Annotated in this window: 48 protein-coding genes (2 of these 48 cut by a window edge); 13 read left to right on the forward strand and 35 right to left on the reverse strand. The window is 65.7% G+C overall.

What is annotated here, in order from left to right:
• Positions 1 to 1,035: the 5' portion of a diguanylate cyclase gene (locus NFG57_RS16620; protein WP_348814805.1), read on the reverse strand. 687 nt of this gene lie to the left of the window's left edge; 1,035 of the gene's 1,722 nt are visible here — the first part of the coding sequence; the start codon lies at positions 1,033 to 1,035; its stop codon lies beyond the left edge, outside the window.
• A 268-nt stretch (positions 1,036 to 1,303) separates the two neighbouring features.
• Here NFG57_RS16620 and NFG57_RS16625 point away from each other — a divergent pair, with 268 nt between their 5' ends.
• On the forward strand, positions 1,304 to 1,606 hold the full coding sequence (locus tag NFG57_RS16625; RefSeq protein WP_045991267.1) for a hypothetical protein: 303 nt from the start codon (positions 1,304 to 1,306) through the stop codon (positions 1,604 to 1,606).
• 144 nt (positions 1,607 to 1,750) lie between these two features.
• Here the strand turns inward: NFG57_RS16625 and guaA are convergent, their stop codons facing one another.
• The 5 genes from guaA to NFG57_RS16650 all read right to left on the reverse strand — a co-directional run bounded on the left by guaA (position 1,751) and on the right by NFG57_RS16650 (position 8,418).
• On the reverse strand, positions 1,751 to 3,328 hold the full coding sequence (guaA, locus tag NFG57_RS16630; RefSeq protein ID WP_348814806.1) for a glutamine-hydrolyzing GMP synthase: 1,578 nt from the start codon (positions 3,326 to 3,328) through the stop codon (positions 1,751 to 1,753).
• A gap of 166 nt (positions 3,329 to 3,494) precedes the next feature.
• Entirely contained in the window at positions 3,495 to 4,964 is a 1,470-nt protein-coding gene (gene guaB, locus NFG57_RS16635; protein WP_348814807.1) for an IMP dehydrogenase, read from the reverse strand.
• Positions 4,965 to 5,090: 126 nt separating this feature from the next.
• Positions 5,091 to 6,188 carry an ABC transporter substrate-binding protein gene (locus NFG57_RS16640; protein ID WP_348814808.1) on the reverse strand — a complete coding sequence of 366 codons (1,098 nt, stop codon included), beginning with the start codon at positions 6,186 to 6,188 and terminating at the stop codon, positions 5,091 to 5,093.
• Positions 6,189 to 6,307: 119 nt separating this feature from the next.
• Entirely contained in the window at positions 6,308 to 7,753 is a 1,446-nt protein-coding gene (locus tag NFG57_RS16645) for a sensor histidine kinase (protein WP_348814809.1), read from the reverse strand.
• Entirely contained in the window at positions 7,750 to 8,418 is a 669-nt protein-coding gene (locus NFG57_RS16650; protein WP_045991089.1) for a response regulator, read from the reverse strand. The genes NFG57_RS16645 and NFG57_RS16650 overlap by 4 nt, the downstream gene beginning before the upstream one ends.
• A gap of 124 nt (positions 8,419 to 8,542) precedes the next feature.
• Here NFG57_RS16650 and NFG57_RS16655 point away from each other — a divergent pair, with 124 nt between their 5' ends.
• The 4 genes from NFG57_RS16655 (at position 8,543) to NFG57_RS16670 (ending at position 12,835) form a co-directional block, all read left to right on the forward strand.
• Complete coding sequence (locus NFG57_RS16655; RefSeq protein ID WP_108449946.1) at positions 8,543 to 9,517, forward strand: tripartite tricarboxylate transporter substrate-binding protein; 975 nt, start codon at positions 8,543 to 8,545, stop codon at positions 9,515 to 9,517.
• The gene (locus NFG57_RS16660) at positions 9,514 to 9,948 is read left to right on the forward strand and encodes a tripartite tricarboxylate transporter TctB family protein (RefSeq protein ID WP_045991090.1); all 435 of its coding nucleotides are present in this window, start codon (positions 9,514 to 9,516) and stop codon (positions 9,946 to 9,948) included. The genes NFG57_RS16655 and NFG57_RS16660 overlap by 4 nt, the downstream gene beginning before the upstream one ends.
• 95 nt (positions 9,949 to 10,043) lie before the next feature.
• Positions 10,044 to 11,549: a tripartite tricarboxylate transporter permease gene (locus tag NFG57_RS16665; RefSeq protein WP_045991091.1), complete on the forward strand. Its 1,506-nt coding sequence runs from the start codon at positions 10,044 to 10,046 to the stop codon at positions 11,547 to 11,549.
• Positions 11,550 to 11,764: 215 nt separating this feature from the next.
• A complete protein-coding gene (locus NFG57_RS16670) occupies positions 11,765 to 12,835 on the forward strand; it encodes an AbrB family transcriptional regulator (protein WP_045991092.1) in 1,071 nt (356 codons plus the stop codon).
• Between the two features lie 31 nt (positions 12,836 to 12,866).
• Here NFG57_RS16670 and NFG57_RS16675 read toward each other — a convergent pair whose 3' ends face one another.
• The 4 genes from NFG57_RS16675 to NFG57_RS16690 all read right to left on the reverse strand — a co-directional run bounded on the left by NFG57_RS16675 (position 12,867) and on the right by NFG57_RS16690 (position 18,089).
• Positions 12,867 to 13,961, reverse strand: coding sequence for a hypothetical protein (locus NFG57_RS16675; protein WP_348814810.1), 1,095 nt, complete (start codon positions 13,959 to 13,961; stop codon positions 12,867 to 12,869).
• Between the two features lie 35 nt (positions 13,962 to 13,996).
• Positions 13,997 to 15,568 carry a GMC family oxidoreductase gene (locus NFG57_RS16680; protein WP_348814811.1) on the reverse strand — a complete coding sequence of 524 codons (1,572 nt, stop codon included), beginning with the start codon at positions 15,566 to 15,568 and terminating at the stop codon, positions 13,997 to 13,999.
• Complete coding sequence (locus NFG57_RS16685) at positions 15,565 to 16,185, reverse strand: hypothetical protein (RefSeq protein WP_146164648.1); 621 nt, start codon at positions 16,183 to 16,185, stop codon at positions 15,565 to 15,567. Before NFG57_RS16685 ends, NFG57_RS16680 begins: the two co-directional genes overlap by 4 nt.
• A 170-nt stretch (positions 16,186 to 16,355) precedes the next feature.
• On the reverse strand, positions 16,356 to 18,089 hold the full coding sequence (locus NFG57_RS16690; protein ID WP_108449943.1) for an alkaline phosphatase D family protein: 1,734 nt from the start codon (positions 18,087 to 18,089) through the stop codon (positions 16,356 to 16,358).
• Between the two features lie 180 nt (positions 18,090 to 18,269).
• On the opposite strand from NFG57_RS16690, the gene xseA reads away from it, so the two are divergent.
• Positions 18,270 to 19,661, forward strand: coding sequence for an exodeoxyribonuclease VII large subunit (xseA, locus tag NFG57_RS16695; protein WP_348814812.1), 1,392 nt, complete (start codon positions 18,270 to 18,272; stop codon positions 19,659 to 19,661).
• A 277-nt stretch (positions 19,662 to 19,938) separates the two neighbouring features.
• On the opposite strand, the gene glrR is transcribed toward xseA, so the two are convergent.
• The 6 genes from glrR to NFG57_RS16725 all read right to left on the reverse strand — a co-directional run bounded on the left by glrR (position 19,939) and on the right by NFG57_RS16725 (position 27,866).
• The gene (glrR, locus tag NFG57_RS16700) at positions 19,939 to 21,324 is read right to left on the reverse strand and encodes a two-component system response regulator GlrR (RefSeq protein ID WP_045991097.1); all 1,386 of its coding nucleotides are present in this window, start codon (positions 21,322 to 21,324) and stop codon (positions 19,939 to 19,941) included.
• Positions 21,325 to 21,378: 54 nt separating this feature from the next.
• Positions 21,379 to 21,966 carry a hypothetical protein gene (locus tag NFG57_RS16705; protein WP_231498601.1) on the reverse strand — a complete coding sequence of 196 codons (588 nt, stop codon included), beginning with the start codon at positions 21,964 to 21,966 and terminating at the stop codon, positions 21,379 to 21,381.
• The gene (locus NFG57_RS16710; RefSeq protein WP_222516037.1) at positions 21,963 to 23,471 is read right to left on the reverse strand and encodes an ATP-binding protein; all 1,509 of its coding nucleotides are present in this window, start codon (positions 23,469 to 23,471) and stop codon (positions 21,963 to 21,965) included. The genes NFG57_RS16705 and NFG57_RS16710 overlap by 4 nt, the downstream gene beginning before the upstream one ends.
• 810 nt (positions 23,472 to 24,281) lie before the next feature.
• The gene (gene argA / locus NFG57_RS16715; RefSeq protein ID WP_213228518.1) at positions 24,282 to 25,592 is read right to left on the reverse strand and encodes an amino-acid N-acetyltransferase; all 1,311 of its coding nucleotides are present in this window, start codon (positions 25,590 to 25,592) and stop codon (positions 24,282 to 24,284) included.
• A gap of 244 nt (positions 25,593 to 25,836) precedes the next feature.
• Entirely contained in the window at positions 25,837 to 27,102 is a 1,266-nt protein-coding gene (locus tag NFG57_RS16720; protein WP_045991099.1) for an inorganic phosphate transporter, read from the reverse strand.
• Positions 27,103 to 27,185: 83 nt separating this feature from the next.
• Positions 27,186 to 27,866 carry a TIGR00153 family protein gene (locus NFG57_RS16725; protein WP_045991100.1) on the reverse strand — a complete coding sequence of 227 codons (681 nt, stop codon included), beginning with the start codon at positions 27,864 to 27,866 and terminating at the stop codon, positions 27,186 to 27,188.
• Positions 27,867 to 28,001: 135 nt separating this feature from the next.
• Here NFG57_RS16725 and NFG57_RS16730 point away from each other — a divergent pair, with 135 nt between their 5' ends.
• Positions 28,002 to 28,883, forward strand: a complete 882-nt coding sequence (locus tag NFG57_RS16730) for a CYTH domain-containing protein (protein ID WP_213228520.1) — start codon at positions 28,002 to 28,004, stop codon at positions 28,881 to 28,883.
• Positions 28,884 to 28,981: 98 nt separating this feature from the next.
• Positions 28,982 to 29,956, forward strand: a complete 975-nt coding sequence (locus tag NFG57_RS16735; protein ID WP_348816199.1) for an ion transporter — start codon at positions 28,982 to 28,984, stop codon at positions 29,954 to 29,956.
• 168 nt (positions 29,957 to 30,124) lie between these two features.
• Here NFG57_RS16735 and NFG57_RS16740 read toward each other — a convergent pair whose 3' ends face one another.
• Positions 30,125 to 30,748, reverse strand: coding sequence for an L-threonylcarbamoyladenylate synthase (locus tag NFG57_RS16740; RefSeq protein ID WP_045991103.1), 624 nt, complete (start codon positions 30,746 to 30,748; stop codon positions 30,125 to 30,127).
• A 79-nt stretch (positions 30,749 to 30,827) separates the two neighbouring features.
• Complete coding sequence (locus NFG57_RS16745) at positions 30,828 to 31,865, reverse strand: PHP domain-containing protein (RefSeq protein ID WP_348814813.1); 1,038 nt, start codon at positions 31,863 to 31,865, stop codon at positions 30,828 to 30,830.
• Positions 31,866 to 32,085: 220 nt separating this feature from the next.
• Between NFG57_RS16745 and NFG57_RS16750 the strand changes: the two genes are divergently transcribed.
• On the forward strand, positions 32,086 to 32,385 hold the full coding sequence (locus NFG57_RS16750) for a YciI family protein (RefSeq protein ID WP_045991104.1): 300 nt from the start codon (positions 32,086 to 32,088) through the stop codon (positions 32,383 to 32,385).
• 275 nt (positions 32,386 to 32,660) lie between these two features.
• Positions 32,661 to 34,706, forward strand: coding sequence for a bifunctional tRNA (5-methylaminomethyl-2-thiouridine)(34)-methyltransferase MnmD/FAD-dependent 5-carboxymethylaminomethyl-2-thiouridine(34) oxidoreductase MnmC (mnmC, locus tag NFG57_RS16755; protein ID WP_348814814.1), 2,046 nt, complete (start codon positions 32,661 to 32,663; stop codon positions 34,704 to 34,706).
• Between the two features lie 139 nt (positions 34,707 to 34,845).
• On the opposite strand, the gene NFG57_RS16760 is transcribed toward mnmC, so the two are convergent.
• From NFG57_RS16760 to ccmA, 13 genes are all read right to left on the reverse strand, one after another.
• Complete coding sequence (locus NFG57_RS16760) at positions 34,846 to 35,118, reverse strand: YheU family protein (RefSeq protein WP_108449937.1); 273 nt, start codon at positions 35,116 to 35,118, stop codon at positions 34,846 to 34,848.
• On the reverse strand, positions 35,115 to 37,157 hold the full coding sequence (gene ligA / locus NFG57_RS16765) for an NAD-dependent DNA ligase LigA (protein WP_348814815.1): 2,043 nt from the start codon (positions 37,155 to 37,157) through the stop codon (positions 35,115 to 35,117). Before ligA ends, NFG57_RS16760 begins: the two co-directional genes overlap by 4 nt.
• Positions 37,158 to 37,349: 192 nt before the next feature.
• On the reverse strand, positions 37,350 to 39,347 hold the full coding sequence (zipA, locus tag NFG57_RS16770) for a cell division protein ZipA (RefSeq protein ID WP_348814816.1): 1,998 nt from the start codon (positions 39,345 to 39,347) through the stop codon (positions 37,350 to 37,352).
• 225 nt (positions 39,348 to 39,572) lie between these two features.
• Positions 39,573 to 43,070: a chromosome segregation protein SMC gene (smc, locus tag NFG57_RS16775; protein ID WP_348814817.1), complete on the reverse strand. Its 3,498-nt coding sequence runs from the start codon at positions 43,068 to 43,070 to the stop codon at positions 39,573 to 39,575.
• Positions 43,071 to 43,073: 3 nt separating this feature from the next.
• Positions 43,074 to 44,294: a c-type cytochrome biogenesis protein CcmI gene (gene ccmI / locus NFG57_RS16780; protein ID WP_108132331.1), complete on the reverse strand. Its 1,221-nt coding sequence runs from the start codon at positions 44,292 to 44,294 to the stop codon at positions 43,074 to 43,076.
• A complete protein-coding gene (locus tag NFG57_RS16785; RefSeq protein WP_348814818.1) occupies positions 44,291 to 44,893 on the reverse strand; it encodes a cytochrome c-type biogenesis protein in 603 nt (200 codons plus the stop codon). Before NFG57_RS16785 ends, ccmI begins: the two co-directional genes overlap by 4 nt.
• A complete protein-coding gene (locus NFG57_RS16790) occupies positions 44,884 to 45,432 on the reverse strand; it encodes a DsbE family thiol:disulfide interchange protein (protein ID WP_348814819.1) in 549 nt (182 codons plus the stop codon). The genes NFG57_RS16785 and NFG57_RS16790 overlap by 10 nt, the downstream gene beginning before the upstream one ends.
• 61 nt (positions 45,433 to 45,493) lie before the next feature.
• Positions 45,494 to 47,494, reverse strand: a complete 2,001-nt coding sequence (locus NFG57_RS16795) for a heme lyase CcmF/NrfE family subunit (RefSeq protein ID WP_348814820.1) — start codon at positions 47,492 to 47,494, stop codon at positions 45,494 to 45,496.
• 221 nt (positions 47,495 to 47,715) lie between these two features.
• Positions 47,716 to 48,186 carry a cytochrome c maturation protein CcmE gene (gene ccmE / locus NFG57_RS16800; RefSeq protein WP_045991113.1) on the reverse strand — a complete coding sequence of 157 codons (471 nt, stop codon included), beginning with the start codon at positions 48,184 to 48,186 and terminating at the stop codon, positions 47,716 to 47,718.
• Positions 48,176 to 48,388, reverse strand: a complete 213-nt coding sequence (gene ccmD, locus NFG57_RS16805; RefSeq protein ID WP_348814821.1) for a heme exporter protein CcmD — start codon at positions 48,386 to 48,388, stop codon at positions 48,176 to 48,178. Before ccmD ends, ccmE begins: the two co-directional genes overlap by 11 nt.
• Positions 48,385 to 49,125, reverse strand: a complete 741-nt coding sequence (locus tag NFG57_RS16810; RefSeq protein ID WP_045991114.1) for a heme ABC transporter permease — start codon at positions 49,123 to 49,125, stop codon at positions 48,385 to 48,387. Before NFG57_RS16810 ends, ccmD begins: the two co-directional genes overlap by 4 nt.
• 51 nt (positions 49,126 to 49,176) lie before the next feature.
• Positions 49,177 to 49,911 carry a heme exporter protein CcmB gene (gene ccmB, locus NFG57_RS16815; protein WP_108449932.1) on the reverse strand — a complete coding sequence of 245 codons (735 nt, stop codon included), beginning with the start codon at positions 49,909 to 49,911 and terminating at the stop codon, positions 49,177 to 49,179.
• Positions 49,908 to 50,549: a cytochrome c biogenesis heme-transporting ATPase CcmA gene (gene ccmA, locus NFG57_RS16820; RefSeq protein WP_108449931.1), complete on the reverse strand. Its 642-nt coding sequence runs from the start codon at positions 50,547 to 50,549 to the stop codon at positions 49,908 to 49,910. Before ccmA ends, ccmB begins: the two co-directional genes overlap by 4 nt.
• A 276-nt stretch (positions 50,550 to 50,825) precedes the next feature.
• On the opposite strand from ccmA, the gene lexA reads away from it, so the two are divergent.
• Together lexA and NFG57_RS16830 are read left to right on the forward strand one after the other, a co-directional pair.
• A complete protein-coding gene (gene lexA, locus NFG57_RS16825) occupies positions 50,826 to 51,302 on the forward strand; it encodes a transcriptional repressor LexA (RefSeq protein WP_045991117.1) in 477 nt (158 codons plus the stop codon).
• Positions 51,302 to 51,928, forward strand: a complete 627-nt coding sequence (locus tag NFG57_RS16830; protein ID WP_108132325.1) for a YigZ family protein — start codon at positions 51,302 to 51,304, stop codon at positions 51,926 to 51,928. Before lexA ends, NFG57_RS16830 begins: the two co-directional genes overlap by 1 nt.
• Before the next feature lie 77 nt (positions 51,929 to 52,005).
• Here the strand turns inward: NFG57_RS16830 and NFG57_RS16835 are convergent, their stop codons facing one another.
• From NFG57_RS16835 to NFG57_RS16850, 4 genes are all read right to left on the reverse strand, one after another.
• Complete coding sequence (locus tag NFG57_RS16835) at positions 52,006 to 53,784, reverse strand: lysophospholipid acyltransferase family protein (protein ID WP_348814822.1); 1,779 nt, start codon at positions 53,782 to 53,784, stop codon at positions 52,006 to 52,008.
• 231 nt (positions 53,785 to 54,015) lie between these two features.
• The gene (locus tag NFG57_RS16840) at positions 54,016 to 55,338 is read right to left on the reverse strand and encodes a sodium ion-translocating decarboxylase subunit beta (protein WP_045991120.1); all 1,323 of its coding nucleotides are present in this window, start codon (positions 55,336 to 55,338) and stop codon (positions 54,016 to 54,018) included.
• A 9-nt stretch (positions 55,339 to 55,347) separates the two neighbouring features.
• Entirely contained in the window at positions 55,348 to 57,159 is a 1,812-nt protein-coding gene (gene oadA, locus NFG57_RS16845) for a sodium-extruding oxaloacetate decarboxylase subunit alpha (RefSeq protein WP_045991121.1), read from the reverse strand.
• Between the two features lie 72 nt (positions 57,160 to 57,231).
• Positions 57,232 to 57,480: an OadG family transporter subunit gene (locus NFG57_RS16850; protein ID WP_045991122.1), complete on the reverse strand. Its 249-nt coding sequence runs from the start codon at positions 57,478 to 57,480 to the stop codon at positions 57,232 to 57,234.
• A gap of 187 nt (positions 57,481 to 57,667) precedes the next feature.
• Here NFG57_RS16850 and NFG57_RS16855 point away from each other — a divergent pair, with 187 nt between their 5' ends.
• Positions 57,668 to 57,671 carry the 5' end (the start) of a tRNA-dihydrouridine synthase family protein gene (locus tag NFG57_RS16855; RefSeq protein WP_045991123.1) on the forward strand. The gene runs 1,028 nt beyond the window's last position, so the window shows 4 of its 1,032 coding nt (coding positions 1-4); it begins with the start codon at positions 57,668 to 57,670; its stop codon lies beyond the right edge, outside the window.

A 57,671-nucleotide genomic window follows, 5' to 3' on the forward strand; every position in this document is an offset into this window, starting at 1 on the left:
CAGCAACAGGACCACCCCGACCACCAGCACCGACCACGCCATCAACAGCCACTGAGCGGGGCGAAAGCCACGCCACAAGCCACGCACCGACGACAGCAGAAAAGCCGTTAGCGTCAGCACCCCCAGCAGCGAATAGAACACCACGGTCAAGAAGCTCGGCAGCAGCCAGGCGATGGCGGCGGCCAGCGCCAGGAGCCAGCACAGCCACCGCATCAACGAGTCCACTCTCGGGTCCTGGCGCGCCGTCATCAGAAAACGCCGGCAGAACTGCAACCCGCAGATGCTGATCACCGACAGGGCCGTCAGCAGCAAGGCCTCGTTCAGGCGTGCCCCCATCTGCGGAAAATAAAGCAGCAGCAAGCCGTTCTGACACAAGAAGTAAGCGCCCGCTCCACTCAAGAACCCCAGATACCAGAGGTAGTTGGTATCGCGAAGACTGAACAGCAGAAGGCTGTTGTAGATCACCAGGCCCGCAATCAAGCCGAAATAGAGCCCCTGCCCCAGCAACAAGTCACGCCAGTAACGGTGTAGATCGACGTCATCCAGTACCTGCACATTGAAGCGTATCGCCTGATCGGTCTCGACGCGCAACAGCAGTTCATTCGTTGCCACAGGCAAGCGGAACTGGGGCAAGGCAGCAGCGAGCCCCGGATCATCGGCAAAATGCGTCTCCCTCGCGACGGGGCGACACCCCGAGTCGTCACAGACCAGCAGCTCGACTCCCTGAACCAGAGGATTGGACAGCACCAGGCGCTGCCCGGGCAGAGCACCCACCACCCTCAGTCGCAGCCATACCGGATGCGCCTTGAGTCCCAGGCTGACCTGCTCATCGAGAGACTCTGCGGTAACCGTAGAAAGCGCTCCTTTCTCCGGTGGTTGCTGCCCCTGGTGGTCGAGTACCCACAGCGACACATTGGGCTGTGGGCGTGAGGCCTCCCCCGCCAGCTCCCACGCCAGCAGCAACACCATCGCGGTCAACAAAAGCCAAAGCCGCCCCATGCCTCTGCCCGACTCACCTCCGCCGCCCCACTGCATCGCAGCACTCCTTGTCGCCCAGACTCAGTGTAGCCGCTTCCTTCCGGCATACCTTTCCTGCGGCACTGTGCCGCCAGCGAAGTTTCAACCCAGAGGAAGGATAGTGCCCAAATCCCCCAGCAAGGACTCACTTACACGAGACGACCCAACAGGGTTGAGGTAGCGCCCCCGAGGGAGGGAGTGGCAAGGACGTCATATGCGAGTATGCTGGGACCTGAACGTGATGAAAGAACAGGAGATCGCTCACTTCACCAGCAAGGAGGTTCACATGAAGGTCTACAAACCTCAGTGGCAATGTACCCTCAACGTGACCGAGGGCGCAGAGCAGACCGCAAGCTGGAAGAATCGCCTGGCCTGGCAGCTCAGGCAGATGGCAGACCGTCTCGAAGGAGGCCGCCGCACCCTGATTCTGGATGTGGATGTCCAGCCCTCCATCGCCAAGGACGATGTGGATCGTTGCCTGGGCAAGGGCTTTGCCCTTTCCCAGACCCTGATGACCGAGCTGGCCCAGCAGGCCGCCTGCGAGGACATCATGCGTGACGCCAAGGCAGAACTGTACGAGAGCGATTGAACGACAGAGTCCCCGACCGGCGCGGCTTGATGGTGCGCCAGGCCCGGGCCAATAGTCTGCACCTGAACGCACAACACCCGCCAAGTGGCGGGTGTTGTGGTTTTCGAACATTGCACCGACGCCGTCAGGTCGTCGGAGAAGGGATCATTCCCACTCGATCGTCGCCGGCGGCTTGGACGAGACGTCGTAGGTGACGCGGGAGACACCGGACAGTTCGTTGATGATGCGGTTGGAGACCTTCTCCAGCAGTTCGTAGGGCAGGTGGGCCCAGCGGGCGGTCATGAAGTCGATGGTCTCGACCGCACGCAGGGCGATGACCCATTCGTAGCGGCGGCCATCACCGACCACGCCGACGGACTTGACCGGCAGGAACACCGCGAAGGCCTGGCTGGTCTTGTGGTACCAGCCGGAGTTGTGCAGCTCTTCGATGAAGATGGCGTCGGCCTCGCGCAGGATGTCGGCGTACTCCTTCTTGACCTCGCCGAGGATACGCACGCCCAGGCCCGGCCCCGGGAAGGGGTGACGGTAGACCATGTCGTAGGGCAGGCCGAGTTCCAGGCCGAGCTTGCGCACCTCGTCCTTGAACAGCTCACGCAGCGGCTCGACCAGCTTGAGCTTCATCGTCTCCGGCAGGCCACCGACGTTGTGGTGGGACTTGATCACGTGGGCCTTGCCGGTCTTGGCGGCGGCCGACTCGATCACGTCCGGGTAGATGGTGCCCTGGGCCAGGAAGTCCACACCCTCGATCTTGGCCGCTTCGCTGTCGAAGACGTCGATGAAGGTGTTGCCGATGATCTTGCGCTTGGCTTCGGGGTCGGCCTCGCCTTCGAGCTTGCCGAGGAACAGATCTTCGGCGTCGACGCGGATCACCCGTACGCCCATGTGCTGAGCGAAGGTCTCCATCACCTGATCGCCTTCGTTCTTGCGCAGCAGGCCGTTGTCGACGAACACGCAAGTCAGCTGATCGCCGATGGCCTTGTGCAACAGGGCCGCGACCACCGAGGAGTCGACCCCGCCTGACAGCCCCAGCAGCACGTGGCGGTCACCGACCTGGTCACGCACCCGGGCGATCTGGTCCTCGATAATCTTGGCCGGCGTCCAGTTGCGCTCGGCGCCACAGATCTCCAGCACGAAGTGCTCGAGGATGCGCTGACCCTGCAGGGTGTGGGTGACCTCGGGGTGGAACTGTACGCCGTAGAAGCGCTTTTCCTCCCAGGCCATGGCGGCGATCGGGCAGCTCGGGGTGGAGGCGGTGACGGTGAAGGTTTCCGGCACCTGGGCGACCTTGTCACCGTGGCTCATCCACACGTCCAAAAGGCCGCGCCCGCTGTCCGGATCGACGTGATCCTTGATGTCCTTGAACAGCGCCGTCTCGGCGTCCAGGCGGATCTGGGCGTAGCCGAACTCGCGCTTGTTGGAGCCCTCGACCTTGCCACCCAGCTGCTCGGCCATGGTCTGCATGCCGTAGCAGATACCGAACACCGGCAGCCCCATCTCGAACACGCAGGCCGGCGCCCGCGGCGAGTCCAGCTCGGTCACCGACTCCGGGCCACCGGCCAGGATGATGCCGTTGGGGCGATACTCGCGGATCTCCTCCTCGGTGATGTCGAAGGCGCGAATCTCGGAGTAGACGCCGATCTCGCGAACCCGGCGAGCGATCAGCTGGGTGTACTGGGAGCCGAAGTCGAGGATCAGGATCTTGTGGGCGTGGATATCGGTCATGGGGACTTACCTTGCAGGCAGTGGGGCCGGTGGGCCGAGCAATCGAAAAGCGAAAAGCTGGAAGCGGCGGACCGCTTCCAGCTCAGGGTGACGAGGGGCGAGTCGCCCCGCGCGCCCTCTGGTGCAACGCGTCTGGTGCGATACGCCTGGCGCGTCACGTCAGCGCCTACCCTGCTCGATAGTTGGGCGCTTCCTTGGTGATCTGGACGTCGTGAACGTGGGACTCGTTGAAGCCGGCGCCGGTGATCTTGACGAACTCGGGCTTGGTGCGCATCTCGTCGATGCTGGCACAGCCGGTGTAGCCCATGGAGGCACGCAGGCCACCCATCAGCTGGTGCACGATGGCACCCATCACGCCCTTGTAGGGCACCCGGCCTTCGATGCCTTCCGGCACCAGCTTCTCGACGCCGTCGTCCTTGTCCTGGAAGTAGCGGTCGCTGGAGCCCTGGGTCTGGGACATGGCGCCCATGGAACCCATGCCACGGTAGGCCTTGTAGGTACGCCCCTGGAACAGCTCGACCTCGCCCGGCGCCTCCTCGGTGCCGGCCAGCAGGCCACCGACCATGATGCAGCTGGCACCGGCGGCTACCGCCTTGGCGATGTCGCCGGAGAAGCGCACGCCACCGTCGGCGATCAGCGGGATGTCGAACTCCTTGAGCGCCTCGGCCACGTTGGACACCGCGGTGATCTGCGGCACGCCGACACCGGCGACGATGCGGGTGGTGCAGATGGAGCCGGGACCGATGCCCACCTTGACCGCGTCGGCACCGGCCTCGGCCAGCGCCCGGGCGGCGTCGGCGGTGGCGATGTTGCCGCCGATGACCTGGATCTGCGGGAAGTGCTCCTTGACCCAGCGCACCCGCTCGATCACGCCACGGGAATGACCGTGGGCGGTATCGACGACGAGGGCGTCGACACCGGCCTCGGCCAGCGCCTTGACTCGGTCAGGGGTTTCCGGACCGGTGCCCACGGCGGCGCCGACCAGCAGGCGACCGTCGGCGTCCTTGGCGGCGTTGGGGAAGGTACGCGCCTTCTCGATGTCCTGGAAGGTCACCAGGCCACGCAGGCGGAAGTCGCCGTCCACCACCAGCATCTTCTCGACCCGGTGCTCCTGCATCTTGCCCTTGATGACGTCCAGCGGGGTGCCTTCCGGCACGGTCACCAGGCGATCGCTCGGGGTCATAATGTCGGCGACGCTGTCGCCATGGTTGGGCTGGAAGCGCATGTCACGCTCGGTCACCAGGCCGACCAGGGTCTCACCCTCGACCACCGGGAAGCCGGAGAAGCCGTGTTCCTTGGCCATCGCCAGCAGGTCCTGCAGCTTGGCCTTGGGTCCGACGGTGACGGGATCCTTGACGATGACGCTCTCGTGCTTCTTGACCTTGCGCACTTCCAGCGCCTGCTGAGCGATGCCCATGCTCTTGTGGATGATGCCGATGCCACCTTCCTGGGCCATGGCGATGGCCAGGCGGGCTTCGGTGACGGTATCCATGGCGGCGGAGGCGAGGGGAATATTGAGGAAGAGGTCGCGAGTCAGGCGGGTCCGGAGACTGACGTCCTTGGGGAGAACGTCGGAATAGCCGGGAACGAGCAATACGTCGTCAAACGTAAGTGCTTCTTGGGCCATACGTAGCATAATCGGCAACACCCACTGAGGCTTTAGAGGGAGGGAAGAAGTTAATCGCCCATTATAACGTTCCGCCCCGGCCTCCGGCAATGTGCCAGCTTGACACATCGATGCTCCTCGGTTGCCATCCGCCGTCTACTCCGGCGCCAGCGCCCCGCTACCCCGTTCGACCGCTTCATCCAACGCCTGCTCGCCCTGAAAACGCGCTCGCCAGTGGTCGGTGAAGGCCTCCCGGCGGGCAGGATCGACGAAGGCCAGCAAGGTGGCGTTGGGTAGTATCGGGTAGAGCCGCTCCCCCACCTGGGTGCGCAGCCTGGCGGCGGTGTAGGGGCCGGTCACCCCCGGCAGCACGCTGAACAGTGGCGTCTGCCCCGCCAGCACCCGCTGGCCACGCTGACTCAGCAAAAACTTGACGAAGGTCTCGGCAGCCTCGACGTGGGGGGCATCGCGATGCACGAAGGCCATGCGCATCAGCACCAGCGAATAGTCCCTAGGCACCTGCACGATCACCTCGGGATGTTCCTGGGCGTAGACCATGGCGTAGGACCCCAGCAGGTTGTAGCCGAGCCAGTAGCGTCCCTGGCTGAGCCCTTCGAGCATGGCCCGGGTGGTCGTCTCCAGGCGGGTATCGACACGCCCCATGGCGCCGACCAGCTCCCAGAAGCGCGAGGAGTAGCGCGCATCCTGCTGGGCCAGGGTGTAGCCCACCCCGCTGGAAAGCGGCGAGTAGGTGGTCACCTTGCCCGTCAGCCAGCGGGCCTGGGTCGCCAGCAGCGCGTGCAGGTCGCCATGGGTCTGGGGCGGCAGCATATGCCGCGACAGATCCAGCCGATAGGCCATCACCACCGGCTCGAAGGTGAAGGCGAAGACCTCGTCGCGCCAGCGCGCCCACTCGGGCCAGCGCTCGATCTCCGGCCCGTTCAGGCGCCGCGCCAGTCCTTCATTGACCCGGGCCATCTGCCACGGCATCGCCGAGCTGATCACCACGTCAGGCGCCCTGCTCGTCCCTTCGCCCGTCGCCTGGCCTCCCTGAAGATGTCCCACCACGCTGTCGTCCACCTCCCGGGTGGTGCGATCCTCAAAGCGCAGGGGAATCTGGGGATAGGCCTGGCGAAAGGCGTCCAGCAGCGGCGCCACCACGTCGAGATCCAGCGCCGCCGAGATCACCAGCGGATCTTCATCTATGGGGGTGCGGCTGTCGCCGCTGTGACAGCCACCCAGCAGCAGAAGCATGAGCAGTAAAAGTGGCAGCCACGGCGACACCACCAGGGGCTGCCGCCGTGTGACCTGCGTCGCACACCGGGCCGGGAGACGTCCACAGGATCGAAGGCGTTGTCCGGGCTGCAGGGACATCAAGTACTCTCTCCTGGATTCACGCCGGCAGCAAAGGCACCGGTGACATCCTGTTCGTCCTTCGCCAGCGGCAGCCACAGCACCACCTCGAGTCCCCGCGGCGAGCGGTTGGCGAATTGCACGCGGGCGCCCATGCGCCGGGCGGTGGTATCGACGATGGCAAGACCCAGTCCAGAGCCCTCGGTGTCCTGGCGCCCACCCCGCTGAAACGGCTGTCCCAGCGTCGCCAGCGCCGCGTCGGCGACACCGGGGCCGTCATCGACGATCGACAACCGCGCCCAGTCGCCCTCGCGCGCCAGATGCAGGGTGATCTCGCAACCTGTCGGCGTGTAGCGCAGGGCGTTGTCGATCAGGTTGCCCAGGGCTTCGCGCAGAGCCCAGTCCTCGACACACACCTTCAGCGGCTCGGCTGGCAGGCTGCCAAGCCCGAGGTCATGCTCCGCCGCCCGCTCCCGCGCCGCCCAGTCCAGGGCGACGTCGCGTACCAGCTCACCCAGGTCGAGCGCAGGCAGCGCCGTCTCCCGGTCGAGGTGGCGCAGTCGTGCCAGCGACAGCAATTGGCCGGCCAGTCGACTGGTGTCCTCGGCCCGGGCGTGAACGCGCGTGAGCGCCTGGCGCCATTCATCCGGATCACTGCTGCGAAGGCCCAGCTCGCTGACGGTCTTGAGTCCCGCCAGCGGCGTCTTGAGCTGGTGGCTGGCGTCGGCGGTGAAGCGCAGAAGATCCTCGCGTCCCTGGCGCTGACGGGCGAACAGGTGGTCCAAGGCCTGGGCGAGCTCATGAAGCTCCCTGGGCACCCTGGCCGCCAGCGGACTGAAGTCATCGGCGCCGCGTCCACGAATCTGGCGGCGCAGGCGGCGCAGGGGAGACAGCGCCGCGCGCATGGTCAAGCCCATCAGCACCCCGGTCAGCAGCACCATGGCAATAAAGCGCGACAGCGAACGCTCGAACAGTGAGCGGGCCAGGGCTCGACGCCCCTCGAGGGTATGCCCGACCCACACCTGCACCGGCAGCTGGGTGACCCAACCCGCCGAGGCCACCCGCTGGGCATGCAGACGCAGCTCTCCCAGCGTCGTGGTCAGGTCCCGCGACATACCGCCTTCATCCAGCGCCTGCTGCCAGGTGGTGGGGATGTCCACCGGCCAGTTACGCGACAGCGTCCTGCCATCATCGTCCAGCACCGCGTAGAACACACGCGCCTGGCTGCCGGTGGCGAGGATCTGCAGCGCCGCCGCCGGCACCACCACCTGGGGGATGCCGTCCTGCCAGCGCACCGCCTCGGCGATGGTCAGCGCCGCCGCCTGCAACTGGGCGTCGAAGGCCCGCGCCGCCGCCCGCTGACTGCTGACCCAGGCCTCCACCATCAGCGCCAGCCCCAGCACTCCGACGGTGACCACCAGCCAGCCACCGAGCCGACGCTTGAGTGATCCCTCAACCTCGATCACCCGTCGTCCTCTTCCAGACGGTAGCCAAGTCCGCGAAAGGTGCGGATACGCAGACCTGCGCCCTTGAGCCGCTTGCGCAGCCGGCTGACGTAGACCTCCAGGGCGTTGGAGCCCACCTCGCCGAAGCCGAAAAGTCGCCCTTCCAGGGTCTCGCGAGGCGCGATGGCTCCAGCGTGCAGCAACAGGCTTTCGACCAGCAGCAATTCGCGATGGGGCAGCGCCATGGGCTCGCCGAACAGACTGGCGGCGCCGCTGGCCGGATCGAAGGACAAGGGACCCAGGCCAAGACGGTTGTCGGCACGCTGCTGGCTGCGCCTGAGCAGCGCGCGTACCCGCGCCTCAAGTTCGGCCAGCTCAAAGGGCTTGGCCAGGTAGTCATCGGCGCCCAGGTCGAGTCCCCTGACCCGGTCATCCAGGGCGTCCCGGGCGGTCAGGATGATCACTGGGGTGCGATCGCCCGCGTCACGCAACTCGGCCAGCAGTGACAGGCCGTCGCCGTCGGGCAGGCCGATGTCCAGAAGCATCAGGTCGACCCCACCCTGGCGCAGCGCCGCCCTGGCATCACTGCAGCAGGCGAACACCTCCACGGTATTGCCAAGGGGGGTCAGGGCCTCGACCAGCGAGCGGCTGATGAGGGCATCATCTTCGACGACGAGAAGGCGCATGCGACTAATGTCTTATCCAGGCAGGGAGGGCATGACAGGTTGATGAAAGCTAGTCGGCCTAGCATCTCTCACGCTAAAGCACCCCGGTTTCATCAACCCATAATAATAGTTGTCAGGAGTCCGCATGAAGAATATCACAGCTCTGCCCGCCGCCCTGCTGCTCGGCGCCAGCCTCAGCGTCGGCACCGCCCAGGCCGCCGACGAGGCCGAATGCATCGCCCCGGCCAAGCCCGGCGGTGGCTACGACCTGACCTGCCGGCTGGCCGCCAATGGCCTGCTCGAGACCGGACTGATCGAGGACCCGATGCTGGTCACCTACATGCCCGGCGGCATCGGTGCGGTGGCCTACAACCACGTCAACGGCGTGCGCACCGACGACCCCAACCTGATCGTCGCCGCCAGCACCGGCGCTGCGGTCAACCTGGCGCTGGGCAAGTTCGGCCAGTACGACGCCAGCGAAGTGCGCTGGGTCGGCGCCCTGGGGGTCGACTACGGCGCCATCGTGGTCAAGGCCGACGCGCCCTGGCAGACCCTGGATGAGCTGATGACGGCGCTGCAGGAAGACCCCACCCAGGTCGCCTTCGGCGCCGGTGGCAGCGTGGGCAGCCAGGACTGGATGAAGGCCGCGCTGACCGCCAAGGCCGCCGACGTCGACCCGCGCAGCCTGCGCTACGTGGCCTTCGAGGGTGGCGGTGAGGCCCTGGCCGCACTGCTCGGCAACCATATCCAGGTGTTCTCCGGTGACCTGTCGGAGCTCAAGTCCCAGCTCGAGAGCGGCGACATCCGCGTGCTGGCGGCGCTGTCCGAGGAGCGCATGGGCGGCCCCTACGCCGAGATTCCCACCGCCGCCGAACAGGGTTACGACGTCCAGTGGCCGATCTGGCGCGGCTACTACATGGGCCCCGAGGTCAGCGACGAGGCCTACCAGGCCTGGGTCGAGCGCCTCGAGAACCTGGCCGGCAACGAGACCTTCGCCGAGCTGCGCGAAGCCCGCGGCCTGTTCCCCATGGCCCGCTTCGGTGACGACTTCGACGGCTACGTCAAGGATCAGGTCGCCGGCTTCAAGGAGCTGGCCACGGAAGTGGGTCTGACCCAATGAGTATCGCCGCCGACCGCTGTCTGGGTATCGCCCTGATGGGGTTGGCGGCGTTTACCGCCGTCAACGCCCTGTCCCTCGAGGTGCCCTTCAGCTACGACCCCGTCGGCCCCAAGGCCTTTCCGCTGGGGCTCTCCATCCTGCTGGGGCTGCTGTCGCTGGTGCTGGTGATACGTCCGGGAGAAAACGGCCACTGGCCCGACAAGCGCCTGGGATTGCGCCTGATCGGCGTGCTGGTGCTGCTGCTGGTCTACGCCGTGCTGTTCCCGCGCCTGGGCTTTTTGTTGAGCTCGATGCTGGTGATCGCCGCCCTGGCCTGGCTGTTCGAGGCCAGTCCGCTCAAGGCCGTGGCCACCGGTGTGTTGATGGCGCTGGGCGGCCAGTGGCTGTTCACCCATGGCCTTGGCATCGGCCTGCCCGGCCTGCCGTGGTAGCGCGAACCGCCGCCCTGAAGCCAGCTCCTGTAACAGCTCAGCTGCCAGCGCTGCCCCAGCCCTGACCGCCACCGATCCCTGATCAAGGTGTTCCCATGTTCGACTTTCTTATTGAAGGCTTCGGCGTCGCCCTGACGCCGCTCAATCTTGGCCTGGCCTTCCTCGGCGCGCTGCTGGGCACCCTGTTCGGCGCCCTGCCGGGCATCGGGCCAATCAACGGCATCGCCATCCTGATGCCGCTGGCCTACACCCTGGGCCTGCCCGCCGAATCCGCGCTGATCCTGCTGGCCGGCATCTACACCGGTGCCGAGTACGGCGGGCGCATGTCCAGCATCCTGCTCAATGTGCCCGGCGACGCCGGCGCGGTGATGACCACCCTCGATGGCCATCCGCTGGCCAAGCGTGGCCTGGCCGGTCCGGCGCTGGGCCTGTCGGCGGTGGCGTCGTTTGTCGGCGCCACCATCGCCATCATCGGCCTGACCCTGTTCGCCCCGCTGCTGGCCCGGGTGGCGGTGATGTTCGGCCCCGCCGAATTCTTCGCGCTGATGGTGTTCGCCTTCTCGTCGATGTCGGTGATGATGGGCAAGGACCCGATCAAGACCGCCATCGGCGCCGTGCTCGGCGTGCTGATCGGCACCGTCGGCGTCGACTCCGGCACCGGCGTGATGCGCTACACCTTCGGCATGCCGGAGCTCTATGACGGTATCGACTTCGTGGTGATGATCATCGGCCTGTTCGCCATCAGCGAGATCCTGCTGATGCTCGAGCACGCCCATCGCGACGACGTCGATGACACCCTGCCGCCGCTGGGCCGGGTGTTCGTCAGCCTCAAGGAAGTGATGGCCTGCAAGGGCACCATGCTGCGCTCCGGCGTGCTCGGCTTCATTATCGGCGTACTGCCCGGAACCGGCGCCTCGGTGGCCGGGGCGGTGTCCTACACCACCGAAAAGCGGCTGGTGGACAAGGACAACACCTTCGGCACCGGCGACATGCGTGGCCTGGCGGCGCCCGAAGCGGCCAACAACGCCTCCGCCGCAGGCTCCTTCGTACCGATGCTGACCCTGGGCATCCCCGGATCCGGCACCACCGCGGTGCTGCTCGGCGCGCTGATGCTCTACAACATCACCCCGGGTCCGATGATGTTCACCGACAACCCGGAGGTCGCCGGTGGCCTGATCGCCTCGTTGTACATCGGCAACCTGGTGTTGCTGGCGCTCAACCTGCCGCTGGCCGGGGTCTTCGCCAAGGTGCTGACCATCCCGCGCTGGGTGCTGGTGCCGGCCATCGCCGTGCTATCCTTCGTCGGGGTCTATCAGCTGCATTCCGACCTGACCGCCATCTATCTGATGCTCGTCATCGGTGTCTTCGGCTACCTGCTGCGCAAGCTCGGCTTCTCGCTGGCGCCGGTCATCCTCGGCTACGTGCTGGGCGGCCTGATGGAAGAGAACCTGCGTCGGGCGTTGGCGATCAGCGGTGGCGACACCGCCATTCTGTGGCAGTCCGGCATCTCGCTGTCGCTGTGGATCGCCGCCTCGGCGCTGCTGGTACTGCCCTGGCTGGTACCCAAGCTGCTCAAGCAACGGCCCTCGAGCCAGGCTTGATGCAACGGGCTTCAGGGCCATGCTCGAGTCGCCCCGGCAAAGGCCCTGGCATCGCTCTTATATGGCCCGCACGAAGCCCCTGCGTAGCCCTTGTGTAGCCCTTAATGTAGCCCTCGTGTAGTCCCTGCGCGGCGCCATCTGGCGCCGCGCGCCGTCGTCAGGCTCGATCACCACCACCTGTGCACAGAGTACAGGCAACGCACACAGGAGACGCCATGCCCGCCGCCCCCACACTCCTTCCCCCCGGCGCCTGGCGCTTCCTGCCCACCCTCGCCCTGGGCGGTCTGGGCGGGGTCATCGCCTACCTGATCGACCTGCCGCTTCCGTGGCTGCTCGGCGCCCTGATCACCACCACCCTGGCCAGCCTCGCCGGGGTGCGCCTGGGCTCGCCGGGGCGGTTGCGCAAGGGGGTTCTGGTGGTCATCGGGGTGATGCTGGGCTCGGCCTTCACCCCGGAGCTGTCCGGCGATATCACCGCCTGGGCCGCCAGCGCCGCAATCATGCTCGCCGCCACCGCGGTAATGATGGTGGTGGCGGTGGCCTTCAGCTACCGCGTGGCCGGTCACTCGCTGGACACCGCGCTCTACGCTGGCGCCCCGGGCGGACTGTCGGCGCTGTTGATGATGGCCCACGAGTCTGGCGCTGACCTGCGTGCCGTCGGTATCACCCACGCGGTGCGTATCCTGGTGCTGCTGCTGGCGATTCCACCGATCCTCGGCCTGTTCGGCCACGTGGATCTGGCCGGCGCCAGCAACGGGCCGGCCCAGTGGAGCCAGCTACCCTCGCTCGCCGGCACCGCCTGGCTGGTGGTAGCGGCGGCGCTCGGCGCCGTGGTCGGCCGGGTGCTGCGCCTGCCCAACGCCCTGCTGTTCGGCCCGGCGCTGGTGTCGTCGCTGCTGCACTTTTCCGGGCTGACCCACGCGGTGCTGCCACCGGCGCTGATCGCCCTGGCTCAGGTGGTCATCGGCACCTCGGTGGGCGTGCGCTTCGTCGGCGTGGCGCTGTCCGACATGGCGCGGCAACTGGGTCTGGCGGTGGTCCAGGCGCTGATCCTGGTGGTGCTGGCGGTGGCGGCAGCCTGGGTCGGCCAGGCGCTGACCGGCATCTCGGTGGCTGCGGCGCTGCTGGCCTACATGCCGGGCGGGGCGCCGGAGCTGAGCCTGGTGGCGCTGTCACTGAATATCGAACCGGCCTTCGTCACCTCCCACCATCTGCTGCGCATCACCGTTCTGCTGGTGGCGCTGCCGCCGCTGGTGGGCTGGGCTCATCGCCGCCTCAGGGCCTGACGGCATCTGGATTCAGGTGTGGCGATTGGGCTCAGGCTTGGGCGTTCAGAAACGTCATCAACCGGGGAAAGACTTCACGGTCGACCCGGGCGCCCATGAACACGTCCTGATGACCGTAGCCGTCGATGATCGCGAGCTCATGGCGGCCCGGGGCGACCTCCTCCAGGGCCCGATGGCAGTGCACGTTGCTGTCGGTGAAGACGCGATTGTCGCGTCCCGTCAGCAACAGGCAGGGGGTATCGACGCGGCGCGCCTCGAGCAGGTAGTCGTCGGGTAGCGCGGCGTATTCGGGCGCCTCGCGCATCTTCACCGTGCGATGGCCCCGGCCAAGCATCTTCAAGACATGCCGGTGGTAGTTGAGCCCTACCGGGCCGTAGAGGTCACCACCCCGTCGGTGGGTGCGCTCGTCCAGGTTCTCGTGGTTGTACAGTGCCGGCCAGCCGGTGCCCCACATCAGCGACAGCATATGGCAGGCCGGCACGTCGCATTCGCGGTGGAACAGCGATACGCCTTTCGACAACAGCTTGCCCAGCGTGAATCTTGGATCCTCGCTCCAGCGCGGGCTGACGTAGGGCTGCTGGAAGATGCGCTCGATCACGAAGGGAAAGATGTGGCCCTTGATCCTCGACCAGCGCGGTACATGGGGCGTCAGCGCAACGCTGTTGAGGATGCAGGAGCGAATGCCGCTGACGGTGCCGCCGAACAGTGCCATGGCGAAGCCCATCGAGCCGAGACAGTGGGCGATCACGTGCAGCTCGACGTCGTCACCGGCGACCTGCCGGATCTTTGCCACCGCCGCGGGAAAGTCAAACAGCGCACAGTCATCCATGGAGTAGCGGTTGGGCTGCAGGTTGTAGGGGTGGCGGTTGCTCATGCGGAAGTCCAGCGTCCACACCTCGTCGACCCCTTCGTCCAGCAGGAAGCTGACCAGATTGCGATGCTCGGGCTGGATGAACATGTCGCTGGAGGTGGTCAGGCCGTGAACGATCATTACCGCCATGCGCCCCTGGCCACGACGAAAGCGCAGCAGTGACAGCCCCAGGCCGTCCTCGGTACAGAAGCCGTGCTGGGTGACCTCGGCGTCGACAACGCCGTCGAGGGTATAGAGGGGGATCTCGCGGGCCATGATGTTACCTCCCGGTGGGTCGCCGCTTCCGTCTGCTAGGCCAGCATCCGCGCCATGGCGCGCTCGGCCAGAGCGGCGATGGTGCGCGAGGGATTGAGCCCCAGCGCGCGCGGCACGATGGCACCGTCGAGCACGTACAGTCGCGGATAGCCGAACACCTCCCCGGCATGGTCGACCACCCCGTCCCAGCGATTCTCTCCCATGGGACAACCGCCCAGTGGGTGCGGGGTGATCAAATAGTCCAGCAGGCGCCAGCTCGGTGGCTCGATGGCGACGCCTCCGGTGGCCGCGCTCAGGCGCTTGTGGCGTTCGCACAGCGCCTGCACCGTGGCTCGCGACGCGGCCACCCGATAGTCCAGGCTCAACGACGGCTCTCGCTCCAGCCAACGCCGCGTCAGCCTGAGCACCCCGTCGGCGGTGTCCATGCCCTGGCCGAACCAGGGCATCAGGCAGCGATCGGGGTCATTCTCCTTGAGCGCCTCGGCCAGCACCGCACGCCAGCCACCCCGCAACATGCTCGCGGTGGCGGAGCGCGACAGCAATTGCGTCAAGGCGTGGGCGATCAAGTCAGGGTAGCCGCCGTCCTCGACGAAGTAGCGCTCACCGCCGTCGCTGCCGTCGAGATAGTCGATGGCGGCGCTGATGGTCGGCCCGCGACAGGCATCGATGCGTCTGTTCGGGTAGATCGCGGGGGTCAGGAAATCGCCATTGGCGCACCAGTGATGGCCGAGCAGCGGCGACAGTTCCGGCAGGGTGCGGTACTGGTCCCTGGCCCGCAGCAACAGCTCGGTGGACCCCAGCGAGCCAGCGGCAAGGATCACTCGCTCGGCGCGCTCGTGACGGATCGTCGGCGCGCCTTCCAGATGCTGAAAGGTCACCCGGTAGCCCCCGGATTCCGGCACCAGCGATCGCACCATGCTCAATGGACGGACCTGTGCCCCCAGCTGCTCCGCCCGGGCCAGGTAATTCAGGTCAAGGGTATTGCGGGCCCCAACCGGGCAGCCGATATCGCAATAGCCGCAGTGGATGCAGGTCCCCTGTTCCTTGCCGTGGACATTGAGGGCCTGCCGACTGTGTCGACGGTGGTGAGGCTCACTTAGCTGATAGTTCCAGTCGGGGTCGAAGCGCACCGCCAGCGGCAAGGGGCGAAAGCGATCGCCGTCACCGCTGCGCACGGCGGCCTCCTGGACCAGTCGATAGCGCTCGCTGACCTGGCCCGCGGGGACCTCGGCCACCTCCAGCATCTGGCCTACCCGGTCCTGGTAGGGGACGAGCTCATCGAAGTCGATCGCCTCCGGCCAGCCACTGTCGAAGGCGAAGCGCTCAGCCGGCACCGAGACATTGGCGTAGACCAGCGAACCACCACCCACGCCAGCGCCCTGTGCCACCGCCATGCGCGAAAAGAAGCGCAGGTCGAGCCAGCCATGACGCTCCCGAGGGGCGTCCACATCGAAACACCAGTCATCATCCGGCCCCCGGGGAAAGTCCTCGCGCTCCCAGCGTCTTCCGCGCTCAAGCACCAGCACCTTGAGCCCAGCCTCGGCGAGCCGGCAGGCCGCCACGGCCCCACCAAACCCTGACCCCACCACGATGGCGTCATAGTTCATGCCTCGGGCTCCCGGCGAATGACCCAGGGCGCATAGAGGTGCCACAGTTCACCAAAGAAGAAGCGACCGAAATCCGCCACCGTGCGCAGATCCCCTTGGCCCGTCGGCGTCATGGTCTTGAGCATGGCCATCAACTCGGCCACGCCCAGGTGCAGGATGCCCGCCCCGAGAATGTCGGCCGTGGCGCTCTCGCCCTCATGCAGAGTGGTATAGAGGGTGGTGGTATCACGCCAGAGATCAGGCCCCGGATCGTCGTTGACCCGCTTCACCCCGTGCAGGAACAATCGCCGCTCATCCAGTTCCAGAACCGCGTCGTAGACCATCTGACGCCCCGCCCCGGGGCCCTGGGAAAACAACTGAAAGTCGCCCTCGAGAATCACCAGCCCAAGGCCCAGCGGGGCAAAATCGACGACACCACCCAGCCTGCCGTGGTGGCGGTCGTCGGCCAGGAAGGCGCCCATGTCATCGATCTGGACCTTGGCATGGAGGGCCAGTTCGGTGCCTTCTGCATGCCCCAGCCGTTCACCACGCTCGGGCGCCTGGCTTCCGAGCGAAAAATGGCCTCGCATGGTTTCCTCGAACAGCAATCCCGCCAGCATGGGGTTAGTCGTATTCACCGCCATTTCTCCAGGAAAGGACCTGCTCCTGCGCCTGTCGTCCGGGCCGCCCGCCCTTTGGCGACCGGCCCGTCAGCACTCTTCCGACGAGCACTCTTCCGACGAGCGCTCTCCAGCCCAGCGCCCTTCAGCCCCGCTTTCGACATTGCCGCTACCGGCCATATCGCTCGCTACCAGGGCACCAGCGCCAGATCGTTATAGGGCACCACGGAGCCATCGGGGTCCGTCACCCTGACTTCATCGCCGTAGCGATCGATCACCTTGACCCGCAGACGGTGGTGAGCGCGGTCCAGCTCCAGGCGACAGAAGTTTTCCTGCTGATAGAAGCCAAAGGCCCGGTAGTGCAGCGTCACGTCACCATCAAACAGCGGAAAGCCATCCACCTGACCGGGCAGACGGGAGTCGTGAACAAAGCCGTTGGGGTCCCCGTCGGCCCAGAAGAACGGCCAGTACAGCGCCGAGGAGGTGACGTCATACAGCCGTCGCGGCTCGCCACCGCCCCCTTCCACCACCATCTCGGCGATATTGGCGCAGTGCACGTCGCCGCTGAGGAAGATCACGTTGTCGATGCCGGCCTCGACGATATGTTCGACCAGCGCCTTGCGGGTGGCCGGAAACCCCGACCAGCTATCGCTTTCGGCACGCCGGGAGAGGTTGGTCCGCACCAGATCCGTCGGCGCCTGGGCGTCATGGCCATCCAGGGCCGGATCGAGCCTTTCATCCAGCGGACTGGGCGCGAAAACTGTCGAGGTAACGACAAACTTGGGCATCGCGCCGCACCTGGCCTGCTGGTCGCTCAGCCACGTGAGCAGCACGTCCAGCTGGGAAGGATGCTGGGGGTCGATGCTGGGCCGTCCCAGCAGATGGTTGTCCATCACCCGGTTCTCGCGACCGTAGGTACGATGGGTACGGGTGTCACAGACGAAGAAGGGATAGCCGCCGCAGTCGAAGTGATAGTGCAGATGACGCCCGAAGCTGCGCGGGCAGTGTGACCACTGGTAGCTCATGTAGGCGCCAATGGCGACATTGAACAGCTCGCGCTTGGCGGCGAGGCGGTCACGATGCCAGTTGTCCTCGATCTCGTGGTCATCGAGGATCATGTACACCGGTGCCTGGCGCAGGAAGTGGCGCATCTGCGGGGAACCAAAGGCCTGGCGATAGCGGTCCTGAAACTCGGCGAAGGTCTCGGCGCGACCGATCGGCACGAAGCGACTGTACTGATCGGCGTAGATCTGATCGCCCACCAGCAGGCTGAAGCGCGCCGCCGGCCGACTGCCTCGACGCCTCAAGTGACTGGCCATGGGGCCGAAGATGCGATCGGCTTCCTTGGTCTTCCACAGGGTACCGGGATAGCGACAGGACCCCAGCAGAAAGGCCAGTCGTGGCTCCACTGCGGCGGCGAAGGTGGTGAATTCGGCCTCGCAGTGCTCGCCATCTAGGTCGGCGAGCAGCGACGCCATGCCGTTAACGTCGGGCAGCCTGGCGGCGATCTGGGCGTCACTCAGGCTTTCCACGTCGGGCGTCGTGTCATCCAGGGTGAGGGTCGCGACACGCACCTTGTAGCGGGTATCGGGCGTCAACGGCACCACCCCATCGGGTTGGCCCAGCGGCGCCACGCCATCGATCGCTCCCAGACCTTCCTCGGCCCCCAGCTCGAAGGTCCCGGTACGATCAAACTCCCGGTGCAGACGAAAATAGAAGGCGTGGGGACGTGACGGATCACCGTCGATCAGGCGGGGCAAGCCATTGTCCTCGACCACCGCCAGCAGGCCCACGGTGCGCAAGGACGCGGTCAGGTCGACGCCATCATCATTGGGAGCGATACCGCGAACCCACAGCCGACAGCTGTGAGCCGTGGTGTGCCCCACGATAGGCCCGATATCGGGCGCGCGAAGTCCCGACATGTGCCCTCCTCCGTCGCAGCGGCGCGTGCGAGGCAGACCGGTTGCCCGCCTGTCCCGTTAAGCGTAGTTCGACTTTGCTGAAGCGGCGACCTGGGCTCTGGTAACCTGTCACTTGCCAGCGTGGTCCTGCCAGTCGCTGATGCTCGCCGATTCTCTTCAATGCCAGCCCAGGAAGCCTCCATGACAGCGACGTCGGATAGCGCCCAGGACGTACTCTCGGTCAGCGACCTCAATCGACGCGCGCGCGCTACGCTGGAAGCCGATCTCGGCGAACAGTGGATCGAAGGCGAGCTGTCGGGGGTCTCGCGCCCGGCCTCGGGGCACGTCTACTTCACCCTCAAGGATGAACGCGCCCAGGTGAAGGCGGTGCTGTTTCGCACGCGTGGACGCTTTGTGTCGACGCCCATGCGTGACGGTGATCTGGTGCGGGTGCGCGCCCGAGTCTCGCTGTTCGAGCCCAGGGGCGACTACCAGTTGATCGTCGAGGCGGTGCAGGCCGCCGGAGCCGGCGCCCTGCTCGCCGCCCTGGCGGCGCTCAAGCAACGCCTGGGCGACCAGGGGGTCTTCACCAACGCTCGCTCGCTGGCCTTTCCCCCGCGACATCTGCTGGTGCTGACCTCCGCCAGCGGCGCCGCCCTGCGCGACGTGCTGGCGGTACTCCGGGCACGCTGGCCGCTGGTCACGGTGACCCTGATACCGGTACCGGTCCAGGGGGCCGAGGCGGCGCCCGCGATCATCGCCGCCCTGGGCCTGCTCAATCGCCAGGCGACGCTGGACCAGGACCGGGACGTGGTGCTGATCACCCGTGGCGGCGGCAGTCTCGAGGATCTGTGGGCCTTCAACGATGAACACCTGGCCCGAGCGATCCACCACTCGCGCCTGCCGGTGATGTCTGCGGTGGGCCACGAGACCGACCAGAGCCTGTCGGATCTGGCCGCCGACGCCAGCGCACCGACGCCCTCCGCCGCCGCCGAACGTCTGGTGCCCTCGCGCCAGGAACTGACGGCCCGGCTAACCCAGGCAGACAACCGTCTGAAGGGTGCACAAGCACGCCTGTTGCAGCGGGAAGGCCAGCGGCTGGATCACCTGCGCTCGCGCCTGCGTCACCCCGGCGAGGCGATCGCACGTCAGCGCGATAGTCTTGGCCAGCTGAAGGAACGCCTCGGACGCGCCATCAGCGGTCGAGTGGTCGCCGAGCGGCGCCGCCAGACAGACCTGGCTCACCGTCTATCGCTGCGCTCGCCCGGACTCACCCTGGACGAGAATCGGCGCCAACTGAGCCGCTTGAGACGCCGTCTCGACGGCGCCCAGCGGCTATCGCTGGTCCATCGGCGCGAGCGCCTGGCAGCCGCCGCCCGGGAGTTGCAGGCGGTCAGTCCGCTGGCCGTACTGGGCCGTGGCTACGCCATCCTCACCGCCAGCGACGGCCAGGCGGTGCGCCGCGCCGATCAGACCGCGCCCGGCCAGCGACTGCACGCTCGCCTCGCCGATGGCGAGCTGGACGTCGAGGTGATCGAGACATGGCCGGCAGCCGAGCAGGCCCCGGACAACCGATCCGACGACGAGGCCTAGGGCTTGTCTGAAAAGTGCCTGCGCTCGGTAATACAGCGTTAAAAATCGGATCAAAATGCTCATTTACACCCCGTAAACTGCGCTTTCTCACCGATTTTTGCCTTGTCTAACCTTCGCTCGTCGACTTTTCGGACAGCGCCTAGGTTGTCGGTATCTTGCCGGCGGTATCTTGCCGGCGGCACCTTGGCGACGAACCGCCGCCGGCTGAATCAGCCGGATGGGGCCGGAGCGGGGATCTTCGGGGGCTCGGCCCATCGCACCGAGCCTGCCCATCGGGCTAGCGAGAAGGGCTTGCCACCCCCGGCTTGAACGAGGCGGGTTCCAGCTCGTGGCGGGACAATAGCTTGTAGAAGTCGGTGCGGTTACGTCCGGCGATGCGCGCCGCCTGGGTCACGTTGCCCTCGGTGATCTTCAGCACCTTGACCAGGTAGCTACGCTCGAATCCTGCGCGAGCGTCGTTGAAGGTCGGCATGGCGTTGTCTTCCGCCGCCAGCGCCTGGGCCACCAGGGCTTCCGGGATCATCGGCGCACTGGACAGTGCCACGCACTGCTCGACCACGTTGACCAGTTGACGCACATTGCCGGGCCAGGCACAGGTTGCCAGCAGATTGAGCGCCTCCGGCGAGAACCCCTTGACGAAGGGCTTGTGGCGCGACGCCGCCTGGGCCACCAGATGCTTGACCAGAAGCGGCACATCCTCGGCGCGATCCTTGAGCGCCGGCAGCTTCAGGTTGACCACGTTGAGGCGATAGTAGAGATCCTCACGGAACTCGCCTTCATGCATGGCCTGATCCAGATCGCGATGGGTCGCCGACAGCACCCGCACGTCCACCGGCACCGACGTGGTGGAGCCCACCGGGCGCACCTGTCGCTCCTGCAACACCCGCAGCAGCTTGACCTGGATCGCCAGAGGCATGTCGCCGATCTCGTCCAGGAACAGGGTGCCACCGTCGGCCGCCTGGAACAGCCCGCCGTGTTCGCTGATGGCCCCGGTGAAGGCGCCCTTGGCATGGCCAAACAGCTCGCTTTCCAGCAACTGCTCCGGCAGCGCGCCGCAGTTGATCGCGATAAAGGGCTTGTCGGCGCGGGCGCTGGCCTTGTGGATGGCATTGGCCAGCAGCTCCTTGCCGGAGCCCGATGGTCCAGTGACCAGCACGCTGACATCGGACCCCGCCACCATCCGCGCCTGCTCGAGAATACGCTCCATTTCAGGGCTGCGGGTGATGATCTCGTCGCGCCAGCTGTCGTCACCTTCGCCGCTGCTGGCGGTATTGGACAGAGCATCGTCGATGGCACCGAACAGCTCTTCGCGGTCCACCGGTTTTGTCAGAAAGCTGAACACGCCCTGGCGAGTGGCGCTGACCGCATCCGGAATCGAGCCATGGGCGGTCAGGATGATCACCGGCAGGCCGGGCATGCGCCGCTGGATATCCTGGAACAGCGCCATGCCGTCCATTTCATCCATGCGCAGGTCAGACAGCACCAGATCCGGCCGCCCTTCTTCCAGCCGTTTGAGCGCCTCGCGACCGCTCTCGGCGGTGGTCACCCGATAGCCGCGGCTTTCCAGGCGCATGCCCAGAAGCTTCAGCAGGCTGACATCATCGTCTACCAGCAGTACATGGGCCGATGTCCTGGCGTTCGCGGTCGCTGCGACTTGCTTCATATCACCGTCTCCACAATTTCACTCCATCCGCTGTTGCTGGTTGGTGCTCTGCTCTCATTCCGCCTGCTGTCGCAGATTGATGTTCTGCTCGATGGCGGTCATCGCATCGAGCTTGTCTGCCAGTTCCTTGTTTTCCTGGCGTAGCCGAGCCACCTCGCCATGATGGCGACCGGCGCGGTCATCCAAGGCGCGCCGCCCTTCGAGTTCGTTGAGCCAGTAGCGCAGCAGGGGCTGGAGTTCAACGGGCGCCAGGCTCAGGTCCGCCTTGTAAAGCTCCGACGCCTGGTCCCACTGGGCTTCGCTGCCCCAGCTCAAGGCCACGGCGCGCCCCAGGCGTTGCTCGGGCGCATGACCTTCCAGCCGCGCCAGCATGGCGTCACGCCACTGGCGATCGCCACGCTGGGAGGCCAGACCGAAGGCGATCCAGTCGGTCAACATGCAAGAAGACTCGGCAAAGGTCGGCACCTCTGCATGGCAGGTGGTCAGATCAAGCGCTTCGACCGCCGGTGTTTCGTCACCGACTGACTCGATAGGCAGCATTTCACAACCGCTGATCACCAGCATCAGACTGACAACAGCGGCAGGGCCGACGACTCGGGTAAGCGAGCGTCGAGGTGTCAGGGTCACACCCCTTGAGTTCATAGCGTCAGATTCCTTGCGTCCTGACCCGTCAATGCGGGCCTTGTATCGTTATGTAGGCCGTAATGTCGGCCATCTTCCGGTGGTGCTGCCGGCAGCGTCAGTCGAAAGCACACCGGCCACTCGGGATCATCGATCAGCTCGAGCCGGCCGTGCTGCAGACGAGCGCAGTCAGCCGCCACGGAGAGTCCGATGCCGGAGCCCTTGAGCGCACCCTTGCGTCGTGCTCGTCCCTGGTAGAAGGCCTCGAAAAGGTGGTCGCGATCCTGCTCGGCGATCGGCTCGCCGGTGTTGGCTACCTCGAGCTCGAGCCTGTCGTGGCGTGCACGGGCGCGAATCAGCAGCTTGCCACCATCCTCACCATAGGCCACGGCGTTGGACACCAGATTATCGAGCAATCGGGCGGTGGCCTGATGATCGGCACGCCACTGCAGCGGGCCCGAGAACACTTCGACCGACATTTCCTTGGACTGCAGGCTCAATCGATGCTTGGCCAGCACCTCGCGTGCCACCGTGGCCATGTCGAGGCGCTCGATGGCCGCACTGCGGTGGTGCTGCAACAGATTATAGTCGAGCAGTTGCTCGATCAGGCGCTGCAGTTCGGCGCCGCTGGCGTCGATCAGGTCCAGCACTTCACGCTGACGCGGGCTCAACTCACCGGCCACGCCATCGGACAAAAGCGCCGATCCCTCACGAACGCTGGCCAGCGGTGTCTTCAGTTCATGGGACATATGGCGCAGGAACTGCTGTTTCTGGGCTTCGAGCTCTTCGAGGCGATGGGTCAACCAGTCGAGCCTCTCGCCCAGCGCTACCAGCTCTGCAGGACCCTGAACGTGGCGCTGCTGGCTGTCCTGATAGCCACTGCCGATGCCGAGGATGCGCCGCTCGAGCTGACGCACCGGGCGTATGATCAAGCGGGTGAACAACAGCATCAGCATCAGACTCGCCGAGACCAGCGCCCCGGTCTGCCACCACAGGCGTTGCTGAACTTGTCGAGCCCGTTCACGGATGGCGTCCAGGCGCAGATCGATGCGCCTGTTGGTGGCCTGGCGCATACCCTCGACGTGTCGGGAAAAAGCTACAAAGTCGTCGAGCGAAGCCGCGTAGGCCTCCGGCGGCTGTTGCGGCAGGGTCGCGAGTTCGTCGAGCAGGCGTTCCAGCGCCTGGATGTCGGGGTCATCGGGCAGCAGCAGGCGCTGGCGCGCCAGCAACTCGCGGAACTCGGCCAGACGATCGGCATAGATGTCGAGCAGGCTTTCTTCCTGGATCACCGCGTACTGGCGCGCACCACGCTCCATTTCCACCGCCAGCGACCCCAGGGTGCGTGCCCGACGTGTCTCGGACACCGCCTGACGAGCGCTGACCTCGGCCAGCCGCGACAGCTCCGACAGCGCCTGACCAGCCTGGTACATCAGCACACCAAGCGGCAGCATGACCACCACGAAGGCCAGCAGCACCAGTTGCAACAACGAGCGGGGGCGCCAACGGCGCGTGGCAGCAGAGGTCATGACCAGAGTTCTGTGAAGGAAGGTGAATGAAGCGTCCATCAATCCATCCAGAAGAATACCAGAATTGGCCCATTACCCCCGCGTCAAACGCTCAGCCGACTTCGCAAAAAACCGTATGAAAAAAAAGGGGCCGGCTAGGCCGGCCCGAATACGCAGGGAACTGAAGGGTCGAAAACAGATCAATCGATGGCCTGGTCCGCCCATTGAACGGTTTTCGGGTGGCCCAAAGGGCCCGAAGCCAAGGTGGGATCGTCGTTACCAGGAACCTGATCTCACCTCTTGGATGGTCTCCCATCCTGCCTCGTTCTGGCTCCGTCGCCTGGGCGGCGGAGCGAAAGACTCCCCCGAAGGGGTCGGCTTCCTTGCCAGAGCATCCTTGCTCTTCACGACACCTCTCCATGCCTGATCGGCCGGTGCCGTCTCATCGCAACCTTGTGTCGCACATCACGCGGAGCAGGCGCTGGGTTCGTCGGAGTCGCACAGGGCAGTGATTTCTCCGCCGATCCCGGAAGGACAACGACACTTGATCGCCACCTTCCCTGCTCGCCAAGACTATTGCGATCACCGTGCCAAAAACAAAGCAACTTATTTATTATCAATAACTTAAAATTATCAAAAATCGCCAACCACAGACATCTTGAACGTCATGGCCGACTTTCGAGGTCTGATCCCTGAACAAACGTCGCCAAATCCAGACGCAAAACGAGCCAAAATCAAAATATCCTTACTTAACAAACCATTACGGCGTCTCCAAATGGAGACGCCGTAATGGTTGGCCGAAACGTCGACGAGCACCTTCCCTGGTACGCCCTACAAGGCCTTGCTCATTACCTTCGACTTCCGCGCATGATTGTAGGCGTCGCGTCGCAGCGGTGGCAGTTCATCGAGCGCCGAGGGGACAAAGCCGTGCTCAAGAAACCAGTGGGCGGTGTGGGTGGTCAGGGCAAACAGACGATCGATGCCCTGGCGCCGGGCCTGACGCTCGATCTCTGCCAGCAGGCGTTCACCACGGGCCCCGCTACGATAGTCCGGGTGCACCGCCACGCAGGCCAGCTCACCGACGTTGGCGTCGTCGAAACGGTGCAGGGCGGCGCAACCGATGACCATGCCATCACGCTCGATCACCAGGTAGTCGTCGATCTCGTGCTCGAGCCGTTCGCGGGATCTCGGGACCAGCATGCCGCGCTTCTCCAGCGGATCCAGCAGTTCCAGTAGCCCGCCGATATCCTCCACGCCCGCCGCTCGAAGCTGTTCGTAGCGATGCTGGGTGATCATGGTGCCGACGCCGTCACGGGTGAAGAGTTCGCCCAGCAGAGCGTCGGCGTCTCGCCAGGACAACAGGTGGGTGCGTGCGACGCCATGGGACGCCGCCTCGCAGGCGGCTCCCAGGTGGCGTGCGCGCTCCTCACCGAGAGAGGCGTCGTCCAGCAGCGGCCGCGCCTCCGCCGGAGACAGCTGTCGCAACAACCGCCCGCTGTCATCGCGCAGACCGTCGGATTCCCCCAGCAGGATCAACTTGTCGGCCTTCAGCGCCACTGCCACTTGCTGGGCGACCTCTGCGGCGTCCAGGTCGAAGACCTCGCCCGTGCTGGAAAAGCCGAGCGGCGGCAGCAGCACCAGCGAGTGCTGCTCGAGCAGGGCTCTGACCGCCCCCGAGCGGACCCGGCGTACCTCGCCGGAACGCTGGAAGTCGACGCCGTCACGCACCCCCAGGGGCTTGGCCATGACCAGATTGCCGGACACCGTGGTCAACTCGATACCGTGCAGCGGCGTGTTGGGCAGCCCCAGTGACAGCCGCGCCTCGAGCCACAGGCGCTGCTCGGCGGCGACCCGCTCGACCCTGGCCATGATGGTTTCGTCGGCGACCCAGCGCCCCTGATGGCGCACCGGCGAGATACCCTCGGCCTCGAGCACGCTGTGTACCTGATGGCGAATGCCGAAGGCCACCACCAGCTTGACCCCCAGAGTGTGCAAGAGCGCCAGGTCCTGGATCAGCGACTCCCCTCGACCCGCCGCCATTGCCTCCCCTTCGACCAGCACGACGAAGGTGCGGCCACGGTGGGCGTTGATATAGGGCGAGGAATGGCGAAACCAGTCGACGAAGGAAAAGGACGTGTTCAAGGACCGGACCTGCTGCGGCGGACAAGGAGAAAGGTGGCTTCACTATATCAGAGCCTGCTATCGACCCACACCCGCGCCGCCTGTTACGCCCGGTTGCCACCTGCGCAGCTGCGGACGACAGACACGACAACGGCGCCCGAAGGCGCCGTCGTGGGGGGGGAGGAGTGAGCGACATGATCGCCAGGCGATCTCCTCGTTCCCGCATAGGGGGAAGCACCCCGCTGCCTAGTTGAAGAACCCTTGCCTAGTTGAAGATCCCCTTGAACATAAAGAAGAACATGATCGCAAGGCCCGCCCCTGCCGGCAGGGTGATCAGCCAGGACATCACGATGGTACCGATGACCCGCAAGTTGAGGGCGGCAAGACCGCGGGCCAGACCCACGCCCAGCACCGCACCCACCAGGGTGTGGGTGGTCGAGATCGGCAGGCCGGTTCCCGAGGCCAGCACCACGGTGGTGGCGGCGGCCAGGGTGGCGGCGAAGCCACGGCTCGGGGTCAGCTCGGTGATGCCGGTGCCGACGGTGGCGATGACCTTGTGACCATAGGTCACCAGGCCGACCACGATGCCACCACCGCCCAGCACCAGCACCCACCAGGGCACCGCCGAGGCGCCTTCGATGCTGCCATGCTCATGCACCACGCTGATGACCGCCGCCAGAGGGCCGACGGCATTGGCCACGTCGTTGGAACCGTGGGCGAAGGCCATGGCACAGGCGGTGAAGATCATCAGCACGCCGAACACCCGCTCGACACCCTCGAAACCGAAGGAGTCGGTCTTGCGCTGGCTACGGCCGATGCTGCGCTCGCGCCAGATACCCAGGCCCATCAGCGCCAGGCCAAAGAGCACCGCGATCAACAGACTCTCGAAGGGAGCAAGGTGCAGGCCCACGTGCTTGAGGCCCTTGGTCAGGGTCACCATGGCGACGATGAAACCCACCAGGAACACGTACATCGGCACATAGCGCTTGGCAGCGGCGAACGGGTCGTCGGCTTCGAACACCAGACGCTGCACCGACTTGAACAGCATGAAACCGATGGAGCCCGCGAGCAGCGGCGAGACGATCCAGCTGGCGGCGATCTGGCCCACCTTGCCCCAGCCCACCGCCTCGATGCCGAGCCCGGCCAGGGCAAAACCGACGATGGCACCGACGATGGAATGGGTGGTGGACACCGGCCAGCCCTTCATCGAAGCGATCAGCAGCCAGGTGCCGGCGGCCAGCAGCGAGGCCAGCATGCCGTAGACCAGGAACTGGGGGTCGTTTTCCAGAAGGGCCGGATTGATGATGCCCTTGCGGATGGTTTCGGTGACCTGGCCACCGGCCAGCCAGGCACCGAGAAATTCAAAGATGACGGCGATGATGATCGCCTGCTTGATGGTGACCGCCCGTGAACCTACGGAGGTACCCATGGCGTTGGCCACGTCATTGGCACCGACGCCCCAGGCCATGAAGAAACCGAACGCGCAGGCCAGTAGGATGAAGATGTCACCGTGCTGGGCAATGATCGACATGGGAGAAGATCCCTTGATTGCTGACTGAGGAAAGTCTGAATGACGTCAGACCGCCCGCAGGCGGTCGGATGGAAAGACGGTCTTCAGTTCGCCGTCATGATCTGGAGTCGGCTGCCGACCCGCTCGGCGCGGTCCGACACTTCTCCGATCCATTCGATGATCTGATAGAGGAACATCACGTCTACCGGCGGCAGGTCCTTCTCGAGGGCGAACAGCTGGCGACGAATGGCGATCTGCTGCTCGTCGGCACGCTGCTCGAGATCATGCAGCCCACGGATCAATTTCTGCATCAGCTCGGTGACATTGCGTCCGAAGCCGGATTCGAGCAGGTCCTTGAGTTCCTCGAGGGCCTGACGCGCCTGGGCGACACAGTCGACGGCGGTGGCGATGTACTCGCGCATCGGGGTCGCCAGGGCGTCGGGTACCTGCATCTGGCGGCCGAGCATGATGCCGGTGATGTCGCGGGTCTTGTTGGCGATCTTGTCCTGAACGCTGACCAGGTCCAGCAGGTCCGAACGGGAAACCGGCAGGAACAGGGTGTTGGGCAGGTTCAGCCTCAGCTCGGTCTTCAGCGAGTCCGCCTCGTGTTCGAGCCGGGTAATCACTTCACGATGCGAGGCCGCCGCATCCCAGTCGCCCCTAAGGGTCGCCTCGAAGAAGGGCAGCAGCTCGGCAGAGCAGTCGTGCGCCTTTTCGATATGGGCCAGCAGCGGTTGAAAGGGGGAGCGGCCAAACATCGCCGAAAACGGATTTGATGTCACCATAGGGAGTCACGGACACTGGAGAAATGGCGGCGACAGTATAGTGACCCCAAACTGTCACGTCATGGAAAAAATACTGCCTCACTAACGTCACATTGATGTGATTCACCCTCCATTATCCCTGCCAGGACGCTCCGCATGAGCCATGAAGTCGAACTCAAACTCGCCCTGGGGCCGGATGGCCCGGATGCGCTACGACGCCACCCCCGCCTCGCCGGAGAGGCTTCCCGCCGTCAGACGCTGGTCAATACCTACTACGACACCCCTGAGGGAGATCTCAAAGAGGCCCGCGTCGCCCTGCGTCTGCGGCGTATCGGCGACGAGTGGCGCCAGACCCTGAAGACCAGCGGCCAGGGCGGTGGTGGCCTGTCCACCCGGGGAGAATGGGAATGGAAGGTGGCCGGCGACACCCTCGACCTGGACGGTCTCAAGGGGCTCGAGCCGATCCAGGCATTGGACGAGACCCTGCTGACCCGCCTCGCCCCCTGCTTTACCACCGACTTTCAGCGGGAGGTGTGGCTTTTGCAAAGCGATGGTGGCGAGGTTGAAATCGCCCTCGACGAGGGCGAGATTCGCGTGGGGGAGCTAAGCGTTACCATCCGCGAGGTCGAGCTCGAGCTCAAGCGGGGAGACGCCAGACAGCTACTGGAGCTGGCCGATGGCTTCGCCGAGAGCGTGCCGCTGCGCCCATCGGACACCAGCAAGGCGGCTCGCGGGACGGCACTGGCGGAGGGCTGGCGGCTGCCGTCCGGCGACAGCCCCTCGACCCTGCTGCATCGCCTGGTGGTCGCCCTCGACGCCTACGCCGACACCCAGGACAGCGGCTGGATGGTCACCGCCCGGGAGACGCTAGAGCGGCTTGCACAGTGCTCGTCGGCGCCCGGTGTCGGTGAGGAAGTCAAGCACCTGCAAGGCTGTCTCGAGGACGCCGAGCACCGTCCCGACTGGCTCAGTGCCGAGGTCGGCGCCGGCCTGTTGAGACTCGGTCGCCGGCTACCCGACAACGTCGAGATGGAGTAACGTCAATAGCGAGCAACGCCGACGATGGCCCCATTTCCTGTAGGCGATAGCCCAATCCCTGCAGGAGAATGCCCCGAGACCACAAGGACATGCCCGTGATCAACGGCTACAAGCCGGCCGCCGAAGGCCTCAAGACGCGCATCTTTCAGATCATCTTCGAGTCGGATACCCGGCTGGCCAAGGGCTTCGACATCGCCTTGATCACCGCCATCCTGGCCAGCGTGCTGGTGGTGGTGCTGGAGAGCGTCGATAGCCTGCGCATGCAGCACGGCGAGCTGTTCCGGGCCATCGAATGGACCTTCACCATCCTCTTTACCATCGAGCTGGTCCTCAGGCTCTACTGCCTCGAGCGGCCACTCAATTATCTGAAGAGCTTCTACGGCACCGTCGACCTGATCGCCATCCTGCCGAGCTGGCTGGCGCTGCTGATCCCCGGGGCCCAGTCGCTGATCGTCATCCGCCTGCTGCGCAGCCTGCGCATCTTCCGGATACTGAGACTGATGGAATTCGTCGGTGAAGGACGCCTGTTGATCGACGCGCTGAAGCGCAGCGGCCACCAGATCTTCCTGTTCCTGTTCACGGTGTTCATGCTGGTGACCATCTTCGCCTCGATGATGTATCTGATCGAGCCGAGGGAGGCCGGTTTCACCAGCATTCCGGTAGCCATCTACTGGGCGGTGGTGACCCTGACCACGGTGGGCTACGGCGATATCTCGCCGGTGACGCCGCTTGGCCAGGCCATCAGCGTGGTGGTCATGTTGATCGGCTACTCGATCATCGCGGTCCCCACCGGGGTCTTCTCCGCCGAGGTAATCCGCTCGATTCGTGCCGATCGCTACTCCGACGAAGCCTGCCCAGGCTGCGGCCACGACCGCCACGAGCAGCGTGCCAAGTACTGCCTGATCTGTGGCACCTGGCTCGACGAGGACACCCCCGACCCCAACGCGCCGAAGGAAGAACCAGAAGAGGAACCGGAGGACGACGGCGGTGAGGAAGAAAAGGCCAAGCGCGAAGATGACGATGATGGCGACGATGGCGTCAGCAATCCCGACCGCAGCGGCCCCTCTGTCTAAGGCCCTGGCCGCAACGGGCCCTCTGTCCAAGGCCATGGGCGCAGCGGGCCCCTGTCCAAGCGGGGGTTCAGCAGAGCGAGCCAGGAACGGGACCCCATCATCGTGGCGGTATTCGCCAGTCGCCTTGCTGACAATGCGCCGCATGCTTTCGCTGATTTGCGTCGAGCGCTACTCCTGGAAGGGTGAGATATCGCCGCGCCCTTCGCGCACGATGACCGGCGGCATGTCGCGCAGATCGATCACGCTGGTCGGCTCCAGCTGACAGGCGCCACCGTCGATCACCAGATCCAGGTGCGCACCGAAGCGATCGCGAATCTCTTCGGGGTCGGTCATCGGCAACGCCTCCCCTACCGGAATCAGGGTCACGCTCATCAGCGGCTCGCCCAGGCGTTCAAGCAGGGCACGCGAGATCTCGTGGTCCGGCACCCGAACGCCGATGGAGCGGCGCTTGGGATGCAGCAGCAGCCGGGGCACCTCGGTGGTGGCGTGCAGGATAAAGGTGTAGGCGCCTGGGGTGTGGGCCTTGAGCAGGCGGAAGACGGCGTTGTCCACCTTGGCGTAGGTGCCGATCTCCGACAGGTCCGAGCACACCAGGGTGAAGTTGTGCTTGTCGTCCAGCGACCTGAGCCACTTGATCTTCTCGATGGCCTTCTTGTCCCCCAGGTGGCAGCCCAGGGCGTAGCCCGAGTCGGTCGGATAGGCCACCACTCCGCCCTTGTGGATGATCTCGACCGCGCGGTCGATCAGGCGCTTCTGGGGGTTGTCGGGGTGAATCTGAAAGTACTGGGTCATGTTGCCTCCCTGGCGAACAAACGGGCAAAAGAAGTTGGCGAAGAAAGCACGAGGCGCAGCGCGGGCCTTCCCTCTGAGACTAGACCGAATGGGCGGCGTTCTTGTCTTCGGGGCTCTGGTCTTCCGGACTCTCGCCTTCCGGGCTCTGGTCTTCAGGGCCTAGTGCGCGCGGGGTGTCATCGTCCACGCTCGCATTTATCGCGCCAGGGCCCGCCACGTCCGTACTCGCCGCGCTGGCGAACCAGGCGGCAAGGCGCGGATGGGCCCACACCGGCGCCACCGCGGTGCGCGGAATCGGACTCATGCTGCCCGGCGCCAGGTGTCCTCCCGGAAAGTGAAAGTCGCTGCCCAGCGATCCGTACAGGTCGCGCTCCATCAACTGTCGCGCCAGGTCCCGGGTGACATCCGGGTTCTGGAAGCCGCTGACCAGCTCCGCCGCCTGGCCCCCCGCCCGACAGAACTCGTCGAGCAGCAGGCCGCGCTTGCGCCGGGTCAGCTTGTAGCGAAGGGGATGAGCCAGCACCGCCACGCCGCCGCTGTCGAGGATCCACTCCACCACCTCGGACAGGTAGGGCCAATGCGACTTCACGTCGCCGATCTTGCCGTTGCCAAGATACTTGCTGAAGGCCCCGGACAGATCCGCCACCAGCCCTTCTGCCACCATCACGTGGGCGAAGTCGGGGCGATTGAGCGGCCGGTCGCTGCCGGCCCAGGCACGCGCCTTGGCCAGCCCGTCGCTCAGGCCGATGCGCTCGAGTCGCCGGGCAATGGTCTCGGCACGCTTCTCGCGGGCGATGGCCTGCTCGGCAAGGCCGGCCTCCAGCATGGCCCCCGGCCCCGACGGCAACAGCCCGACCACATGGATATTGAGTCCCCGCCACTGACAGGACAGTTCGCTGGCGGGCAGCACCGACAGCCCAAGCTCGCGGGCGCAAAGGTCGGCCTCGGCGACCCCCTCGAGGCTGTCATGGTCGGTCAGGGCGATATGCGAAAGCCCCTTGGCGTGGCACAGCGTCACCAGTTCCGACGGCGCAAGAGCGCCGTCGGAAGCGGTCGAGTGCATATGCAGATCGATGGCGAGGGCCGTGCCCTCGAAGGACTCAGGAAGGGCTGGCATGGGACAGGAAACTGGCTCCTCGACATGACGCCGGGCGGCGACTTTGACAGAATATGGCCTCCATGGTGCGCGTGGCGCCTGCCGCGGTCAATGCTGGTCGCGTCGCGCATGCGCCTCCCCGAGCCGGGTGATCGTCATCCAGGATGCCATAGAGCGGCATCCGACCGCCCGGCGAGTCCGCCCGGGCCAACGTCAACCGGGCCCTATCGAGGAACTATCGATGCTCTACGCGATCATCAGCGAAGATGTGGACAACAGCCTGGAACGTCGACTGGCCGCCCGGCCCGACCACCTGGCTCGACTCGAGGCCCTGCGCGATGAGGGACGCCTGGTGCTGGCCGGACCGCACCCGGCGGTGGACAGCGAAAATCCCGGAGACGCCGGCTTCAGCGGAAGCCTGGTGGTCGCCGAGTTCGACGACCTGGCCAGCGCCCAGGCCTGGGCCGATGCCGACCCCTACATGATCGCCGGCGTCTACGCGTCGGTCACCGTCAAGCCGTTCAAGAAGGTCCTGCCCTGAGGCGAGCCGAGTGCCTGCCCCGCGCACCTGGCGGGATCGCGGGCACCCTGCTTCTGGCACCTGTTCGTGGACAGGCGATGTCCTGGCTACCGTTCACGGACAGCCTGTTTGCACCGGGTTTGTTCACAGCCAGCTTGTTCACAGCCCGCTTGTTCACAGAGTCTGTGGAAAAGTCTGTTGAAACGCCGCGGACGCATTGCTGTAACCCTGTTGCCACGCCCTCGACAACAGAGTGATCAATTCTTGACCAGCCCCGCCAGCCGGAAATCTTCGACGTGACATCATCTCCAGATGGCCTCCCCGCCCTGACCGCCGCCACTACCGCCGAACTGGACTGGCGCGAGGACGACAGCGGAATCAGCCCTCACTCCCGTGCCTTCGACGATGTGTACTTCTCGCGCCACGACGGTCGCGCCGAGACCGAGCACGTGTTTATCGCCGCCAACCGGCTGCCCCAGCGCTTTGCCGCCTGGCACGAGCAGCGCCCCTTCGTGATCGGTGAAACGGGCTTCGGCACCGGGCTCAACGTGCTGTGCGCCTGGCACAGCTTCGAGGCGCTGGCGCCCCCCCGGGCACGGCTGCACATCGTCTCCACCGAGCGCTATCCGATGAGCGCCGAGGATCTGACTCGGGCCCTGGCAGGCCAGCCGGATCTGGCCGACAAGGCGGCGGCGTTGATTCGCCAATGGCCGGCGGCGGTCACCGGGGTGCATCGACTGGTGCTGTCGCCCCGGGTCATTCTCGATCTGCACCTGGGTGACAGCAGCGAACGCCTTGCGCTGCTCGACGGCCTGGTGGACGCCTGGTTCCTCGACGGCTTCGCCCCGTCGAAGAATCCCGAGATGTGGCAGCCTGCACTGTTCGCCGCGATGGCGGCGCACTCCCGTCCTGGCGCCACCTTCGCTACTTTCACCTGCGCCGGTATCGTCAAGCGCGGGCTCAAGGCCGCCGGCTTCACCTGGCGCAAGGTACCGGGCCACGGACGCAAGCGCGAGATGCTCGCCGGCGAGATCGACACGCCTCCCGACGATACCGGCAGACGTCACACCCCCTGGTTTCTCCCCCCTGAGGCGCGACCCTGTCGGCGCGTGGCCATCGTCGGCGCGGGCATCGCCGGCTGCAGCGCCGCCGAGGCACTGGCCCGACGCGGTGTCGAGGTCACATTGATCGACGCCGCACGCCCCGGCAGCGGAGGCTCCGGCAATGTCCAGGGCGCGCTATACGTGAAGCTCGCCGCCGACACCAACCACCAGAGCCGGGTCTATCTGGGCGGGCTGCTCTACAGCCAGCGCTGGCTCGCCCGGCTCGACCCCGAGCAGCGCCTGTGGTCGCCCTGTGGCGTGCTGCAACTCGGTGCCAACGAGCGCGAGGCCCGTCGTCAGCGACGCTTTCTCGATCACCACGGCCTTCCCCACACGGTGGTGCGTGGCATCGACGCCGACGAGGCCTCCAGCCTCGCCGGGCTCTCGCTGCCCCACGGCGGCCTTTACTATCCGCTGGCAGGCTGGGCCAGGCCGCGCGAGCTGTGCGAGCAGCTCGCCCGCACGCCGGGGGTGACCTTCGTCCAGGCCAGCATCGACAGCATCGAGCCTCTGGAGGACGGCGGCTGGCGTCTTGTCGGCAGCCACGCCCTGAAGGGCGATCACTCCAGCGTCGCCATCGAGGTGGATCAGGTCATCGTCGCCGCCGCCTATCGCTCGGCTGACTTCAGCCAGGTCACTGGCCTGCCGCTGCAGGCGGTACGCGGCCAGGTCAGCCGCGCGCCCCTGGCGCTCGAGGCCCCGGCGCCGAAGCGAGTGGTCTGCGCCGGTGGCTACGTGGCACCGCCGCTGGATGGCGCGCTGACCTTCGGCGCGACCTTTGCCCCGGGGCGTAGCGACAACGACACCCTCGACGAAGACCACCGGGCCAATCTGGAGGAACTCGACAGGACCCTGCCGGGCTACCTCGACCAGCTGCGCCAGGCCGGCCACCCTCTGGCGATAGAGAACCTCGACGGTCGTGGCGGTGTGCGCTGCGCAAGCCCCGACAAGACGCCCTACGCTGGCCCGCTACCCGATCAGCCGGCATGGCTTCGCGACTACGCGGTGCTGGCCAAGGACGCCACCCGGGTGCCGGACGTCGCTGGCAGCCACCATCCCGGCCTGTGGATCAGCGCCGCCCACGGCTCACGGGGGCTGGCCAGCGCGCCGCTGTGTGCCGAACTGCTGGCTTCGCGCATCTGCGATGAACCGATGCCGCTGGAAGCCCCCCTGGCCGACCACCTGCACCCGGGGCGGCGGCTGATCCGCGATATCGTCCAGGGCAAGCGCCAGGGCTGACTCCAGGATGAGCACCAGAGCTTGCTCCAGGGCTGGACGCGTGCAGCAACGCCCAGACGCCGACGGCCCGCCTTGAAGGCGGCCCGTCGTCTTTTTCACCCGCCGCAGCAAGCGTCAGGCGGCCGGGGGCATCGGCAGATCAGATGTCTCCTTCTTCCTCGTCATCTGCGATGTCTCTGCCAAAGGATCGCCACTGGGCCAGGGTCAGCACCTCGGTGCTCTCGGTCTCCAGATCGTGGGCGATGATCAGCTCCGAGCGCTCGAGCTGGCCCTTGAGCTCCTTGACCCAACCATTCATGCCCTCTCCGGTGTCGGTGGTGTCGTAGCCCTGACGGGTGACGAAACTCTCGAGCAGGGCGTCCAGCGTCTCCCCGGGCAACATGCGATAGGGTACTTCGACGAAACGGCTCATGCTTGCTCCTCCGAACTCTCGGATTCCCACTCGTTAAGGCGCGCGAGGAAGGTCGCCTCGTCGATCACCTCGACCCCCGCCTGCTCGGCCTTGGCCAGTTTGCTGCCGGCACCGGGGCCGGCCACCAGGCAATGGGTCTTCTTCGACACGCTGCCAGCCACCTTGGCGCCCAGCGCCTGCAGGCGCGCCTTGCCCTCGTCCCTTGTCATGGTCTCCAGAGTACCGGTGAGCACCCAGGTCTGGCCTTCCAATGGCGTGGAGCGCTCGCCGACGTCGACCTCGTCCCAGTGCACCCCCGCGGCGATCAACGCCTCCAGCGTTTCGAGGTTGTGCGCCTGGTGGAAGAAGGTGGCGATATGGGCGGCCACCACCGGCCCCACGTCGTCCACCGCCTCCAGCGTTTCACGGTCGGCCTGCTTGAGGGCATCGAGGTTGCCGAAGTGGCTCGCCAGGTTGGCCGCGGTGGCCTCGCCGACCTCGCGGATACCCAGGGCGTAGATAAAGCGTGCCAGGGTGGTGGCCTTGGCCTTTTCCAGCGCCTCGACCAGATTGCTCGCCGACTTCTCGGCCATGCGCGGCAATTCTGCCAGTCGCTCGGCGGACAGGCTGAACAGGTCCGCCGGGGTCTTGACCCAGTCACGCTCGACCAGGGCATCGATCAGCTTGACGCCGAGGCCGTCGATGTCCATCGCCCGGCGCGAGGCGAAGTGCTTGAGCGCCTCCTTGCGCTGGGCGGCGCATACCAGCCCGCCGGAGCAGCGTGCCACCACCTCGCCCTCGATCCGCTCTATCTCGGACTCGCACACCGGGCAGCGCTCGGGAAAGACGATATCCTCGCCTTCGCCTGCCGCCTCGACCACCCTGACCACCTGGGGGATCACGTCGCCGGCGCGGCGAATGGCGACCCGGTCGCCGATGCGCACGCCAAGCCTCGCGATCTCGTCGGCGTTGTGCAGGGTGGCGTTGGACACCGTCACCCCGGCCACGCTGACCGGGTCGAGCCGTGCCACCGGGGTGATCGCCCCGGTGCGCCCCACCTGAAATTCCACGTCGGTGAGGGTCGTGGTCTGCTCCTGGGCCGGGAACTTGAAGGCGATGGCCCAGCGCGGCGCCCGCGAAACGAAGCCCAGCTCGCGCTGCAGGCGTAGCTCGTCGACCTTGATCACCACCCCGTCGATATCGACGTCCAGGCGCTCACGACGCTCCCCCAGGCGGCGGCAGTAGTCGATAACACCGTCCGCCCCCTTGACCACTTCGAGCTCGCGACTGACCGGCAGGCCGACCTCGGCCACCCGCTGCATCAGTTCGCTATGGGTGCTCGCGCCTCCATCGGGCTCAAGGCGCGCTACCTGGTAGCCACGGAATTCGAGTGGCCGCGTGGCGGTCACCCTGGGGTCGAGCTGGCGCAGGCTGCCGGCGGCGGCATTACGAGGATTGGCGAAGACCTTGCTGCCCTGCTCACGGGCACGCTCGTTCATCGCCTCGAACTCCTGGTGACGCATGATGACCTCGCCGCGCACCTCCATCAGCGTCGGCGGCGTCTCGCCCCGAAGGCGCAGCGGAATGGACTTCAGCGTCTTCAGATTGGACAGGATGCCCTCGCCGGTACGGCCGTCGCCACGTGTGGCACCGCTGACCAGCACACCGTCTTGGTAGACCAGCGAGACCGCAGCGCCGTCGAACTTGGGCTCACAGGAGAACGACAGTGCCTCGGCGTCCAGCTCCATACGCTCGGCCACCCGCTTGACGAAAGCTCGTATCTCATCGTCATCGAAGGCGTTGTCCAGCGACAGCATGGGCAGCGCGTGGGTCACCTCGGGGAAGCCGTCGGCGGGCTTGGCACCGACCCGCTGGGTCGGCGAGTCGGGGCTCGCAAGCTCGGGATGGGCCTGTTCGAGCTCCGTCAGCCGACGCAGCAGCCGGTCGTACTCGGCGTCGGGCAGGCGCGGGTCGTCGAGCACGTGATAGCGGTAGTTGGCGTCATCGAGTTCGGTGCGAAGCCGCGCGACCTCGTCACGGGTCGAAGCATCGGTGGTCATGTAAACCCTTGTCCTGGCGAAGTGCGAAGTGCTGATGATCAGCCATTCTACCCCATGCCCGCCGGGAGAAAACCGCCAGACATCACCGCCCCCGACAGGCAAGCCCGGTCCGCCCCATCAAGACACAGAAGGCAAACGCAGACGGCCCCGTGTCTCCACGGGGCCGTCGCGTACCAGGCAGCGCCTGCGCGGTCAGTTCACCTGATAACGATGCAGGCGGTGGCGGCGCTCGAACTCCTGCACCCGCTGGCGGGCAAACTCCACGGTCTGGGCGGTCATCACGCTGTGATTCTCGTCCTTCAGCTCACCCCCCATATGGCGCACGATCACCATCGCGGTCTCGACCATGGCCTCGAAGGCCGCCGAGCTGTCCTTGGCGCTGGGCAGCGGCATCAGCAGGGTGATGCCAGGTGTGGTGAAGTCGTCCATGGCTTCGATCGGGAAGGTCCCGGGCTTGAGCACGTTGACCATGGAGAACTGCAGGGCGCTGCCCTCATCCTCGGTCTCGAAGCGATGGAAGATGCCCATGTCTCGGCTGTAGCGCAAACCGCAGGCCATCATCAGCTCCAGCAGGGTCGTGCCAGGGAAGCCGTCCTCGTCACGGGACATCACGCTGATGACGATGATTTCCTCGGCATTGCTCAGGCTGTCACGGGCATGCTCGGCGTTGACGTCGTGGCGCAGGGCCTTCTCGAGCACCGGATGGGTGCGCACCCTGGAGTCTTCGACATTGGCGTCCGCTGCTTCGTTAAATGCGGCTTCGTCATACGCGGCTTCGTCGTACGTGGCATCGTCGAACGAGGCTTCGTCTTCCATCGACGAGGCGCCACGCTGATCGGCAGCGGCCTGCCTGGCAAGCAAGGCTTCCTGACGGCGGCGCTCGGCCTCCTCCTGACGCAGCCCTTCTTCCTGCTGCCGCTGACGCTGCTGTTCGGCCTGATGCTGTGCCTGTTCGGCCTGCCGGCGAGCTTCTTCCTCGGCCTTGAGCTTGGCTTGTTCGGCCTTCTGCTCGGCCTTGAGCCGTGCCTTCTCGGCTCTTTCCTTCTCACGCTTCTCGCGTTCGATACGCTTCTGTTCCCGGCGCTCTCCCAGCGACTTCTGCAGCGAAGCGCCAAAACGATGCACGGAGGACCCCATGCGACGAGAGCGATCCTTCAACGAATCTCCCATCCCCTCGAAGTCCACCAGACGATACTGATCTTCGTCGAATTCTTCGTGGTCCTGTGGATCCGCCGCCAGAGACGGCATGGCAGCGTCGCCGGGCTCGCTGGCGACGTCATCGTCACGACGCGCGCTCAAGCTGGGCTCGCGGCGCCCATCACCCGCGTCGGCGACATCGTCACGCACCGCGTGTTCGTCCTGGGCAGTCTTGCCGGTGGAGGCGTCAGCGTCCACCGGAGCGTCCATCGTCGTCTCGCTGGTGGCCCTTGGCTCCTCGCGGCTGTCGGCCGCCATGGGCTCGTCGGTCAGGGAGGACTGCTCGGCCACTTCTTCAGCGTTCGGGGCCTGCGCGGGCGCTTGATCGACCCGCACCGACGGCTCTGCCTGTGCTGGAGTCGGTTCTGCCTGTGCTGGAGTCGGTTCTGCCTCGGCGGGCGCTTGTTCTGCACCCTCTTCTACACCCTCTGCCTGGGTGGGCTGCTCGGCCCGGGCTTCAGGTGCCGGCTGACTGGCTCGCGGGGCAACGGTGTCCGCCGGCCGGTCATTGGTCGACGATCCATCGGCGCGCTGGCTGTCCCCAGCCTCCTGAGCGCGACTGGCCTGACTGGAGCGGAATTCGGACAACACCCGGGATGGCCCGGGGTGCTCCTGGCGCTGCAGCTTGGGCTTGGGCTGAACATTGGAGAAGTCCGCAGGCCTGACGACCCTGGCCCCTCCATTGGGCAGCTCCCAGTTGATTTCTTCCTGGCGCGCACGCTCCTCGGGGTCGTCCTCTACCGAGGCCACCTCCCGACGCTCTGGCGCGCTGGGTCCGGGGCTCGCCGCCATGGCGGGTTCCTGATCATGGCGACTGCCATGACCACTGCCATAGCCGCTTTCGTAGCTACCGTAGCCACTATCGAGGACGTCTCCCTGCACCTCATCAAGGCGGGGAGTGCGACGTTGGCGCTGGAGGCGACGCGCCCCATCGATAACGATGAGGGTCACCAGTGCCAGCCCCAGAATGATCAGCCACTCTCTTAGTTCCATGGGTCGTCATGCCTTTGCTAAGGCGCCATGCCTGATGGTTGTCCGTCAACAGCATAGCGTGATTGCGAAAAAAAGGGCCACTTTTTTTATTTGTCAAGCGCCGGATTTTCTCCGGTCTTCTCGACAGTGCCCTTCGCATTCGCCCTTCCAACTCCCTTTGCTTACCTTGCCATGCAGTATCATGGTCTTACTTGGTAACCCTATTATAACCACCTTTCAAGTGCATCATGCTTCTGCCAGCGCGGCCGCCTCGTCCACGCCCACCGAGACCAGTCGCGAGACGCCAGGTTCCTGCATCGTCACACCCATCAGTCGTTCACCGGCCTCCATGGCGATCTTGTTATGGGTGATATAGATGAACTGAACGCTCTCGGACATTTCCTTCACCAGCTTGGCATAGCGCCCGACATTGGCATCGTCCAGGGGCGCATCCACCTCGTCGAGCATACAGAACGGCGCCGGGTTCAACTGAAAGATGGCGAATACCATGGACAACGCCGTCAGTGCTTTTTCTCCCCCGGACAGCAAATGAATCGTGCTGTTCTTCTTGCCCGGAGGTCGCGCCATGATGGCCACCCCGGTTTCCAGCAAATCATCGCCTGTCAGGGTCAACCATGCGGTTCCACCACCGAAGACTCGCGGGAAAAGCGACTGCAGGCCGGCATTGACCCGCTCAAAGGTATCGCGGAATCGCATCCGCGTCTCCTGATCAATACGTCGGATCGCCTTGTCCAGGGTTTCGAGGGCCTCGTTCAGCTCGGCCTGCTGCGCTTCGAGATAGTCGCGCCGCTCGGCCTGCTGCTCGTACTCCTCGATGGCGGCCAGGTTGATCGCCCCCAGCCGGCGAATCTTCTCGCCCAGCTCCTCCAGCCGGGTCTGCCAGGCGGACTCGGTGGCATTGGGGTCCAGCCCTTCTGTCAGAGCCTCGGCATCGTGGCCAAGTTCCCTGAGCTGCTCATCCTGGGTCTCGGCCTTCAGCGCCAATGCCTGAACCTGCATACGCGCCTCCTGCAGACGCTCGCGCACGCCATCGAGATTTCGCTCGTGGCTCTGCCGCGCCTGCTCGTCGTCGCGCAGGCGCTCGACCAGCGCCGCCGCCCGTGCCCGCGACTCATTGAGCTGGCGCTCCTCCTGCTCGCGCCGGTGCAACAGCTCATCGAGACGCTCGCGACGTTCCTCATCCGGCTCATGCAGCCCCTCACGCGCTTCCTCGAGTTCGGCCACCCGCTCCTCCAGGCGTGAGCGGGTATCCCCCGCGCGCCCCTGCTGCTCGGCCAGGCCAGCACGCTCGGTGGTCAACCGCTGGTGCTCCAGGGTGAGCTGCTGGGAGCGCTCGCTCAGCGGACGCTGGCGGGTACGCAGCGAGGCCAGCCGCTCGCGCGCCTGGGTGCGCTCGCGCTCGAGACGCTCGCGTACCTCGGCGCCCTCTTCCAGCCGAGCCATGGCGCTCTGCCACTGCTCGCGCATTTCCTCGATGGCCAGCCGCGCTTCCTCGTCGGCTTCGGCCAGGCCCTCGAGCTCCTCGTGGATCTCCGCGCCGCGACTGGACAGATGCTCAAGCCGGCTGGCCAGACCATTGTCCTGGACCGCCAGTTGCTGACGCGCCTGATCCAGCTCACGCTCCGACAACCGCAGTTGCTCGAGCCCCTGCTCGGCCTGATCGACCAACGCCTGGGCACCTTCACGGGCCTGCTCGACGGACGCCAGCCGCTGTTCCTGCTCTGCCAGGGCGGCACTTGCCTCGTCCAGCCGGGCACGGCTCACCAGCAACGCATCCGGCCCATCTCCCTCGCCCCGCTGGCGCGCCCAACCAGGGCCTAGCCACAGGCCGTCGGCGGTCACCAGGCTGGCCCCCGCCTCGAGCCGATCCTGTGCCTGCCAGGCCTCGTCACGGGAGGCCGCACAGCGAATGCCGGCGAGCCACTGCGCGGCCGCACCGGCGCCCTTGACCCTCGCCGCCAGGCTGTCGCCGGCAGCGTCGACGCTGGCCTCTGAATCGAGCAGTGCCAGTTCGGCGGCAAGCGGCGAGGCCATCACCTCACGACAGTGACTCGACGACGCCATGCGGGCCCTGAGCCAAGGACCCAGCACCCAGGACACCGTCTCCTCCCAGCCGGGCTCGACATTCAGGCATTCGCCCAGGCGTGGCGCCTCGGCAAGGCCATGCTCGGCCAGGTGCCGGTCCAGGCTTTCGTCGTGGTCGGCCAGGGCCGCCTCGATCAGCGCCTCCAGCGAGGCGATCTCGCCACCCAGGGCGCTGTGACGGGCAAGCGCCTGCTCGCGCGCGCGGTCATGTTCGACAACCTCGCGACGGTTGGCGTCGCGCTGCTCGATCAGCCGTTCACGACGCTCCTCGAGCTCCTCGGCGCGGGCCTCGTGCTCGGCCAGCTGACTCTTCACTTCTTCGCGCTGAGCGCTGAGGCCGGCCAGGTCCGGCAATTCATCGAGCTGCTGACGGCGTTTGGCACGGTCGGCGGCGATGCGCTCGAGCCGAGCTTCCAGCTCACGCAGTCGGTCCTGGGTGCGTTCAGCCTCGTGGCTGTCGCTGCGCCAGCGTTCGTTGAAGGCCTCCCATTCGGCGTCGGCCTCCTCCACCGCGGGCTCGGCCTCCTCCAGCGCCGCTTCCAGCTCGGCCAGTTGCTCTGCCAGTTCTTCCTGCTCGGGGCCCAGGGTCTCCAGGCGATCCTCGAGGGCCAGCAGGCGCTGACTGTCGTCCTCGCCGAGACGATCGAGCTCTTCGAGCTCGCGGCGGGCACTCTCGAGATCCCGCGCCAGCTGCTGATCCCGGGAGCGGGTGTGTTCGAGCTCCTGCTCGAGGCGGGCGATGGCAGTGGTGGTCTCGTAAAAGCGTGCCTGGCGCTGGTCGAGCTCAGAGGCCAGGCCATCGTGCTCGGCGCGGGCCTCTTCCAGCCGGGTCTCGCACTGGCGCATGCCGAGCACCTCGCGCTCCACCGCGGTCTCGAGCTCGCGCACCCGGGTGTCCTGCTCGGTCTGGGCGGCACGCAAGGCGCGTCCGCGCAGCAGTGCGAGTTCGCCCTTGACCCGGTGCTCTTCTTCTTTCAACGACTGGTAGCGTCTGGCCGCCTCGGCCTGACGCTTGAGCCGCTCGAGCTGCTTGTCCAGCTCCTCACGGATATCGTCGAGCCGGTCCAGGTTCTCCTGGGTGCGACGCATGCGATTTTCGGTCTCGCGACGGCGCTCCTTGTACTTGGAGATACCGGCGGCCTCTTCCAGGGTGGCGCGCAGCTCTTCGGGACGCGCCTCGATCAGCCGCGAGATCATGCCCTGGCCGATGATGGCGTAGGAGCGCGGCCCCAGGCCGGTGCCCAGGAACAGGTCGGCGATGTCGCGTCGGCGACACTTCTGGCCATTGAAGAAGTAGCTGGACTGGGCGTCCCGGGTGACCTGACGCTTGACCGAGATCTCGGCGTACTGGGCGTAGACCCCGCCCATGGTGCCGTCGCGGTTGTCGAAGGTCAGCTCGATGGAGGCCATGCCCACCGGCTTGCGCCCGGTGGAGCCGTTGAAGATGACGTCGGTCATCGACTCGCCACGCAGGGTCTTGGCCGAGGATTCGCCCATGACCCAGCGTACGGCGTCGATGATGTTCGACTTGCCGCAGCCGTTGGGACCGACGATGGCGGTCATGTTGCCGTCAAAGGGCACCGTGACCGGATCGACGAAGGACTTGAACCCGGCCAGCCGGATCGACGTCAGACGCATGGACTATTCAATCACTCGATCGATGATAAGCGCGACAGGATCCATGTCCGGGCCGCCTACTGCAACCCCTTGTCGTTCACCCATGAGATCGCCGGCCTGGGGCTGGGCCTGGCCGCTGGACGATACCCGCGCCAGCAGACGCACCTCATCGACCTGCGCGAGGCTTGCCATGGGCGACATGGCATCGCTGGCGTCAAGGGTCAGGCTGGCCGGCAGGTCGGCCAGGGTCAGGCGCTCGATGGCCAGCGGCGGCAGCTTGCCTTCGCTGTCCCGTGCCACCACGAACACCGTGGTCTCCGGCGCCAGACGCCCGACCAGTTCGTCGGCCAGCGACAGGCTGACCAGCACATTGCGCTCGCTCGCCGCAGGGGCCAGGCGTTGCTCGGCCTGGGCGACGCCCTGGCGCATGGCCTCGGACAACGGCGAGTCGTCTGCCGTCGACAGACCGCGCCGCCAGAAGCCCAGGGCGCCCTGGTAGTCGTCCTGCTGGAAGGCCTCGACCCCCAGAAACCACATGGCCGAGGGCAGATTCGGCGCCTCGCGACTGGCCTCCCGGGACAGCGCCAGAATGCGATCGTCGAGCCGCCCTTCGTTGATGAAGTACTGCATCTTGGCCAACTCGCCGATCCACCAGGGTGAACGCCCCTCCAGCGCAAGCACACGCTCGATGGCATCGCTGGCCTCGGCGTAGGCGCCGCTGTCGCGGTAAAGCGGATACAGCGTCTGCCACACGCGAGGGTTGTCGGGTTGGCTCTCGGCCTGCTGCTCGAGGCGCTGGATCATCAGCGCGAGGCTCGCCTCGGGGTCGTTGCGTACCTCTTCGATGGCCTGATACAGCACCAGGTCGCCCTCGGCGCCCTCCCAGCGGTACCACAGCACGCTGACCACCACCACCGCCACCAGCACCAGCGGCACCGCCAGCTTGCCCGCAGCGGCAGACTTCAGCGGTGAGCGCTTGAGCCGCTCGGTGTCATCGAGCAGGCTGCGCTGGAGTTCACTGAGATCCTCGTCGAAGCGTGCTGCGTCGATGTCTCCCCGAGACTTGGCCGCTTCCAGCGACGCCACCCGACGACGATAGACCGCCACGTTCTGGGCGGCGGCGTCATCGCTGTCCTCCAGCGCACGTTGCAGGCGTTCCACCTTCGCCGCACGGCGCAGGGGCAGGATCAGCAGCCAGGCCGCGAGCAGCAGCAGAACGGCAAAGGCCAGCCATAACAGGGTCATGCGGATCCCTCTCTATCGATCAGGTCGTCCAGGCGCGCCTGCTCCTCGGCGGACAGCCTGCGTACCTGGGTGCGTCGCCGTGAGCGGATGATCAGCCACAATACCAGGGCGCCGATGACGACCAGCGCGCCGGGCAGCCCCCACAGCAGCAGGGTGCGCCCCTCGAGACGCGGATTGTAGAGGACATAGTCGCCGAAGCGCTGGACCATGAAGTCGATGATCTCCTTGTCCGAGCGGCCGTCCTGAAGCTGGGCGTAGACCCGCTCGCGCATGTCGGCGGCGATCGGCGAGTTGGAGTCGCCGATGGCCTGGTTCTCGCACTTGGGGCAGCGCAGGGTGGCGGTCAGCTCCTGATAGCGCTTTTCGGTCACCGGGTTGTCGAAGCCGCGTACCTCGATGGCTTCCGCCCGAGCGTCGAGCGCAGCGACAAGCATCAACAGCGCCAGCACCATGCCCGCCAGCCAGCCAAGGCCCGAGCCAGGCAGGTTACGTGCACGGGCGCTGCGGTCGTCGCCGCTAGCGCGGGTGCGGGCGCTGGAGCTGATAGCGCGGGTGCGGGCGCTGATAGCGTTCGAGCCGCACAGATCGATCAACGCCATTTTTCCACCTCCGGCAAGATGATCTTCTCCACATCATCGGCGGTGATATAGCCGGTGTGGTGGTAGCGAATGATCCCCTCGGCGTCTACCAGGAAGGTCTCAGGAGCGCCGTAGACGCCGAGATCGAAGCCGAGGGTACCCTCGGGATCGAAGATATTGAACTCGAAGGGATTGCCGAACTGGGTCAGGAAGGCACGTCCCCTGGCCCTGCGCTCACCGTCGCTGGCACCTTCTTCCTTGTAGTCGACCCCGACCAGGCGTACCCCGCGCTCGGCCAGATCCAGAAGCTGCGGCATCTCCTGACGACAGGTCGGACACCAGCTACCCCAGACATTGACCAGGGAAAGCTCGCCGGACAGCGCGTCCTGGCTCACCTTGCGCTCGGGTTCCTCAAGGGTCGACAGCTCGAAGTCGGGGAACTCCCTGGCCATCAACGCGGATTCCCGTTCAAAGGGGTTGATCGACAGCCCCTGATAGAGAAAGATCCCGAGCGCCAGAAACAGCACCAGCGGCAACAGCAATAGAAATCGACGTTTCATGCACGGGTCTCCCTGGCCGTGACGACAATGACAGGAGCGAAGGCCATCGGCTGACGATCTTTCATGATGCACTGGCCTCCCTGGCCGTCACGACAGGTTCGGGCTCACGTACGCTCAAGCGGCGACGGTAGCGCCTGTCGGCGACGGCGATGATGCCACCGGCGGCCATCAGCAGTGCGCCCAGCCACAGCCAGCGCACGAAGGGCTTGATCTGCACCCTGAGCGCCCAGCTGCCATCGTCGAGCTCCTCGCCCATGGCCACGTAGAGGTCGTGGAACAGGCCAGGCCGCAGCGCCACCTGGGTCATCGGCATGCCGCGCGCGATGTACAGGCGCTTCTCCGGGTACATCTCGAAGCTTGCGCTGGCGCCCTCTCGGGTCACCTCGATGGTGGCCGCGTCGGAGACATAGTTCGGCCCACGACGCTCGTCCAGCGCCGTCATGTGAAAGCCGATTCCGTTGACCTCGACGCGGTCACCGACATTCATGCGCACGTTGCGCTCCACCGAATAGTTGGACACCAGGGCGACCCCGATGATGGTCACAGCAAGCCCCAGATGGCCGAGCACCATGCCCCAGTAGGCAGGCGTCAGGCGCTTGAGGGCGCCAAGGCGCGAGCCGGCTCGGGAGGTCTTGCCCCACAGGTCACGCACCAGCGACAGCACCAGCCACAGCGCCGCGACCAGGCCCAGCGACGCCTTCAGGTTCCACTGCCCGGTGTAGACCAGCGGCGCCGCCACGCCGATGACCAGAGCGCCGAGACCGGCGAACCACAGGCGGGTCAGCAGCTCGCGCCCGGCCATGCGCTTCCAGCGGGCGCTGGGGCCAAGCCCCATGAACACGCAAAGCAATACGGTCAGGGGCACGAACAGGGCGTTGAAGTAGGGAGGCCCCACGCTGATCTTGCCCAGGTTCAGCGCGTCGAGCAGCAGCGGATAGACGGTCCCGAGCAGCACCGTCACCGTCATCACCACCAGCAGGATGTTGTTGACCAGCAACAGGGCATCGCGGGATACCCAGTTGAAGCCGCCGGGCTGGCTGACCCGTGGCGCGCGCAGGGCGAAGATCAACAGTGACAGGCCCACGGTGATGCCCAGCAGCACCAGAATGAACAGGCCCCGCGAAGGATCATTGGCGAAGGCGTGCACCGAGGTCAGCACCCCTGAGCGCACCAGGAAGGTGCCCATCAGCGACAGCGAGAAGGTGGTGATCGCCAGCAGCACCGTCCAGCTCTTGAAGGTGCCGCGCTTTTCGGTCACCGCCAGGGAGTGGATCAGCGCGGTGCCGGCGAGCCAGGGCAGCAGCGAGGCGTTCTCTACCGGGTCCCAGAACCACCAGCCGCCCCAGCCCAGTTCGTAGTAGGCCCACCAGCTACCGAGCGCGATGCCGACGGTGAGAAAGGCCCAGGCGATATTGGTCCAGGGGCGCACCCAACGGGTCCAGGCGCTATCCAGGCGTCCGCCCAGCAGCGCAGCGATGGCAAAGGCGAAGACCACGCTGAAGCCCACGTAACCCATGTACAGCATCGGCGGATGGATGATCAGACCGACGTCCTGCAGCAGCGGATTGAGGTCGGCGCCGTCGGCGGGGATATTCGGCAGCGAACGCTCGAAGGGGTTGGAAGTGATCAGCACAAAGGCCAGAAAGCCCACGCTGACCAGCCCCATCACGCCGAGCACGCGCGCCACCATGTCCGGTGGCAGCCCCCGGGAGAAGCAGCCCACGGCGAAGGTCCAGACTCCGAGGATCAGGCTCCACAGCAGCACCGAGCCTTCGTGGTTGCCCCACACCGCGCTGAACTTGTAGTACCAGGGCAATAGCGAGTTGGCGTTGTTGGCGACGTTGACCACGCTGAAGTCGTCGAGCATGTAGCTCGCCGTCAGACAGCCGTAGGCGATCAACAGAAAGGCCAGCTGGCCCGCCGCCATCGGCCGCGCGTAGGCCATCCACAGCGGGCGCCGAGTGGCAGCCCCGGCCAGCGGCAGCACCGCCTGCACGCAGGCCATCAGCAGCGCCACGATCAGCGCGTAGTGTCCGATTTCCGGAATCATCTTGATCAGCATGGATTCACCTTGGCCCGCCTTCCGTCCGCGTCAGTCCACTGGCGCCTGGCTCTGCGACTGAATCGCGTGGGCCCATGGGCCCGGAACGCCTGCGTTATGGTCGATTGACCCTGTCCCCTTCTGGCTCGAAGAAGCGCCTTCGGCCCTGCCCCCTCGGGCAAACAAGGCCCCGCACCACGGAGCCCTGTTGTCGGGATACCTTTTTTGTCGATGCACGAAGCCTACTGCGACGTGCCTGGGCCCGCCTGCTTGTAGTCTGCCGGCGAATAGCCGGCGTCTTCCAATGCCTCGGCGACCTCGGGCGGCATATAGTTCTCGTCGTGCTTGGCCAGCACCTTGTCGGCCGCGATATAGCCGTCGCCGGTCAGTTCGCCGACCACCACCACGCCCTGCCCCTCGCGAAACAGGTCCGGCAGGATGCCGCTGTAGCGCACCTCGACATCGTCGACGTAGTCGGTCACCACGAAGCTGACGTCCAGGCTGTCACTGTCACGATGGACGCTGCCTTCCTTGACCATCCCGCCGGCACGTAGCTGCCGGTCCACGGGGGCTTCTCCGGCGGCAATCTGCACCGGGCTGAAGAACAGGTTGATGTTGGAGCGCAGGGCGTACAGCGTCAGTCCCACCGCCACCGCACACAGCGCCACCAGTCCAAGCACCAGCAGCATCTTATTTCGGCGTTTAGCCCTCATCTTGATCCTCCGAGGGGGAACTTGTGACCGCGGCGTCACGCCTCAGCCGGCGGCGCAAGGTGCGCCGAACACCGCGGCTTTCACCGCGAACCAGAATCACGCTCAACAGCAGAAAGCCCAGGGTCGCACCCCAGGCGGTCCACACATAGGGGCCGTGGCTGCCCATGCTGACCAGCTCGGCCAGCGATTCGAAAGCCATCATGGACGCTCCTCGAACAGCTCTTTCACCCAGCGCTTGTGGCCTTCACGGCGCAGGATCTCGGTACGGGTGCGGGTCAGGGTGAAGGCCGCGAAGAAGGCGTAGAATCCCAGCACCATGATCAACAGCGGCATCCACATCTCGACCGGCATCGCCGGGCGTTCGGTGATGGTGAAGCTGGCGGGCTGGTGCAAGGTGTTCCACCACTCCACCGAGTACTTGATGATGGGTATGTTGATCACCCCCACCATGGCCAGCACCGACGCCGCCTTGGCGCCGCTCTGGGGGCGGGCGAAGGCGCGCCGGATCAGCATCACGCCAAGATACAGAAACAGCAGGATCAGCATCGAGGTAAGGCGGGCGTCCCACTGCCACCAGGTGCCCCAGGTAGGCTTGCCCCAGACCGACCCCGACAGCAAGGCGATGGCGGTCATGGCGGCGCCCAGCGGCGCCATCATCGCTGCCGCCATGTCGGCGATCTTGATCTTCCAGACCATGAATACGAAGCCGGAGGCGGCCAGCGCCATGAAGATCGACTGGGCCAGGAAGGCCGCAGGCACGTGCACGTAGATGATGCGAAAGCTGTTGCCCTGCTGGTAGTCCGCCGGAGCGAAGGCCAGCCCCCAGACGCTGCCGACCAGGATCAGCGCCAGCGCCAGCGCCCAGCACCAGGGAGAGAGACGCGCGGCTATGCCGTAGAACCAGCGCGGCGATCCCAGCTTGTGAAAGAAGGCCCACATGAGCGTTGTACCTCGATCAACCTTGAATTCGTGATGGCCACGACGGCCCGATCAACCATGGATACTGATGCGCAGCGACGCGGCAATGGCCACAGGAGCCGCCATCAGCGCTACCGACAACAGCGCGCCGATCACCGCCAGGTGCCCAAGCCATTCCCCGCCGCCCAGCGCCGCGCCCATGGCGCCGGTGCCGAAGATCAGCACCGGCATGAAAAGTGGCAACACCAGAAGCGACAGCAGCATGCCACCACGCGCCAGCCCCACCGTCAGCCCTGCGCCGATGGCACCGATCAGGCTGATGCAGCCACTTCCCAGTGCCAGGGTCGCGCTCAGCGCCAGGTAGCTGCCCTGGGGCAATGCCAGCAGCACCCCCAGCAAGGGGGCCATCAACGCCAGCGGTAGCCCGGTGGTCAACCAGTGCACGGCGACCTTGGCCAGCACCAGCAACGACAGCGGGTGCGGTGCAAGCAACAGTTGCTCAAGGGTGCCGTCCTCGAAGTCGCCACGAAACAAGCCGTCCAGCGACAGCAGTGCCGACAGCAAGGCGGCCACCCACAACACGCCAGGGGCGATCAGCGCCAGGCGTTCGGGTTCCGGCGAGATCCCCAGTGGAAACAGGGTGATCACCATGGCGAAGAACACCAGCGGGGTCAGGGCGTCACCCGGTCGACGGGCGACCGCCGTCAAGTCACGGCGGAAGGTGGCAGCCATCGCGCGACCAAGGCCATCACCGGCCTCTCTGACCGGCTCGGCGGCTTCGATCGACCCAGACGTCGGCGTGTTCATGAAGCCACCTGTCGGTGTCCGTCCAGGGTCAGCCGGCGCACGCCAGGCACATTGGACAGCGGATGGTGGGTGGTGACCAGCACCGCGCCGCCGCTGGCGGCATGGTTGGCCAGGCGGCGCTCCAGGGCGGCCACGCCGGCCACATCGATCGCGGTAAAAGGTTCGTCCAGCACCCACAGGGCACGGCGACTCGACACCAGACGAGCCAGGGTCACCCGGCGCTTCTGGCCGGCCGATAGCTGGGCGGTGGGGACGTCCTCGAAGCCGGCCAGGCCGACTTCGGCCAGGGCCGCCTCGAGCTCGGCATCGGGGCGCCCCTCGCCCCCCAGCGCCTGATACCAACGCAGGTTTTCCAGGGCACTCAGGTTGGCCTTGATACCCGGGGCATGGCCCAGATACAGCAGGTTGGCCAGCAGGTCGGCGCGGGCGCGGGGCAGCGCCCGCCCCTGCCAGCGCACCTCTCCATCGACGTCGGCGATCTGGCCGCACAGGATCTTCAACAGCGTGGTCTTGCCACTGCCGTTGGGTCCCTCGACTCGGAGCACTTCCCCCGCCTTGAGGACAACATCCAATCCTCGAAACAACCAGCGGCCATCGCGCTCACAGGCCAGTTGTCGGGCTTCAAGACACAGACGCAAAGGGCACTCCACAACCAGGGACGGGGCAGCAAATCACGCACAGACTTTACACCGATTGCACTACCCGAACCAGACAGCCAGCGCAGCTGACAGCCGCAATCGCACAGGCAATGCACCTTTCGTTGATCCATGGCACTTGCACGAGCGGCGAGGCCTGCTATCTTTCACATACTGTATGAATCGACAGTATCAAGATCCCTCGACGTTGACACCAATCGCCACCCGCTACTCCATCCCGTGACAGCCCGACCCTCACAACAAGGGAGACCCCGCGCCATGGATATCGCGACCTGCCAGTTCCTCGAACGCCTGCCCAACCTGCCCATCGCCGACAGCTGGGCACCCGTCGACTCCACCTCGGATGCCCTGGTGGAGGTCCCCCTGCTGGGGCAGGTATCCGCCGGCATGCCGATCGAGGCCTGCCTGGACAACGCCACCCTGCAGGTGCCATCGCGCATGGTCAGGCGCAACACCTACGCCCTCAAGGTGTGCGGCAACTCGATGATCGATTGCAATATCTTCGACGGCGATGTGATCATCATCGAACGCCAGGAAAGCGCCGAGAACGGCGAAACGGCGGTGGTGATGATCAATGACCAGGAGGTCACCCTGAAAAAGCTCTATATCGAGAAGAATGGTGTTCGCCTGCAGCCGGCCAACGAGACCATGCCCCCGATCTACCTGAAGAACAGTGACATCCGTGTGCTGGGCCTTGTCATGGGTGTCGCCCGCCAGGAAGAAATGGCCGCCTGATGCGCTACCCGATACCCGAGCTTGCCCCCGGTGAGTGGCACGAAAGCGAGATCGAGGTGGAAAAGAGCCGCTTTATCGCCTGGGTGGCCCACGCCCCCAAGGTGGCGGACTTCGAAGCGCTGCTGGCCGAGGCTCGCAGGCAGCATCCCAATGCCAGCCATCATTGCAGCGCCTACATCGCAGGCCCGCCCGGGGAGCAGGTGCACATTGGCTTCTCCGATGACGGCGAGCCGGGCGGTACCGCCGGCCGACCGATGTTTCAGGCACTCGATGGCGATGGCATCGGCCAGGTGGGCGCGGTGGTGACCCGCTACTTCGGCGGCACCAAACTCGGGACCGGCGGACTCGCCCGCGCCTATACCCAGGCGCTGGTCACGGCGCTGGAAAGCCTGCCCAGGGGCGAATGCATCGAGCGCCGCCCACTCAAGATACGGGTCGACTTTGCCGGCGAGGCCGACGCCCGGCAGTGGTGCCAGGGGCAGGATATCCCGGTGCAGGCGGTCGACTACGGGGCCGAAGGCGTCACCTTGACCCTGGGCTGGCCCAGTGAACGGTCCACCGACCTGAGCGAGCTCAGCACTCGCCTGAAGGGCCGCATCGAGTCCCTGGACCATCAGGCAGGCTAGGCCCGCTCGATGCTAACGTCGTGGGAGCCTCCAGCCCCGTCTGTTCCGCCTCCGGGACCGGTCCGACGCGACCCCTGCTAAAGTGGCCTCTCCAGGACGGCGTGTTCGTCCTTGGTGAGAGCGTCCTCTCCAGACGAGACAGCGTCTTCACCGATATAGCGTCTGCGCTTGTCGGCCTTGAGCCGTGCCACGTCCACCACCACCAGGCCATCGATGCAGTAGCCGAAGGCGGTATCCACGCCGAAGGCCTTGAAGCTGACGCCGCCAGGTTCGGCCACCTCCACGTACTGCTTGTAGAGCGCCGGCACCCCCGCCCCCATGGCCTGCAGTGCGCCTTTCAAGCGCTGAAAGTCCTCGCCGGCATCGTTGCCGGCGAACAGCCGATCCGCCTCCTCGCGCCCGGCGCGCGACATCGTGCACACCGCCTTGGCCCGGATCGGGCTGTCACCGTCCCCGTGGTAGTGACGGTAGTAGCTGACCAGCAGGTCCTTGGCCAGGGGCGGTAGATGATTGGGAATGGTCACCGGCCCGAACAGCCAGCGCACCTCGGGATGATGGCGCAGGTAGGCGCCAAGACCATGCCAGAGATAGTCGAGACTGCGACGTCCCCAGTAGCGTGGCTGGACAAAGCTGCGGCCCAGCTCCAGCCCGTGGCGCCAGCGATCCATCGGCGCCTGTTCGAGATGAAAGATGGTGGCGCTGTAGAGCCCTTCGATGCCTTTGCTATCGAGGATGCGTCCGACCTCACCGAGACGATAGGCCCCGGCGATTTCCAGGTCACGATCGTCCCACAGCACCAGATGACGATAGTGCTCGTCGTACTCGTCCAGATCCCGCTTCCTGCCGGTGCCCTCGCCGACCCGGCGAAAGGCAATTTCGCGCAGCCGCCCGATCTCGCGCATCACCGCAGAGTCGGGACGATGGTCAAACAGCAGGATCTGCTTGCCGTCAGGCGTCCTGCCCAGCACCTCGGCGTCGACCAGCTCCTCACGCAGGTGCTGGCGATTTTCCGGATGGGCGATACCGGCCTCGGAGACAAACACGCCCTTGCGTCCCCGCCCCAGACGGTAGACGTGCTTGCGCAACAGCTTGAGCTTGGCGACGGTGGCCAGGTCCTCGCGGTCGAAGCGTGACAGCGGGATCTCGCCCCCCACCTTGAGCGTGATGTGCCGCCCTTTCTGGCGAAACATCTCGTGGGGCAACAGCAGCGTGCCCAGCGGCGAGTACAGCGAGGCCAACGAATAGAACAGCGAGGAGTTGCGACCACCCACGTGCACCGGCAGGATCGGCGCATTGGTGCGCCGGGCCGCGTGCAGGAAACCCGACAGCCAGTTGCCGTCCTTTACCCCCTTGGGTCCTGCCCGCGACACCTCGCCGGCGGGGAAGACGATCACCGCCTGTTCATCGTCGAGGGCATCAACGATGCCCTGCAGGCTCTTGCGAAAGCCCCTGCGCGACAGGTTGTCCACCGGCAGCAGCAACGGTGCCAACGGCGAAAGCTGCATCAACAGATCATTGGCGACGATCTTCACGTCAGGGCGTACATCCGCCACCATGCGTACCAGCGCCAGCCCATCCAGAGCACCGAGGGGATGATTGGCGACGATCACCACCCTGCCGGCGACCGGAATGTTGTCGCGATCACGCGACGACAGCGAATAGCCGAAGTTCAGCTGATCGAGCACCGCGTCGATGAACTCGAGCCCTCCGGCGCGGCGATGACGCTCGAGAAAGGCATTGATCTCGCGCTCGTGCACCAGCCCCTTGAGGCCGGCGCTCAACAGGCGGCGGCACCAGGCTGGCCAGCTCTGTGCCTTCGGCACCTTGGCCATCAAGGCCTTTTCGACATCGATCATGCCCGTCCTCCGTCGGTGGCAATAGCCGCCAGACTAGAAAGCGCGCATGACAGCACCGTGGCGATCGCGTGTAAGCGGGATGACGGGCTCGACCAGAGTCAGCTACAAAAGCAGCGCCCCCACCTGGCGGCGGGGGCGCTGCGTTCGGTCAAACCTGGGCTGCGGGCCCGGATGACTCTACTCCCGGGTCTTGATCACCATCCCGGGACCATCATGTCGGGGACCCGATCATCATCCCAGGTACTTGATCATCACCCCGGCGGCTACCGCCGAGCCGATGACACCAGCAACATTGGGTCCCATTGCGTGCATCAGCAGGAAGTTGTGGGGATTGGACTCGAGCCCCACCTTGTTGGACACCCGCGCCGCCATGGGCACCGCCGAGACACCGGCGGAGCCGATCAACGGGTTGATCGGATGCTTGCTGATGAGGTTGAGCAGCTTGGCCATCAGCACACCGCAGGCGGTGCCGATGGCAAAGGCCACCATGCCGAGCCCGAGGATGCCCAGGGTCTCCACCGCCAGGAAGCGGTCGGCCATCAGCTTGGAGCCCACCGACAGTCCGAGGAAGATGGTCACGATGTTGATCAGGGCGTTCTGCGCCGTGTCCGAGAGCCGTTCGACCACCCCGCACTCACGCATCAGGTTGCCGAAGCAGAACATCCCGAGCAGCGGCGCCGCATCCGGCAGGAACAATACCACCAGGATCAGCAGTGCCAGCGGAAACACGATCTTCTCGAGCTTCGACACCGGACGCAGCTGGGTCATGGCGATGCTGCGCTCCTTCTGGGTGGTCAACGCCTTCATGATCGGCGGCTGGATCAACGGCACCAGCGCCATGTAGGAGTAGGACGCCACCGCGATGGCACCCAGCAGCTCGGGGGCCAGGATGCTCGAGACATAGATCGAGGTCGGACCGTCGGCTCCACCGATGATGCCGATGGCCGCAGCCTGGTTGAGGCTGAAGTCCATCCAGCCCATGGCGGTCATGCCCACCGCCCCGATCAGAGTGGCGAAGATGCCGAACTGGGCGGCGGCGCCGAGGAACAGGGTGCGCGGGTTGGCCAGCAGCGGACCGAAGTCGGTCATCGCGCCGACCCCCATGAAGATTACCAGCGGCGCGATACCGGAGGCGATGGCCACGCTGTAGAACTGATACAGCATGCCATGGGAATAGCCCCCATCCATGGCCAGGTCGTTGGCGGTACGAAGCAGCGCCGGCGAGATATCACCGTGCAGCGTCTCGCTGATGGCGTAGCGCCAGGTATCCACGTCGGCGCCAGCTGGCAGACTGGTGCCGAGCGCCTGGGCCATCTGCGCCAGCAGCTCGGGACGGCCCAGGTGGGCCGCCTGCTCTGCCGCCGACAACGCCAGCCCTGCCTCGGGAATATTGGCCAGGATGCCGCCGAAGCCGATCGGCACCAGCAACAGCGGTTCGAACTTCTTGGCGATGGCCAGCCACAAGAGCAGCAGGCCCACCACCAGCATCACCGCCTGGCCCAGGGTCAGGTTGTACAGCCCGGAGCCGTACCATAGGGTCAGAATCTTCTCCATGGGAGGTCCTTAAAGCACGATCAGGGTGTCGCCGACGGAGACGCTGTCGCCCTCGGCGACCTGGACGTCAGACACGGTGCCGGCAGCAGCAGCGCGGACCTCGGTCTCCATCTTCATCGCCTCGAGGATGACCACCACGTCACCCTCGGCCACGCTGTCGCCGGGCTTGACGTTGACCTTGAAGATGTTGCCGGCCAGCGGTGCATCGATGGTCTCGCCGGAGGAAGCTGCCGGCGCCGCCGGTGCAGCGTCAGAAGAGCCAGCGGCGGGCGCTTCCTTGACCTGGGAAATGTCGCCACCCTCGGCGACCTCGACCACGTAGGCGGTGCCGTTGACCTTGACGGTGTAGGTCTCGGGTCCGGCGGTACCAGCCTTGGCCGCCGTCGCCTTGGCGGGCGCAGCGGGCGTCGCCGCCTCGACACTGGGCGCGGGTTCGAAGGCGTCGGGGTTGTCACGGTTCTTGAGGAACTTGAGCCCGATCTGCGGGAACAGTGCGTAGGTCAGAACGTCGTCTACCTGACGCTCGCCTTCGGCCAGACGGATGCCGTCATCCTTGGCCTTGGCGGCCAGCTCATCGGTCAACCGCGACATCTCGGGATCCAGCCGATCCGCAGGACGCTCGGTGATCGGCGAGGCACCGTCCAGCACCCGGCTCTGCAATTCGCTGTCGAAGTCCGCCGGCGCAGCGCCGTACTCGCCCTTGAGCAGCGCCTGCACCTCCTTGGAGATGGACTTGTAGCGCTCCCCCATCATCACGTTCATCACCGCCTGGGTGCCGACGATCTGGGAGGTGGGGGTCACCAGCGGAATAAAGCCGAGGTCTTCACGGACCCGAGGAATCTCCTTGAGCACCTCGTCGAGACGGTCACCGGCGCCCTGCTCCTTCAACTGGCCTTCCATGTTGGTGAGCATGCCGCCCGGCACCTGGGCCACCAGAATGCGCGAGTCGATGCCCTTGAGCGAGCCCTCGAAAGCGGCGTACTTCTTGCGCACCTCACGGAAGTAGGCGGCGATATCTTCCAGGGCCTCCAGGTCCAGGCCGGTATCGCGCTCGGTGTCCTTGAGCATCGCCACCAGCGATTCGGTGGGGCTGTGGCCGTAGGTCATCGACATCGAGGAGATGGCGGTATCGACGTTGTCGACGCCTGCCTCGGCGGCCTTGAGCGCGGTCGCCGATGAAAGCCCGGTAGTGGCGTGGCAGTGCAGATGGATGCGAATATTCAGCGCCGACTTGAGTTTGGTGACAAGCTCGAAGGCGTCATAGGGAGTCAGAAGCCCCGCCATGTCCTTGATCGCCAGGGAGTCGGCGCCCATGTCGGCGATGGACTTGGCCAATTCCACCCAGCTGTCCAGGGTGTGCACCGGGCTCTTGGTGTAGGAGATGGTACCCTGAGCATGGCCATCGTTGGCCTTGACCGCCTGGATCGCACGCTCGAGGTTACGTGGGTCGTTCATCGCATCGAACACGCGGAAGACATCGACCCCGTTGGTCTTGGCGCGCTCGACGAAGCGGTCGACCACGTCATCGGCATAGTGGCGATAGCCCAACAGGTTCTGGCCCCGCAGCAACATCTGCTGGGGCGTATTGGGCATGGCTTCCTTCAACGCCCGTATCCGCTCCCACGGATCTTCGCCGAGGTAGCGGATACAGGCGTCAAAGGTGGCGCCGCCCCAGGATTCCAGCGACCAGAAGCCGATCTTGTCGAGCTTCTCGGCGATGGGCAGCATGTCGTCGATACGCATGCGGGTGGCGAACAGAGACTGATGGGCGTCGCGTAGCACGACATCGGTGATGCCTAGCGGGCGTGCAGATTCGCTCATGGCTGGGTCCTTATCGTTATGAAGCGCTTTGTCGAAATTCACGGTCAGGGTCGTCGCCTGGTACGGACGACCTCAGCGACGCTGGCGGTAGCGGTGAACCGCGGCCGAGATCGCCGCCATCACCGCATCGTCCTGTCCCGGCGCGGCGGGTGCCGCCCCGCGCTTGGGCGCCTCGACCGGCACCGGTTCGGGAAAGTAGCGACCGATGACACGAGACATCAGCGTGGTGGTGATCACCAGCACCGTAAGAAAAACAAAAACAAAACCCATGCCGAGCGCCATCAGGCTGAGGCCCTCGTTGAGCAACTGAGTGTCTTGCATGCGGGATCCTCCGCGTTGTAGCGCCAAAGTTGCCTTGATCTTTCTGGATCATACGGCTTGCGCAAAAATTTTGATGCTATACCCTGCCACATCCCCGGCACAGCACCATGGTCTAAAGGTAGCAGTTTTGGTTGTTAAATTACTACATAAACAGGGGTTAGACGAAGGTCGCATCGGGCTCGCGCCCATGG

Source organism: Halomonas sp. H10-59 (genome assembly GCF_040070555.1).
Classification (GTDB): domain Bacteria; phylum Pseudomonadota; class Gammaproteobacteria; order Pseudomonadales; family Halomonadaceae; genus Halomonas; species Halomonas litopenaei.

Bases quoted from the DNA above. Each gene is read 5' to 3' on its own strand.
- NFG57_RS16625 (WP_045991267.1), top strand. From the start codon at position 1,304: ATGAAGGTCTACAAACCTCAGTGGCAATGTACCCTCAACGTGACCGAG.
- guaA (WP_348814806.1), bottom strand. From the start codon at position 3,328: ATGACCGATATCCACGCCCACAAGATCCTGATCCTCGACTTCGGCTCC.
- guaB (WP_348814807.1), bottom strand. From the start codon at position 4,964: ATGCTACGTATGGCCCAAGAAGCACTTACGTTTGACGACGTATTGCTC.
- NFG57_RS16640 (WP_348814808.1), bottom strand. From the start codon at position 6,188: ATGCTTCTGCTGCTGGGTGGCTGTCACAGCGGCGACAGCCGCACCCCC.
- NFG57_RS16650 (WP_045991089.1), bottom strand. From the start codon at position 8,418: ATGCGCCTTCTCGTCGTCGAAGATGATGCCCTCATCAGCCGCTCGCTG.
- NFG57_RS16655 (WP_108449946.1), top strand. From the start codon at position 8,543: ATGAAGAATATCACAGCTCTGCCCGCCGCCCTGCTGCTCGGCGCCAGC.
- NFG57_RS16660 (WP_045991090.1), top strand. From the start codon at position 9,514: ATGAGTATCGCCGCCGACCGCTGTCTGGGTATCGCCCTGATGGGGTTG.
- NFG57_RS16665 (WP_045991091.1), top strand. From the start codon at position 10,044: ATGTTCGACTTTCTTATTGAAGGCTTCGGCGTCGCCCTGACGCCGCTC.
- NFG57_RS16670 (WP_045991092.1), top strand. From the start codon at position 11,765: ATGCCCGCCGCCCCCACACTCCTTCCCCCCGGCGCCTGGCGCTTCCTG.
- NFG57_RS16675 (WP_348814810.1), bottom strand. From the start codon at position 13,961: ATGGCCCGCGAGATCCCCCTCTATACCCTCGACGGCGTTGTCGACGCC.
- NFG57_RS16680 (WP_348814811.1), bottom strand. From the start codon at position 15,568: ATGAACTATGACGCCATCGTGGTGGGGTCAGGGTTTGGTGGGGCCGTG.
- NFG57_RS16690 (WP_108449943.1), bottom strand. From the start codon at position 18,089: ATGTCGGGACTTCGCGCGCCCGATATCGGGCCTATCGTGGGGCACACC.
- xseA (WP_348814812.1), top strand. From the start codon at position 18,270: ATGACAGCGACGTCGGATAGCGCCCAGGACGTACTCTCGGTCAGCGAC.
- glrR (WP_045991097.1), bottom strand. From the start codon at position 21,324: ATGAAGCAAGTCGCAGCGACCGCGAACGCCAGGACATCGGCCCATGTA.
- NFG57_RS16705 (WP_231498601.1), bottom strand. From the start codon at position 21,966: ATGAACTCAAGGGGTGTGACCCTGACACCTCGACGCTCGCTTACCCGA.
- NFG57_RS16710 (WP_222516037.1), bottom strand. From the start codon at position 23,471: ATGACCTCTGCTGCCACGCGCCGTTGGCGCCCCCGCTCGTTGTTGCAA.
- NFG57_RS16720 (WP_045991099.1), bottom strand. From the start codon at position 27,102: ATGTCGATCATTGCCCAGCACGGTGACATCTTCATCCTACTGGCCTGC.
- NFG57_RS16725 (WP_045991100.1), bottom strand. From the start codon at position 27,866: ATGGTGACATCAAATCCGTTTTCGGCGATGTTTGGCCGCTCCCCCTTT.
- NFG57_RS16730 (WP_213228520.1), top strand. From the start codon at position 28,002: ATGAGCCATGAAGTCGAACTCAAACTCGCCCTGGGGCCGGATGGCCCG.
- NFG57_RS16740 (WP_045991103.1), bottom strand. From the start codon at position 30,748: ATGACCCAGTACTTTCAGATTCACCCCGACAACCCCCAGAAGCGCCTG.
- NFG57_RS16745 (WP_348814813.1), bottom strand. From the start codon at position 31,865: ATGCCAGCCCTTCCTGAGTCCTTCGAGGGCACGGCCCTCGCCATCGAT.
- NFG57_RS16750 (WP_045991104.1), top strand. From the start codon at position 32,086: ATGCTCTACGCGATCATCAGCGAAGATGTGGACAACAGCCTGGAACGT.
- NFG57_RS16760 (WP_108449937.1), bottom strand. From the start codon at position 35,118: ATGAGCCGTTTCGTCGAAGTACCCTATCGCATGTTGCCCGGGGAGACG.
- ligA (WP_348814815.1), bottom strand. From the start codon at position 37,157: ATGACCACCGATGCTTCGACCCGTGACGAGGTCGCGCGGCTTCGCACC.
- zipA (WP_348814816.1), bottom strand. From the start codon at position 39,347: ATGGAACTAAGAGAGTGGCTGATCATTCTGGGGCTGGCACTGGTGACC.
- smc (WP_348814817.1), bottom strand. From the start codon at position 43,070: ATGCGTCTGACGTCGATCCGGCTGGCCGGGTTCAAGTCCTTCGTCGAT.
- ccmI (WP_108132331.1), bottom strand. From the start codon at position 44,294: ATGACCCTGTTATGGCTGGCCTTTGCCGTTCTGCTGCTGCTCGCGGCC.
- NFG57_RS16785 (WP_348814818.1), bottom strand. From the start codon at position 44,893: ATGGCGTTGATCGATCTGTGCGGCTCGAACGCTATCAGCGCCCGCACC.
- NFG57_RS16790 (WP_348814819.1), bottom strand. From the start codon at position 45,432: ATGAAACGTCGATTTCTATTGCTGTTGCCGCTGGTGCTGTTTCTGGCG.
- NFG57_RS16795 (WP_348814820.1), bottom strand. From the start codon at position 47,494: ATGCTGATCAAGATGATTCCGGAAATCGGACACTACGCGCTGATCGTG.
- ccmE (WP_045991113.1), bottom strand. From the start codon at position 48,186: ATGAGGGCTAAACGCCGAAATAAGATGCTGCTGGTGCTTGGACTGGTG.
- ccmD (WP_348814821.1), bottom strand. From the start codon at position 48,388: ATGATGGCTTTCGAATCGCTGGCCGAGCTGGTCAGCATGGGCAGCCAC.
- NFG57_RS16810 (WP_045991114.1), bottom strand. From the start codon at position 49,125: ATGTGGGCCTTCTTTCACAAGCTGGGATCGCCGCGCTGGTTCTACGGC.
- ccmB (WP_108449932.1), bottom strand. From the start codon at position 49,911: ATGAACACGCCGACGTCTGGGTCGATCGAAGCCGCCGAGCCGGTCAGA.
- lexA (WP_045991117.1), top strand. From the start codon at position 50,826: ATGGATATCGCGACCTGCCAGTTCCTCGAACGCCTGCCCAACCTGCCC.
- NFG57_RS16830 (WP_108132325.1), top strand. From the start codon at position 51,302: ATGCGCTACCCGATACCCGAGCTTGCCCCCGGTGAGTGGCACGAAAGC.
- NFG57_RS16835 (WP_348814822.1), bottom strand. From the start codon at position 53,784: ATGATCGATGTCGAAAAGGCCTTGATGGCCAAGGTGCCGAAGGCACAG.
- NFG57_RS16840 (WP_045991120.1), bottom strand. From the start codon at position 55,338: ATGGAGAAGATTCTGACCCTATGGTACGGCTCCGGGCTGTACAACCTG.
- oadA (WP_045991121.1), bottom strand. From the start codon at position 57,159: ATGAGCGAATCTGCACGCCCGCTAGGCATCACCGATGTCGTGCTACGC.
- NFG57_RS16850 (WP_045991122.1), bottom strand. From the start codon at position 57,480: ATGCAAGACACTCAGTTGCTCAACGAGGGCCTCAGCCTGATGGCGCTC.